The organism is [Clostridium] polysaccharolyticum (assembly GCF_900111595.1).
Classification (GTDB): Bacteria; Bacillota; Clostridia; order Lachnospirales; family Lachnospiraceae; genus Clostridium_AI; species Clostridium_AI polysaccharolyticum.
Genome location: NZ_FOHN01000003.1, coordinates 57,672 through 115,342, shown reverse-complemented (window position 1 = coordinate 115,342; position 57,671 = coordinate 57,672). Strand labels below are relative to the sequence as shown.

Sequence of the window (57,671 nt, the reverse complement as noted above, 5' to 3'; positions counted from 1 at the left end):
ACCAGACGCTTAATTCAATTCTATGATTCCATTCTACCCCTTTTCTTCCATTGATCTGGGCCCATCCTGTAAAACCTGGCCTGACATCAAACATGTGACGCTGTTCTTCCGTATATTCTTCTATTGGCCATGGATGATAAGTAAGAGGCGGCCTTGGTCCTATTAAGGACATATCTCCTTTTAGGACATTAAAAAACTGTGGCAGTTCGTCTAAACTAGTAGCACGAATAATCTTGCCTACCCTCGTTACCCGGCTGTCCCCTTTTCCAGAATAAACTCCCGAACCAATTTTTTCTGCTCCCACACACATGGAGCGGAATTTTAACATGCGAAAGACTTTTCCGTCTTTGCCAATTCTATCTTGTTTAAATAGGATTTCACCTGGAGAATCCAGTTTGATGGCTATCGCTATGATCACCATAGGTATTAATGCAATGATAAGTATAGGAATGGATATTATCAAGTCTATTCCCCGTTTGATATAGTCACGATAAAATACATCTGCAGGTCTTGCATTTGGCATATCATTTTTCATATAATTAACTCCTTTATATGTGTTTCTCGTACCATATATAGTATATTTGCCTGTATATCCATAAATTTGTATATCTTTTCAAGTCTCAGCAAATACTAAACTTTTACTTGTAACCCTAATTATGTATAATATACGCCCATTTTTCCCCTTAGTCAACAATTTGGGGTGTATTTTTTTTGTACAATGGGAATATCGAAATTACCTGCCTGACAGCAAAAGAGGAATGGCCTTTGCCATTCCTCTAACCATTTTTAGCTGTTTTCTCTATACTTAAACGTGTTTAAGGCCTTCTGTCTGACCTCTATCTTTCAAAACATTTTATTTATTATCTAAACTTTTCATCGTCGGGAACAGCAGCACGTCCCTAATTGCAGGAGAATTTGTCAATAACATAACCAGACGGTCAATGCCATAGCCGATACCACCTGTAGGAGGCATACCAATGGAAAGTGCATTTAAGAAATCTTCATCTGTGTGGTTCGCTTCTTCATCACCAGCGGCAAACGCTTCTTCCTGAGCAGCAAAACGTTCTCTCTGGTCAATTGGATCATTTAACTCGGAATATGCATTACACATTTCACGACCATAGATAAACAACTCAAAACGTTCTACATAATCTGGATTTTCTGGCTTCTTCTTAGTCAATGGAGAAATCTCAATTGGATGATCCATTACAAATGTAGGCTGAATTAGATGTTCTTCTACAAATTCTTCAAAAAACAGATTAAGGATATCGCCTTTTGTATGTCTTTCTTCAAATTCTACATGACGTTCTTTTGCTAGGGCTTTTGCTTCTTCTGCTGTTTTAATTTCATTAAAATCAACGCCAGCATACTTTTTAACCGCATCTACCATAGTAATTCTTTCGAAAGGCTTGCCAAGATCGATCATTTCTTCTGCATAAGGAATTAATGTTGTACCACATACTTCCTGTGCTACATGACGAAACATATTCTCTGTTAAATCCATCATGCCATAGTAATCTGTATATGCCTGATATAATTCCATAAGAGTAAACTCCGGATTATGCCTTGCATCTGTTCCTTCGTTACGGAATACACGTCCAATTTCATATACACGTTCCATTCCCCCAACGATTAATCTCTTAAGGTACAACTCAAGGGAAATACGAAGCTTTAAGTCTTCATCTAACGCATTGAAGTGAGTCTCAAATGGACGGGCTGCTGCACCACCAGCGTTAGAAACAATCATAGGGGTTTCTACTTCCATAAAGTTCTGGGAATCAAGGAAACGACGGATACTGCTGATAATCTGAGAACGTTTTACAAAAGTATCTTTTACTTCTTCGTTCATGATTAAGTCAACATATCTTTGACGGTATCTTGTATCCGTATCTGTTAAGCCATGATATTTCTCAGGCAGAACCTGTAAGCTCTTTGAAAGCAAAGTAACCTCTTCTGCATGGATAGAGATTTCTCCTGTCTTGGTCTTAAATACCTTACCTTTGATTCCAAGAATATCACCCACATCATATTTTTTGAAATCTTTGTAGGAATCTTCTCCAATTTCATCACGTGCTACATATGCCTGAATCCGGCCTTTAAAATCCTGAATATTACAGAAAGATGCCTTACCCATTACACGTTTGAACATCATACGTCCTGCTAAAGACACTTCCTGTCCTTCCATTTCTTCAAAGTTTTCTTTTACATCTGCTGAATGATGGGTAACATCATACTTAGTGATTACGAAAGGGTCTTTTCCAGCTTCCTGTAAATCGGCAAGCTTTTGTCTCTTAACCTTTAATAATTCACTGATATTTTGCTCTGGGGCTTGTTGATTATTCTGACCTGCCAAGATCTCTCTCTCCTTTTCTTACCGTAGACTAACTAGTTTGAACGTTGAATTTCCACGATTTTATATTTTAAAATACCCGCATGGGTTTCTACTTCCACTATATCACCCTGTCTTGCACCAATAAGTGCTTTACCAACAGGAGATTCATTTGAAATTTTTCCTTTTAAGCTGTTAGCTTCTGTTGAACCAACGATTTTATATTCTAACTCATCATCATATTCCATGTCGATGATTTTTACTTTACATCCAATGTTAATAACGTCAAGGTCAACATCTTCTTCTACAACAACTTCAGCATTCTTTAAAATCTTTTCGATCTCTTCAATACGTGCTTCGATGTCACGCTGCTCGTCTTTTGCTGCATCATATTCAGCATTTTCAGATAAGTCGCCTTGTTCACGTGCTTCCTTGATTTTCTGAGCTACTTCTTTACGTCTATTTACTTTTAAATCTTGAAGTTCGTCTTCCAAACTTCTTAATCCTTCATACGTTAAAATATTTTTCTTTTCTGCCATGTCGCCCCAACCTCCATAATAATATCATTGAAAATGGTCTTTCACATTCTTAGTATTATAACTTACCTATGCTAAGTTGTCAATCTTGTTACAGAGTTGACAAAGTATAATGGATTTATTTATCTGTCTGCAAATAATATTTCCATCTTTTCTTCTTTTAAGTCCAATTAAGATATCGTACATAGCTTATCTATCTCTAATTTATAATAATCAACAATCTTCTCAATTTCACTTCTTGCTAATGAACTTTCTTTACGCCCTGCGAACCTGCTTAACTTCCAATTGTCTCGAGTGATGATTTCAGCCACAAGTTCTTTTTCTATCTGCTGATGTTCCGCTGTAATATCGTAATCATATAATATTTTCAAGTCCTTCCTCCGGTTGGAAAGATACTCAAATTTCTTATCTGTAAATTCCAAATCCATTACATATGCATCTTGTTCAAAGTTGGAGTATAATCGATAACATTCGCGGTCTAGATTAATAATTACATTTCCTATGATATTTTTCTGAGTAAGAGAAGAAGCAACCTCAATCATAAGTCCTGTTTCTTCATAAACTACTTCTACTGCATTTTGAAAATATTTCTCCCTGTTCGTCACAATTGTAAGATAATTGGCATACTCTAAAAGAATCTGCAGAATAGTCTCTACCTTTTTATTGCCTGAATCTATAATTACAAATCTGGCATTTTTTATAGATACACTATACTTATCTAAAAACATATGAAGCCCTTTGTCAAATAACAGATATTGAAAAATCCATTTTTTATCCATCTGAAACCTGTCATTCAAGAAGTGTAATTCTCTTCTCAAATAACAGCTGGGAATATCATATACCTCCAGAATCCTTCTAATGTATTCTTCCAGATAATCTTTTGGCAGTTCTGCGGCTTCTTCTTCAACAAAAGGGAGTTCAATCAGCACTCCCCTTTTTCCAAGTACTTCTATTTCCTCTTTGCTGTAAACCAGTCTCATTTTATTTTGAATATCCGTTATATGGCGTTTTAATTTCATCCAGACTTTTTGCAGCCAGCTGCGTTCTGATTTACATTTCAATAATCCTATTACAATAAACTTAATATATAACTCATCCAAGAAATTTCTTCTCCTTTTCACATCATCATTATAGTTTATTGCATCATTCTGTTCTTTATGAACCTGTACTATGATTTATCCTTTTTTATTCTTGCCACAAAGACATTTTATAAATTCCAGCAATGCTTCGTTCTGTCATAGCGCGAATCATATCACACATCCCATTTTCTAGAGTAAGCATTTTCCCTGTATTAATATAACTAAAACCTAGACATGCATAACAGCTTTTTCTGGCAATACAGTTTTTGCATTCTTCATTGGTCTCTTTATTAAATTCGTCCAATTTAGCTCTCATCTTCTGGAAAGGCTCTGAACGGAACAAGTCTTCATCAAATACATTTCCCATGTACAGCTCTTTTTCATCTGTTACGATAAAACAAGGGTAAACATCTCCTTTAGTGGATACAGAAAAGTTTCTAATGCCTCCATCACAGATATACTTGGAATATGTTTTTTGTATAATTGCCCTGATTGTCCTTTCCTCTAAAGAATATAAATATTGCTGTAAACTTTCTGCATCCTTAGCATTATCAAACATTTGATCAACTGCCTCAATAAATGCATCATTATTATCCAATCTGTATCCACAATCTTTAGTTCCACCTGCTGGAACAATATGTAAGCCTATATCTCCTAAATTCTCGTGAATATAATCAAAAATATCTTTAATCTTAATTCCCGCTTCTTCATGATATTTGGTATAAGTAGCCTCTATGGTATTTGGCTGTCCTGTTGCTTCACGCATTTTTTTAATGTTCTCAATTATCTTCTTAGATGTTCCACTGCCATCTTTATAAACTCGTAATTTATCATTTACTTCTGGCATTCCGTCAAAGCTAACAGTAACCAGCAGATTATACTTCTTAATCAATTCAAGCAGTTCATCTGTAACGAGAGTACCATTGGTGACCATTCCCATTTCTGCTTTTACGTCTCTCTCCTCATTTTTCTTGGCAACATATTCACATACATATTTCATTACAGGCAAATTCATAGTTGGTTCCCCGCCAAACATCTGAATTAAGCTAATAGACTCCACTTCATTGTAAAAACAGTCTAACGCCCGTTTTGCCACTTCAATATCCATAATGCCTTCTTCCGATTTGTAGGTTCCTCCATTGGCATAGCAGTATTTACAGCGAAGATTACAGGTATTGGTTAAATGCAATGCTAATCTTCCTATTCTTTTAACAGAACTTACTGGATGTTCCAAAGGTATATTACATGTATCCACTGTATTTTTTATATTTTCATAAGTTGCTTCATCTAACCCCAATTCCTTCAGTTCTTCAAATGTTGCACCTTGATCAATTTTGCAAATCGCGTTTTTAGTATCTTCACTTACACTAAAAAAACGAGATGATTCTGGAAAAAATGCTATAATGGTATCTCCATCCTGAATAAAATTTACACTCATTTCGTACTCCTTTTACCTTTGTTTTCTAATATTAAGCAATAAAAATCACATACCGCAATTATGCAGTATGTGATTTTCGTTTTCTTTATTACCAAAGCCCCCCAATAGGTGGAAATGGCTCTGGGAATGGACCTGGGAATGGACTCATATCTCCTGTCCAAGGTTTATAAATTGCACTTTCAACTTCTCTCATTTCAAACTGTTTCATGTTCATTTCCCCTTTCTTATACTATATTGTAATTTTTTACCAAAGTCCTCTCAGAACCTCTCCTGGCTTTTTGAATTCTTTGTCTAAAATATCTGGAATTCTTGCCATTACGCCTCCTAAAACTGGCTTATCTGGTTTTTCAATTTTTTCCAATGTTACTTCTTTCATTTCAATTTTTTTCATAGTCATTCTCCTCTCTATTTTTGGGTATGTATAGTGACACATCGCATAAATTACAATAAGTAACCCTTCTTTAATTATACAATCTATGCTCATCATTTACAATTTAACAATACTCATATATCCTCTTTCTTTTATTTGTTTTACTTCTATTTTTCTTATAAATTATAACAAATAAAGTTTTAACATTAAAAAGAGACCACATCTGCCTTTCAACAGGATATGGTCTTTTTTTAACCCATCAAACTATTTTATAATAATATCATCAATTGGAAATTTTGGCGGTTTCATTATCATTCCAGCAGTTCTAATGATAGGTTTCTCAAAAACTGTTTGTACTTTAAGTGTAGAAACCTCTTTAATTTCAAACTTTTCAAGTTTCTCCATGTTCTTTCCTCCTCTCTTTTCTTAATAGGATATATGTATGTCCATCCGTTCAGTCATCCTACTATTATTATATTATAGATTTACCATGCAAACAATAACTTTATTATAAAATCACTTTATTTTTTACTCAATAAAAAAAGACCATCTACTGACTTTCAGCAGGATATGGTCTTTTTTTAACCCATCAAATTATCTTAAAACATTTTGATCAAATTTAAGATAATCTGGCACTTGTGCAACCAAACCAGAAGTTCTAATGATAGGTCTAGCAATTGCTTTTTGTAATTGAAGTGTAGAAACCTCTTTAATTTCAAACTTTTCAAGTTTCTCCATGTTCTCTCCTCCTCTCTTTTCTTAATAGGATGATATGTACGTTCCTCTGATTAGTAATCCTACTATTATTATATTATGAATTTGCTAAACAAACAATAAGTTTATTGTAAAATCATTTCATTTTTACTCTTTAAAAATTTTATCCTTTTCCTTAAAACCTGTATTTCATATAATACAAAAAAGCTGCAACCTCCATGAATTATCATAAAGATTACAGCTTTTGATTCTATATTAAATATACATTTCATTTAGCCAAAGCAAAAGAACAGCTAAAACTTTTTTACTGCTCTGCCTTTTTAACTAACGCATCATACTTAGCCGAGGCTAAGTGTACTAGAACACCTGCTTTTTACTGCTCTGCCTTTTTAACTAACGCATCATACTTAGCCTTAGCATCCTTCTCAGCTTTAGCAAATAGTTCTTTTGCTCTATCTGGATTAGAACGAGAAAGTCTGTTATAACGGACTTCACTCATAATAAATTCCTGATAATCAGCTGTTGGAGCCTTAGAATCTAATTGGAAAGGATTCTTTCCTAATTCCTCTAGACGAGGATCGAAACGGAATAAGTGCCAGTAACCTGCCTGAACTGCACGTTTCTCTTCTGTCTGGGCACCTTTCATACCACCTTTAATACCATGATTGATACATGGAGCATAAGCGATAATTAAAGATGGACCATTATAGCTTTCTGCTTCAACAAAAGCTTTGATACATTGATTGTAGTCAGCACCTTGAGCAATTTGTGCTACATATACATAACCATAACTCATTGCAATAGCTGCTAAGTCTTTCTTCTTCACTTCTTTACCAGCTGCTGCGAACTGAGCGATAGCACCTGTTGGAGTAGCCTTAGAAGACTGGCCACCTGTATTGGAATAAACCTCTGTATCGAATACAAGAATATTTACATTCTTATTGCTTGCTAATACGTGGTCAACACCACCAAATCCGATATCATAAGCCCATCCGTCTCCACCAAGAATCCATTGTGATTTCTTAGATGCAAAATCTTTATTATCAAGGATATATTTCTTTAATTCATTATCACAGCCACAGCCTTCCAATGCAGCAATCATCTCGTTTGTTGCAATTTGGCTTTCCCCACTTGTAGCATCTTTTGCTGCTAAATATTTTTCAAGAGCAGCTTTTACTGTGTTATCCGTTGCCTGTTCTGCTAACTTGCTTGCAGCATCTTCAACACGGTTTCTTAATGCTGTCTGTGCTAAGCTCATACCAAATCCATATTCAGCGTTATCTTCAAATAAGGAGTTTGCCCAAGCAGGACCCTGTCCCTTACTGTTTACGGTATATGGAGATGCTGGTGAAGAACCGCCCCAGATAGAAGAACATCCAGTTGCATTTGCAATGTACATTCTATCACCAAATAACTGAGTCATTAACTTAGCATATGGTGTCTCGCCACAGCCTGCACAAGCTCCTGAGAACTCAAGTAATGGCTGCTTGAACTGGCTGCCCTTAACAGATGTTTCTTTAAATTTCTCAGAAACAGCAGCTGGAGTATCTAATGTTACGCCATAATCAAACATCTTCTGAGCTGGCAGCTGTGATTCCATATTTGCCATAGCAAGAGCTTTCTCACCCTTCTTACCTGGACATACATTTACACAGGAGCCACATCCTGTACAGTCAAGTACGGATACGCTCATTGCAAATTTATAACCTGGGATTCCAGTTAAATCCATTGTTTTTCCTTCTGGAGCATTGGCAGCCTGTGCCTCATCCATAGCTACTGGACGGATACATGCATGAGGACACACATAAGAACAGAAGTTACACTGGATACAGTTTTCTGGATTCCATTCTGGAACATCAATTGCTACACCACGTTTTTCGTAAGCTGCTGAACCAGAAGGCAAAGTACCATCTGCATACTCAACAAATGCACTTACAGGAAGGTCATTACCTGTCTGTGAATTGATTGCTTTCTGAATTGTATTGGTGTATTTTACAACGTCTTCTCTATCACCAGTCACATCAGAACCAAGTACTTCATCTGCAGCATTCGCCCATGATGCAGGAATTTCAACTTTCACTACATTCTTAGCACCAGCTTCAATTGCTTCATGGTTCATACGAACGATGTCATCACCTTTTTTAGAATAGGTTGCAGTTGCAGCATCTTTCATATACTGAATTGCATCATCTGCTGGAATGATTTCTGCTAACTTAAAGAATGCAGACTGCAAAATAGTATTAATACGTCCACCAAGACCGATTTCTTTACCTAATTTGAAACCGTCAATTGTGTAGAAGTTAATTTTATGATCAAACATATATTTTTTCACTTGGCCTGGCAGATGCTTTTCGATTTCTTCCATATTCCAAGCACAGTTAAGAAGGAATGTTCCATTGTCCTTCAAGTCCTGAACCATGTTATATTTTCTAATATAAGCTGGCATGTGACAAGCAACAAAGTTTGCTTTATTGATTAAGTAAGTGGATTTAATTGGGTCTTTACCAAAACGCAAGTGGGAGATTGTAACACCACCAGATTTTTTGGAATCATAATCAAAATAAGCCTGGGCATACATGTCTGTATGGTCACCGATAATCTTAATAGAGTTTTTATTAGCACCTACTGTACCATCAGCTCCAAGACCCCAGAATTTACAACTGATTGTGCTTTCTGGTGTAGTATTTGGATTTTCTGTTCTTTCAAGAGAAAGATTTGTTACATCATCCACAATGCCAATTGTGAAATTCTTTTTATTTTCATTTCTATATACAGCGATTACATCAGCTGGTGTAGTATCTTTGGAACCCAATCCGTAACGGCCTGAAGTTACAGGAACATCATGGAATTTCGTATCTTTTAAAGCTGCTACAACATCTAAGTACAAAGGTTCGCCAAGAGCACCTGGTTCTTTTGTTCTATCTAATACTGCGATGCTCTTACATGTATCAGGAATGGCAGCAACTAGGTGTTTTGCACTGAAAGGTCTGTATAAACGGACTTTAACAACACCAACCTTTTCTCCTGCCTTTAATAAATAATCAATTGTTTCATCTATTGTCTCACATACAGAACCCATAGCAATAATAACTTTTTCTGCATCTGGAGCACCATAGTAATTAAATAATTTATAATCAGTACCGATTTTTTCATTTACTTTATTCATGTATTCTTCTACTACATCAGGAAGTGCATTGTAATACTGATTGCTTGCTTCTCTTGCCTGGAAGAATACGTCTGGATTCTGAGCGGTACCACGCTGAACCGGATGATTTGGATTTAATGCTCTCTTACGGAATGCATCCACTGCATCCATGTCGCACATATCTTTCAAATCTTCATAATCCCAAATCTCAATTTTCTGAATTTCGTGGGATGTCCTGAATCCGTCAAAGAAATGCAAGAAAGGTACACGTCCTTTAATTGCTGCTAAATGAGCAACTGCTCCTAAGTCCATAACCTCCTGCACACTGCTTGTACATAACATGGCAAAACCAGTCTGGCGACATGCATAAATATCTGAATGATCTCCGAAAATGGATAATGCATGTGAAGCTAATGCACGTGCTGTTACATTAATAACACCTGGCAATAATTCACCTGCAATTTTGTACATATTTGGAATCATTAATAATAAACCTTGAGATGCTGTGTAAGTTGTTGTTAAGGCACCTGCCTGTAAGGAACCATGTACAGCACCTGCTGCACCCCCTTCAGATTGCATCTCTGACATAATTACTTCATGTCCAAAAATGTTCTTTCTTCCTTGAGTCGCCCACATATCTGTGTAATCAGCCATTGGTGATGATGGTGTAATTGGATAAATTGCTGCAACATCTGTAAATGCATATGATACATGAGCAGCTGCTGTATTTCCATCCATCGTTTTCATCTTTCTTGCCATTGTAATTATCCTCCTTTAATTTATAACAGTAACAATAACATAAGCATGACCTTTGGAAAACCTGCGCGCTACATTTCTCCAATTAGCCCTTACGTTAAGGCCTATTCTATCACTTTATATTTGAAATGTAAAGATTTCCACAGGGTTACCATAAATAATGCCACATTAACTAAAACCCAGAATTTATAATGCTTTCAAGCATTTTTTCTACTTTATATATATATACGAAACAATTGTACTTTTTTTGGTACATTTTTATTATTTTTTCAATGGTATTTTTATGAAATATCTTTCTTATGGAGGAGGATTTTGTAATTTTGGCTTTGCACTTTTTTCTATTTTGCAAAATTGCAAATATCTTGTATTGACAAATGGATTGTATTATTGTAACATTGTATTAATCACTTAATACAATAATACTATAACACAACAGATTAGAAAGGAGGATTTTACATGGCATGGACGCTTACTACTGATAGGCCAATCTATCTGCAGATTATTGATGTAATAAAATACAGAATCATTTCAGGAGTATACAAACCTGGTGACAGGCTGCCCTCTGTCAGAGAACTTGCAACAGAAGCTTCTGTCAATCCCAATACAATGCAAAAAGCACTTACTGAACTTGAGCGTGATAACCTGATAGCAACCAACCGGACAAATGGAAAATTTATATCGGAGGATGAGGCAATGATTCAGAAATTAAAACAGGATATTGCAAAGGATGAGATTCAAAAATTTCTGACAAACATGCAGAAATTAGGTTTTTCTCAAAAAGAGACCATCGAAATTCTAGAAGAAATATCCAATAACGAATAAAACATTAATTGAAGGAGATGATCAAAATGGAACCAATTCTTGAATGTAAAAATTTAAAAAAGCTGTATACAGCCTGCACTGGACTTCAAGATGTTAATTTAACACTGGAACGTGGAAAAATTATTGGTCTGCTTGGGCCTAATGGCAGTGGCAAAACTACTTTAATCAAACTAATCAATAACCTTCTTGTTCCAACTTCAGGTACAATCAAAATAGGCGGATACAAACCTGGATTAGAAACCAAAAGCATGATATCCTATTTACCCGACCGTACTTATTTAAACAATTGGATGCGAATCAGCGACTGTTTAAATTATTTTTCTGACTTCTATTCCGATTTCGATTTAAATAAAGCTCATGACATGTTGAAACGATTAAACTTAGATCCCTCCTCCAGACTTAAAACATTATCGAAGGGAAACAAAGAAAAAGTACAGCTTATTCTTGTTATGAGCCGCCAAGCTGATCTTTACTGTTTAGATGAACCTATCGGAGGCGTTGATCCCGCTTCCCGTGATTATATATTAGAAACGATTCTCTCCAATTATAACGAGAATGGTACTGTACTTATTTCAACACATTTAATAGCTGACATAGAAAATGTATTGGACGAAGTTATTTTTTTAAAAAACGGCTGTGTCATGGTTCATTCATCTGTTGATGATATTCGAATGAAAGAAGGAAAATCTGTTGATTCATTATTCAGGGAGGTGTTCAGATGTTAGGAAAATTAATGAAATACGATTTTAAGGCAATTTTTAAATACTTTATTCCTTTAAGCATTTTTATCTTTGTATATTCCTGTTTTGGAACGCTTCTTTTCAATGTCAAAACTGGATTTGTTGCAAAAGGCACTCTAATCAACACACTAATTGTGCTTTTACTTATAACTTATGTAATCTCAATTATCGGTTATAACCTTATGATTCAAGGTATCATAGTTGTGAACTTTTATAAAAGCATGGTAACAGATACTGGTTATCTGACACACACATTACCTGTCAAGAAATCAGATCTGCTCTTATCAAAACTTTTGACAGGAGTCATTACTTTAATATGTTCCTATGTAGTATTGATTGTTTGTGCTACTATAATGCTGGATATTCCAACGAATCTAATTGAATACCGTCATGATATTGCAGCTGCACTTCATCTGAGCAGCAAGTTAATAAACCTATCAGCGATTATAAAGCTTATTGTAAACTTAATATTTACTGCCATAGTGGGTTCTATATTTTCGCTTTGTTTATACTTTGTATCCATTGCACTAGGCCAGCTAATAAATCGTCACAAAATAGTTGGCTCACTGCTCTCCTTTTTTGGGCTTAGCATACTATTGCAGATTTTCAGTTCCATAGCAAGTGTATTTTTTAACGAGTTTGCATATATGTCCGACTCTACCGTAATCAAGTTTATCACACCTATTAACACTGTATTCTGCCTCATTTTGCTTTTATTGTCCGCTCTATTCATGTTTATAACCCACTTCATCTTTACAAGGAAATTAAACTTAGACTAAATCAGTACCACCCGTAAATCAAAACCACTGGCTAAGCCGGTGGTTTATTCGTTTCTCAAAGTTCCATTTTTCCGTTGGGAAAAACTCCACAATGAGAAACAGGGCCATGCCCTAACAATCAAAAAAGAAGCTGCATTCTCAGCTTCTTCCTTTTTACTCTTTCCTTTATTAAAAATCAATTTTTCCGGAATCCGGTATTCCATTTACAACATAGTAAACAGCTCCTTCTTCTGGCTTTACATATAGCTCTAAATTTTTAATTGATTTTGCTTCGTTACCCTGTTCAACCCAGTTTTCTTTTATTTTCTCAATTAACTGGCTCTCTTCAACTTCTTTTCCAAGGTATTGTATGTATGTAGAAACTTTAATTTTACTTGCTGCTTCTTTTTTTACAGTTTCTTTCTTTGCTGTCTCTTTTTTAACTGCCGGTTTTTTCACGGTCTCTTTCTTCTTAGCAGCTGTCTTTGCTGTCTTTTCTGCTTTCTTTTTTGGAGTCGTCTTTTTAAGATCTTCTTTGGTTTCCTCAACTGCTTTTTTATCGATAACTGCATCCTCTTTTTTAACTTCTTGCTTTTCTTCTGGCTTTGATGCAGCAGGTTTGTCTTCCTCTTTCACACTTGTTTCTGCTTCTGCCTTAACTGTCTCAACCTTTTGGACTGATACTTTCTCTTCTTCAGCCTTTTTCAAAGCTTCTGGTGCCTTACCTTTAGTAATAGCTGTTAATTTTGAATCCTTATCCATATTATCATCTCCTCCTTATAAAGCGATACACATTGTACCTAAATAGATAATATACCTAAAAACCATGTTTTTCAAGCATTATGTGAACAAACTTTAAATTAATACTTTTCTTTCCATTTTTAAATGTATGAAAAGATTAAGACAAATTATGCATAGTATAACCACCTGTTGAAAAAAACGGTCAACTACTGCTGATACTCCTACTTGTCATTGGCCGTATCCTTCTCTCTGCTAGAGCAGGTTAGGAACTTTCACCTATTAGAAATGTGCACTGCAAGGCGTACACATAAAAAAACCATCACAAATACCTGTGATGGTTAAGAGCTGGGCTAGAAGGATTCGAACCTTCACATGCTGGAATCAGAATCCAGTGCCTTACCGTTTGGCGATAGCCCATTATTATGTTTTCCTTATTTGCTGTTGCCTCGCAACTGACGAATGTTATTATAGCCCATCCTAAAACAAATTGCAAGTGCTTTTTTAAACTTTTTTTATTTTTTTCTTTACAACCTTATAAAACTCTTTAAAATCACGGCTTTACAGAAAAATTGATGTCTAAGAAAATCAAAAAATATTTGCCTAAGACACCAATTTGTATCTTTCTGGACGTTTTTTAAGATAAATCTAACAGTGTTTTTGCATTTTCACCTAAAATGCATTTCTTCTCTTCTTCGGTAATACCTAATGACCTGACATATTCAAGTGTTTCCTTCTGACCATCCCATGGAGAATCTGAACCAAATAAAATACGGTCAGCACCATGATTTTGAATAATACGCACCATTTGTTCCTTAGAAATCTCTTTTCTGGAAAAGCTTATATCCATATACAGGTTTTGCCCAGCAAGATATTTTTCTACTGCATCCCACATGGCAAATCCGCCTGTATGAGCCAAAATAAGCTTATCTGTTGAGGCCCTCTTCTGAACTTCTTGTATCATAATCAAAGCTCTTTTTGGAGGACAATGGACCACTTCTGGAAGCCCCTCATCTTTTCCAGCATGAATGGAAACAATCAATTTCTTTTCTAATGCATACGTAATTAAATCAATATAACAGCATTCATCAATAAAGGTATCTTGAAAATCCGGATGCAGTTTGATACCTTTTAGTCCAAGTTCTGCAATATAGTCAAGTTCTGCTTTGTAATCCGCTGTCTTAGGATGCAGCCCGCCAAATGAAATAATTCCTTTTCTCTTGGTCACTTCTGCTGCAAAAGCATTTACCGTCTGAAACTGTGCTGGTCTCGTTACTACTGGAAGTACTACAGAATAATCAACTCCTGCCTCCTTCATAGAACGCAACAAGCCATCTGCAGTTGCATCGGTATAGGGATGCTGAGCAATCATGGAACCTAGTTTTGATATAGTTTTCTTCGCAATGGTGTCTGGGAAAATGTGTGTATGAAAATCTATAATCATAATCTGCTCCTTTTCTTCTACTTCTTTTTCTTATCGCCTCGCTTTGCCCCCTCCACATAGCTGTGTTCTAAAGTAATCAGACAAGTAAAATGTTGATTTGCTTCCTTAACCTTCTCCTTAAGCAGTCTAACAAACTCCTCCTCTTGTGCTCCCTTATAATAGTGGGATACCACCAGATCAAAAATTAACTTAGACTCTTCTTCTCCTTTTACCATGCGAAAATCATGAATGGTTGCATCTTCATCTAGCTTACCCAATTCTTCCAATACCATTTGTTTTGCTTCTTTTGCTTCCTCATCATTTATTGCAACTGGATCCATATGAATGACAAGCAGAATCCCTAATTTTTCTTTTGCATCTCTTTCAATTTTATCAATTACATCATGAACCTGCTCCATAGGAAGCGTATGAGGAACTTCCGCATGAATGGTAGCCATTAAATTAGATGGACCATAATTATGCAGAATCAGATCATGAGTTCCAGCAATCAGATCATATTCTTCAACAAATTGGGTAATACGTTCATAGTCCTCTCTAGAAATCGCAACTCCTAATAAAGGCTGTATGGTGTCTTTTAGAATATTAACTCCTGATAATAATACAAATATAGATACCACGAATCCAATATATCCATCTATATTTATTCCAGTCAATTTCACTACAATAACGGAAACAATGGTAGCACTAGTGATCCCCACATCTCCAAATGCATCCGCTGAAGTTGCTTTCATAATAGAAGAATTAATCCGATTGCCAAGCTTCCGGTTAAATAATCCTAACCAGACCTTTATCCATATGGAAATTCCTAAAATAATCACAAGAACCACTTGGAATTCCACAGTTTCTGGATGTATTATTTTTGAGAAAGAGCTTTTCATGCAAGTCAGTCCCACTTCCAGCACTAAAAATGCTACTACCAAAGCAGCAACATATTCATAACGTCCATGACCAAAAGGATGTTCCTGATCTGCTGGCCTGTTAGCAAGTTTCGTACCAGCAAATCCGATAATGCTAGATGTAGCATCTGATAAGTTGTTAAACGCATCCGCTGTTACTGCAATACTGTTTAAAACCATACCAATTACAATTTTTGCCAAAAAAAGAATCAGATTACAAATGATTCCTGCCACACTGGCAAGCAATCCGTAAGAAGTTCTCACTTTAGAACTTTTTATGTTTTCATAATCCTTTATAAAATGACGAACAAGAAATTCAGCCATTGAACCCCTCCAATCCTTCAAACTTGCTAGTTCATTATCAATTTAATTTACGCTTAAAATAGAATTTAATAGTTTCTTCGTATATTCAGTTTTAGGTGTTTCAAATATTTCTTGCCTGGTACCATTTTCAATTAATTTTCCTTCGTTCATAATGTAAATCCGATCACAGAACTGGTAAACCACGTTCAAATCATGAGAGATAAATAAGTAGGATAACTCATATTTTTCCCGTAACGCTAACAGCAGTTTGATAATCTGTGCCTGAATGGTCACATCTAAAGCGGAAACTGGTTCATCTAATACGATAAATTTTACATTGGTTATCAATGCACAGGCAATACTTACCCGCTGTCTCTGACCTCCACTTAACTGCCAGATATACCTTTCTTTATATGATACAGGAAGCCCTACCTGCACAAGCATGTCCTCAACCATTTTTTCTCTTTCTGCTTTCTTTCTGCCACCTTTTATCCTTAAAGGCTCCTCTAAAATCCACCCAACCTTTCTAGATGGATTTAAAGATGAATAGGGATCTTGAAATACCATACTAGGCCTTTCTTCTTTCATTTCAATTGTTCCACTAGTCTTTTCGGCTAAACCAGTAACCGCTTTTGCCAATGTTGTTTTTCCAGAACCACTTTCGCCTACAATTCCTACAATTTCACCTTGCAATATATGAAAGGAAGCATTTTTTACAATTTCCTTAGTTTGTTTTTTCCCGAACAAGCCCTTTTTATTCACATAACTCACAAACAGATTTTTAACCTGTAAAATCTTTGGAGATATGGATTGGATTTCTACTTTATCAAAACTTTGCAAAAACTGGTTTTTAATTTTTATATCAGGAACTGCCTCCAGCAGTTTTTTGGTATAGTCCTCCTGTGGATGATAAAACAGGTTATGGACTGTATTTTCCTCTACTATTTTTCCCTCACACATTACAATTGCTCTGGAACAGTATTTTTTTATAATTCCCAAATCATGTGAAATAAGTAAAATAGCTGTTCCATATTCCTGATTCAGCATCTTCAGCAAATCTAAAATCTGCATCTGAATGGTTACATCTAGTGCTGTTGTTGGTTCATCTGCAATTAAAAGCTTAGGCTTTAAAAGCATTGCCATAGCAATCATAACTCGCTGGCGCATGCCTCCCGAAAGCTGGTGAGGATAGCATTTTAATATATCTTCTCTATTTTTCAGCCCCACCTGTTCAAGCATTGTTACAATCTGTTCTTTCTGCTGCTTTGTCGGCTTACCTTTTTCTTCTTTGTGAAGCAGAAATACTTCTTCCAGCTGTGTTCCGATGGTAAGTACAGGATTTAACGAGGTCATAGGCTCTTGAAATACCATCGCCATATCTTTTCCACGTATTTGTTCTAACTCACTTTGTGGCAGGGAAAGCATGTCATTTCCATTAAACCAGATGCTCCCTCCTATAACTTTTGCATCTTTTGCCAGCAGTCTCATTATGGCAAGTGAGGTCATGGATTTTCCAGAACCACTTTCACCTACGATTCCAACTGCCTCCCCTTGATTCACAGAAAATGAAACATCTTCTACTACATTCTTCAAGCCATCTTGCTGTTCAAATGCAATCTGCAAATGTTCTGCCTTCAGTAATTCCTTCATCTGTCTCACTCCCTTTCATTTATCAGACTAAAGGCTAATACCGTCAGAATAATCATGCCACCTGGAGCTAAAGCATACCAAGGTGCATTCATTAAATATGCCTGTGCCTCTGCCAGCATTCGCCCTAAACTGGCATCAGGAGGCTGTACACCTAATCCTAAGAAACTAAGTGCAGCTTCTGTTAAAACGGCATTGTTAAACCCAATCGTTACAGAGGATAATAAAATTGGCAATGTATTGGGTAAAATATGCACAAAAATAATACGTATATGGCTAGCGCCCATTAACCTTGCATTTTTCACATAATCCTGTTCCTTCTGGGTTACATATTCACTACGTATTACACGTGCAAAGCTTGGAATAAATAAAATTCCCATTGCAATGACAATGTTGTATTTTCCAATTCCGAGAAAACTAATTACCACAAGTCCTAATAAAATATACGGAAAAGACAGCAAAACATCATTTAACCGCATCACAATAGTATCAAATATCCCACCAAAGTAACCTGTTAATGCGCCTATTATACTACCTATTGCACCACCTGATACTACTGTAAAAACAGCAATTAAAAAAGTAGTTTTACTTCCATCCATAACCCGGCTTAAAATATCACGTCCAAAATTATCCGTTCCAAACCAGTGTTTTAAACTTGGAGGCATATTTTTCATACTCCCATTCATTTTGTTCGGATCATATGGCGTATAAAAGATTCCGACAAGAACAATTCCAAAAACAACGGCCATCATAACGATTCCAATTATAAACTTTTTACTCTTTTTCATTTGCCTACCATCCTTTATACTGTTTCCTTCACTCTCGGATCGAACACCTGATATAAAATATCGACTATACCATTTAGCACTACTACTAGGGTAGCAATGTATAGCACAATTACCTGCACAACAGGATAATCACGAGTGGAAATAGAAGCAACCAGAAGCCTTCCTAGCCCTGGAAGACCAAAAACCGGCTCAATTACAAAACTTCCTGCCAATACTTCTGCTATTATCATAGCAAGAAAAGTAATAACTGGGATCAGTGCATTTTTTAAAACATGATGGTATAAAATTCTTCTTTCACTGCTGCCCTTTCCTCTTGCAGTACGGACATAATCCATTTTCATCTGACGTACTACTGATGTTCTTAAGAATTTTACCACCATTGAAATTTTCGGGATGGCAATCGCTGCCGCTGGAAAAATCATATACCCCAAATACCCTGTTACACTTTCACTTATAGGTACATAAGCTCCTGGAATAAACCAGTGCAGTATCATGCCAAATATAAGGCATATAAGCATTCCCAGAAAGAAATGCGGTACTGACATAAAAACCTGATTCACAGTTATTATGACGTTATCCCAGAATCTTCCTTCATGTCTAGCTGCAAATAACCCTAAAGGTATGGAAATCACTAAAATCAGAACAATTGCCATAAGTCCTAATCCAACGGTAACCTGCATACGCTCAGAAACCAGTTCCGTAACTGGTAAATTATATTGATAAGAGATTCCAAAGTCCCCTTGTACTGCATGAGCAATCCAGTCTCCATAACGTTCTGGCATACTCTTATTTAGCCCATACTCTTCTTCTAATGCAGCTATCTGTTCTTTGGACGCATCCATTCCCATCTTAGACACCATACTGTTGCCTGCTATTACCTCAAATGCAAAAAAAGTAAAAATCGATACCAGCAATAATGTCACAGCCATAGCTGCTAGTTTTTTTCCGATCCATTTCATCTTTTTCCCTTTCTTCCCACTTATGCTACAAAACCACAAGAAATGCTAAGCATCTCTCGTGGTTTGTAGTATTTTCTATTTCGCTGCAAATTGAATGCTTGACATATCCTGTACATATACTGGATAGAACTGATAGCCTTCAATATTTTTATTCACTGCTACAAGCAATGCTGGATCCTGTAAGTATACAGAAGCAGAATCCTCTGCTAAAATAGACTGAAGTTTCTTGTAACTTATTTCTTTTTCTTTCTGTTCCGTTACTGAAACAGCTTTTGCCAACAGCTTGTCATAAGCTTCACTGCTATAATTTACAAAGTTGTTATCTGCTGTGGATACATAACGTTCCATCAGATCCTTTGGAGATAAGTTTCCATCTAAGCCAATAACTGTTGCCTGATAATCACGATTGGTATATACATCACTTAACCAGGTTGACCAGTCTACCAAATTTATCTCTGCGTTAATGCCAAATTCTTTTAACTGTTCTACGATAACCTGTGCGGTATCCACATGGTACTGGTAATTAGATGGAACCGTAATGGTAAAACTTAACCCATCTTCGTAACCAGCAAGCTTTAACTGCTCTTTTACTTTATCTGGCTGTCTGGTGTAACGGCTTGCTTCCTCTTGGTTATAATACTTTGATAATCCAGGGAACATGTTGCTTCCGATTACAGTACCATTTCCACCAGCAACCATATCAATCACTGCCTGTCTGTCAATTGCGTAATTTAATGCCTCACGTACATGCGGATTATCAAATGGTGCTTTTTTGTTATTTAAAAATAATCCTTGCACTAAGTTCATATTACCGATTTCTACTTTAAATTTATCTTTTGACAGCTGATTGGACTGTTCTTCTGTTAAATAAGGGAAAATATCAATTCCACCAGACTGTAATTCTAAGAATGCCGTATCTGTATTGGAACAGATTTTAAAAACAGTCTCTTTTATATGTGGCATTTTCTCTTTATTCCAGTATTCTTCGTACTTCTCCATAACAAAACTCTTAAGTGGAGCATAGGATACAAATTTAAATGGCCCTGTTCCTATTGGAGCTTTATTCTGCTCTTTATAATCTGCTGGAATAATTGCACAGTCTGATTCTGTCAGATATGCTAAAAACTCTGTATCTGGTTCTTTTAATGTAACAGCCACAGTGCCATCATCCACAGCTTCTATTGTTTTTACATTCTTCTGGATTGCCGAATTAATATTTATGTCCGAAGATTCCTCTTCTAATAACCCGCCTGCCCGCTTCATGGAGTACACAACGTCATTTACCGTCACTTCTTTGCCATTGTGGAAAAATACTCCGTCTCTTAAAGTAAATGTGTATTCTGTACCCTTCTCATTTACTTTATACTCACTTGCTACTGCTGGATTTAAATTTCCTTTTTCATCCGGTTTTACTAACCCTTCAAACACGTTAAATAATACTTCATGAGTTCCTGCCGCAACTGCTTTGTGTGGGTCAAGACTATCAAGATCCTGCGTGATACCTACTACAACTGAACTGCTATCGGCATTTTCCGTCTTTTTCTTATCGCCTCCGCATGCGCAAAGTGCAATAGACATTACAAGAGCTAATGTCAAAAATATGAATTTCTGTTTTTTCATCTCTTATATCCTCGTTTCTGCTTTCGTGTTCAATTACATATTTAAGATAATATAGCATATGCACCATATTTGCAATGCTTTTCATCCATAAATCTTTAAATTTCCCAAATTATTGTGCCATTGCAAACGCTGCATATAACTTTGTTGCAATTACAACTGCTTTTTCATCCATATTAAATTTATCATGATGATTTGGATATGCCCTTCCAAGAGATTCATTTCCTGCGCCCACAAAGGCAAAACATCCCGAAATTCTCTGCTGATATACCGAAAAATCTTCCCCTAGGAATATCTTTTCCATTTCTACAAACATTTTCTCTGGAAATACCTGTTTTGCACTTTCTAATGCAAATTCTGTTACTGCTTTATCATTCATAACCTCTGGATGGAGGGAATGCCGATAATCTACCTGTACCTTAGCACGATATGCCTGTGCAGTACTATCGGCAATTCTATGTATTGCATTTTCAATCAGCCTTCCATCCTCATGGGTAAATGTTCTTACGGTTCCACGAATCGTTGCTTCTCCTGAAATAATATTGTGGGCGGTTCCTGATACAAATTTGCCTACGGTTAAGACTGCGGAAGCATTGGGATCTAATTCTCTGCTGACAACAGTCTGTAAATTCATTACTATGGCTGCTCCTGCTACCGTAGCATCCACGCACTGCTGTGGTTTTCCTGCATGTCCCCCACGGCCTTTTACTTTGATTTCAAAAATGTCAGTTGCCGCCATTCTTGGTCCTTCTTGAATATTAATTGTTCCACAAGGCATATCTCCAAATACATGTAACCCAAAAATTTCTTCTACATCATCTATATGCCCTTGGTCACAGATTAACTTAGCACCTTTACAATTTTCCTCAGACGGCTGGAAAATCAATTTAACTGTACAATTTAACTGATCTTCGTATTTTTTTAATATCTGGGCTGCACCTAATAAGGAAGCCATATGGGCATCATGCCCACATGCATGCATGACTCCTTCATTTTTTGATTTATATCCTACTTCTGTATTTTCTGTTATAGGCAATGCGTCCATATCTGCCCGAAGGGCAATCACTTTTTTTCCCTTTCCTACCAATCCGATAACGCCAGTTTCACCAACTTGGATAAATGGAATTTCCATGTCCGTTAATTCCTGTTTGATGCGCTTAGATGTCTCAAATTCCTCCATACCTAATTCAGGATACATATGGAAGTGTTTTCTGAGACGGACAACGTAGCTGGAAAGTTGTTCCGCTTCTTTGTTGATGTTTACATTTATGGTCATGACTAGGCTCCTTTGCTTTTTTGTTATTTTATTTATCTTTATTTTAATAACCATTCTAAAACATTCACTTGTTTTATTCCATATATAAAATATAACTATCTGTTAATGCACTAAATAGCTCTCCACTGTTGGCACACTAGATTTTCTTCCTGCCGATTTTAAAGCATTCGCTATCTTCTAAATTCACTATACCCACTACACAACTTTCAAAATAGCTTCTGCAGCTGCCTTTGCACCTCCACACTTTTTAAACCCATCTGAAATTTTTTTTGCTGCCTCCTTATAACAAGCCTGATCAAGAACTCTTTCCAATGCAGAACGAATTGCATCGTTTCGATTCTCTTTCAAAAATACTCCTGCCCCGACCTGTTCTACTCTCCTTGCAACACCTGTCTGTTCATTGGTTTGTGGAAACATAACTAGCGGTACTTCAAAGTACAAGCTTTCATTGACCGAATTCATGCCACAGTGAGATAGAAATACATCTGCTTTCTTTAGAACTGCCATCTGATCTACAGATGCCGCAACAACAATATTTTCTGGAATGTCTCCTAATCCTTCAATGTGGCGCAAGAAGTTTCTTTGTCTTTGGCATGTCCCATAGCATTTTCACCAGTTCCCGAAAAGAAGTTTTCATAATGGCAGAAGAATACCGGTTAAATGCAAATGTTGTGGTGGACGATACAATAGGAAGCTTCCTGTGAATAGAGGAAAAATCATGCGTTTACCGTGATAATTTTCCTTATAAATATTGACATATTAAAATTAATTGAAGTATAATGAGAAATAGTGGTAAAAAGTTAAATATCAAATTGTGCCAAGAAAGGAAAAATACATAAAAATGATTAAAAAATTTCTGTTCTATGCATTAGGTTTACTGATAATGGCATTAGGAACTGTTTTATTACTCCAAGCTGGAATTGGACTGTCAGCGTTTGATGGACTTTGTGCTGGCATGGGGAATATTACTCCTATATCAACTGGAAGATGGTGCATGATTTTGGGAATAATAATAATTCTATTAAATGCACTTATTCAGAAATGTATTCCAAGTATGTTTTCTTTTTTAACTAGTATCATAGTAGGAACATGTATTGATTTCTGGTTATTAATTTTAAATATTCATACATCTAATATTGGAGTTAAAGTGATAGTTTTTTTTATTGGAATGATTATTAATGCTTTTGGAGTTTCATTGTACATATCTGCAGACTTAGTTAAAGGTCCAATTGATCAATTGATGATTAATATAAGCAATATTTTGAAATCCAATTTATGGATCGGAAAAACAATTATGGAAGTAATATTTCTAATAATGGTATTATTGATTGGAGGACCAATAGGAATTGGAACAGTAATTGTTACTTTTTTCTCTGGTTTTTTTGTTAACTTTTTTTATATTTTTCTACAGAAAGGAATTAAAACGTATGATTAATAATGCACAAGCGGAAAAGAAAGTTGTAATACTATTTTCAGGTGGAATTGACTGTAGTTTATCAGTGCTTCAGCTTAGAAAGGAAGGATATCATTTAGATTTGCTACATTTTGAACATGGTGCCAGCATTTCAAATGGTCTACATAAAATTAGATATAAGGAAATTGAACAAGTTGTCGGTGAAAAAAATATACAATTGATTGAAATGTCTCACAGAGGACTTTTTCGTAAATTATCCTTAGCAAATATTGAACAAGATTTTCAAAGATACCATACAAATTTGATTTGTTTAGGTTGTAGAATGGCTATGCATACAGAAACAATAATTTACTGTTTGTGTAATGATATAAAAACAGCCGCTGACGGAAGCACAGGATATCAAAATGATTTTCCAGAGCAAAATAAGGTATCACTTGAATTTTTTAAAAAATTATATGGTCGATATGGAATTACATATAAGACAGTATTATCTGATATTCAGGATAAGAAAGAGATTAAATATAAACTTTTAGATAATGGTATCTCAATTCAATCCATGGAAGATACTTGTTTATTTAGCAATACTTTTAGTAAAACAGAAGATGAAAAAATTAGCGACTTCTTAGAAAGAAGGCTAAACATATGTTGTGATTATATTGATGAAAGAATCAAATTAGTCAGATAGGAGATTGTGATGATAGATAAAATTGGTGGAGTTATCCTAAAAGATAAAAAAATATTAGTTGTTAGAAAACGTACAAAAGCAAATTTTAAAGAATTTATTATACCTGGAGGCAAAAGAGAGGGACAAGAAACAGACTTAGAAACACTAAGCCGTGAGCTAAAAGAAGAATTAAACATTGATTTGATTTCAGCTAATTTTATGGGGGAATATACAGATATTGCAGTGTTTGAAAATGTACCTATAAAAGTAAGAACTTACTTAACTAAAGTATCAGGAGATATGAAAGTTGAAAATGAAATTAAAGAATATATATGGATAGATAGAAATTATAAAGAAAAACAAGTAAAATTAGGGAGTATTCTCGAGAAATTTGTTATCCCCCAACTTATTGCTCAAGATTTAATGTGATGAAAGATAATTTAATAGAAAAAATATTCGTTTTTGACTTAGATGGAACAATTGCAATTAATAGTAAAATAGAAAATAGTATTATAGTAAAGCTAAACCAGCTTATGAAGAATGGACATATGGTTTTATTTGCAACATCAAGATCTATTCGTGGAGCGAAGGCTGTCTTACCTAAAGAATTTATAAATAATATATTATTGCTATGCAACGGAGCATTTGTGTTAGAAAAAAATCAAATTGTGCTATCAAATTATATTGAACAAAAAACATGCATAAATTTATGTTCTTTTCTTGAAAAATATCAGATTCAATATTATTTAGAATTAGGTAATGCAGTTTATGTTCCAAGCTATGTAGAACATCCATTTATAAGTGTATTAAAGGATGAAGGAAAAGATGAGAATATTTATACTGAACTATTTAATATTAGCAACAAAGCATATAAGATATCATTATTGGAACCAATAAGTGATGTTGTACAAGACAAATTAGACAAGTTATGTAGCAGAATTCAATATTTTGTTCATTCAGATAATACTGTTGATATAGTTGCAAATAACTGTTCAAAATGGAAGATGTTAAAGCGTTTTTTAAAGAGTAAAAATATTACAGATTACAAGATAATTGCATTTGGAAATGATAGTAATGACATAGAATTAATAAAAAATGCCAACATCGGCATATCAGTAAAATCAAACAATGATACATTAGTAAAGTTAGCTGATATTAATATTGTAGATTATAAATCTGAAAGTATTATTAATGCTATTAATGAAGCTATGAAAATATAAATAATGGAAACTATGTTGTGGTAACTTAAAGTTGTTGTGATCAAGCGGGACTGTCCCAAAGTTTGTGTAAACCTTCAAACTGGTGTAAGATATCATTACTCAGTTTGGAGGTTTTATTTTATGGCAAGAAAAAACGACAGCCCACAAAAAGCTGCTATGAGAGAAATGATGCGTGACTATCTGAAGAACAATGATGTCCAGTATTCTGGAAGGTGTACTCGATGAGGAGTTAGACAAGGAATTGGGGTATTCCAAGTATGATTACAGGAATAAGAAAACGGACAACAGCAGAAACGGGCATTCAAAGAAAACCATGCACACAAGCTATGGTGATATGGACGTTTCCATTCCACGTGACCGCAATGGAGAATACGAGCCGCAGCTCATTAAGAAATACCAAAACACAGTTACCCAAGACATGGAAGAAAAATCCTTTCTATGTATGCAAAAGGAATGACTACCGGAGATATTGAGTCTCACATGAAAGAAATGTATGACATTGATGTCTCAGACAGCACCATAAGCCGTATAACAGACAAAATCATGCCTATTGTTAAGGAATGGCAGGAACGTCCTTTGGAAGAGGTTTATACGGTAGTATTTATGGATGCCATTCCCTATCATGTACGAAGTGAAGGACGAATTGTAAAACGTGCAGTTTACATAGCATTGGGGATAGATATGGAAGGGCATAAGGATGTGCTGAAAATGTATGTAGGAGAATAAGTAGGATTCCAAATATCCTAAAATATATAAATCATGGAATGACAACTGGGCTACGCTTTCTACTTATTTTAAATATCCAGAAGCGGTACGGAGACTGATTTACACGACAAATGCAATAGAAGGGTTTAACAGACAGCTCCGCAAGGTAACCAAAAGCAAGACGGTATTTCCATCCGATGACAGCCTTATAAAGATGCTGTATCTGGCCACAATGGATATCACAAAAAATGGATGAAACACCGCCATGACTTGGGCCAGAGCCATTCCCAGCTGGAAATCTATTTTGAAGAAAAGTTAGACAAATATAGCATTTAAAACTCACCTGTTTTCACAGGTTATATTGACATACAAAAAAATAGTTGTATCATGCAGTTAAGAGTAGGACTGAATAAAGCGCTCCTGCTCCTATAAATCTTACATCAGTTTTATTTATTTACACAAAACTTGAAACAGTCTCTGGTGTTGCATAAAAATCAGCCGCACGAAATCGTACGACTGATTTAGAGCATCTTATTTTAAATATTTTAGACCTGTCTACTTGACAGGGGGCATATCACAACACGTTACATTACACCAAAAATCTTGTCTTTCATTCTGTCTTGTCCTCCATGTAAAATATTTGGAATAACCGTTGAACCAAAATATTTTTCCCCAACTATTTTCTAACCTATTATAGGAAATCGGTAATCCAAAACAACTATATAGGAAATATCATTTTATACCATTACAATTTTCCCAATTACCATTATCGCTAATTTTTTTAAGCAATAAACTCTTTTTATAATTGCATAGCAAAGTTATGTCAAAATTTTTTCATATTTAAATCCTAAGCACGTTAAAAGAGGTCCCGCTTTCGCAGTGACCTCTTTCTTATCATTCATACTATATTATATCATTATTTTATTAACTGGCCATCGTAGTATACTTCTACTGCACCTTCTTCAAAGTTTTCGTAGCTTGCCCAGTTTTCCTGGTTTAATCTAATCTGTAATGTCAATTCTCCAGATTTCATTACGTATGCATCCGCAAATGAAATCTCTAAATAACCGTCTTTAAATTCTCCTTTTACACTGGAACCCAGGCTTACATAATATGGTGCTTCATTTAATGCCAAAGCTGCATTATCACACCAGAACTGCTGTCCTAAATTACCTGACTTCTTATAGTTATAACGAACTGTAAGCTTCGATAAATCAAATGCTTTTGTTCCACCATTTGTAATTGTGTATTTCTGAGAAATTCCTCCAAAGTTACTGGTTTCTACTTTAACTTTTGGACAAATGCCTTCTGGTTTTACGCTTGGCGTTGGCTCAACTGATGGTGCTACACTTGGCTTTACGCTTGGTTTCACACTTGGTGCTACAGATGGCTCTATGCTTGGTTTCACACTTGGTGCTACAGATGGCTCTATGCTTGGCTCCACGCTTGGTGCTACACTTGGCTGTGGAGCATCTGTTTTTTCAAATGTAATTGCAGTCTTATCTGTTTTTACTGCCTTTACTGCATCATAGTAGATCGTTCCTGTTACTCTGCCATCTATGACAGCAGGAGTTCCATCAATTGCATTTACCCAAAGACCGACAGAAGAAATCTTGAAGGAATCACTTGGAAGGTTTCCTTTTGGATTGCCTGCTGTATCTCTTTCACAGAATTCACTAAATGGAATTGTGATTAACATAGGTTCTGTAGAATTTGCGTATTCTGCATATTTATTTAAGTATACTTCGTATACCTTATCATTGGCTGTAATCTGGACTACTGTCTTCTGATTGTTTCCATCTGGAATTGTCCATAACTGCAATGCATTGCATCCAGACCAGTTTGCATCTTTTGCAATTGTTGCACCAGCCCATCCGTCTGCACTTTCATCATATGTGAATTTTAAACCATAGTTTCCTTCATAGAATTTGCCAGGTTCTTTTGTAAGTCCCAAGTTAAGTGAGCAGCCTGAATATTTCATCATTGGCCAAGCCTTATTTAATAAGGACTCTACACCATAGTAATCTTCAAAGTTATCTGCTACCAATGGATCAATCACTGGTTCTGGAATATTGTAAGTTGCATTAATTGTCTGAATTGTTTCTCCATTTACCAAAAGAGCCATTGTTCCAACTGTAGAACCTAATGCTTTTAAAGTATCGGCATCTAATCTTGCTTTGTAATTTACTCCATCCGCTGTAGCAGCAGTTACTTTTTCCACTACATTATCTGCACCGTAAAATACAATCTCTACTTTATCCGCAGCTTCTACATTTACAAGTTTTGCAGTTATATCCGTAGCTTCTAAGATTCTAGAACCGGAAGCTGGGGATGTAATGTATCCATTTGCTGCATCAGAGATAGCGATAGCATCAATCTTAACATCCTTTAACTGTTCCATTGCATTCTGCATGTTAGAAGTAAATGCACTTCTTGGATCATTGTAGAAGTTAATGAAATTATCTAATAATTCATGTCCATATAAAGAACCATCTTCATTTACAGATTTTACATATGGAGAATAGAAACCATCATTTTCAGCAAAGTTAGCCCATAATAAGAAATAACTTGCATCAGATTTTGCAACAGTCTCCATAACCTTTAAGTACCAGTCTTTGTCTTTGTTGCCTACTTTATGTACTGCTGTCTGGTGATCTCCCTTATCTACAGAAGTAGAAGCCATACCAGTTTCTGTTACAGCTAATAATTTGTTATGCTGGCTTGCAAATTCTCCCGTAACATCTAACTGTGCTTTTAATATATTTACGAAAGTATCATCATCCTTAGGATTGTTGTTGTAGCAGTCAAAACCAACGATATCTACGTATTCATCCCCTGGGAAACGTTCTTCATAATCCGCAACAGTTACTGCATCCGCACTTGGACCATATTCATATAACATGTTGTGAACCCCTTTGGTATCACGTAAATATTCTACTGTGTAACGATATACATTCTTGTAAGTTTCTGCATCACAGGTTGCAGTTCCCCACCAGAACCATCCACCTGTATTTTCATGGAATGGCCGGAATATAATTGCTCCATCTACCTGATTTGCATATTCCGCAATCATATCCAGATAAGCATTAAACTTATCATTGTATTTTCCGCCTGGAAGAATCTGATTCATAGTATCTCCAGTTAAATCATTTACCGTATAACCACTGAAGTTGTATTTTGTATAAGAATGAACACCGTCGTAATTTCCTGCCTTTGTTAAGGAGAAGTTTGGCATATGAGCAGAAAGTGTTACTAATGCACCGCTTTCAATTGCCATGTTTGTCAGTGCTGCAGATGCCTGAACGTTTCCTACTAATGTTTCTGGTACTCTTTGTGCTCCCGTCTTCGGTACGATTTCATTGTTGAATCGATATGCACTATATTCCTGTCCTGCTAATGCTAAGGCATCAATACCGAATACACCTGCATAAGCTCCCGTTACATCATAAGTATCGGATGTAGATAAGTCTTTGGAACCTGCTTTGGCAAAGGTATCATCCTGATGTCCGTAAATAACAGTATCCGTAGAGCCAATTGCTTTTAAATATGCATATGCCTGTTTTACAGCATCGGTAGCTTTTCTATCTACAACTGGCACCTGTGTTGCAAGTTTTGTTTTTACTTCACTTCCATCTTTGTCAAATGTAGTAAGAACGCCATCTTTTACACTTTGTTTGTATTTAGCACCTGTTGCCTTTACAGTAGAGTTTACATAAGAGCTTGTTGCTTCTCCTGCTTTCATTACCGTAACATTATCTAAATAAACTGGTCCTGCATAATCCGTTGAACTTCCAATAATACATACGGCTAAGTCATTAACCTTATCTGCATCTGTTAGTGGCTCAAAGTAGAAATGAACTGGAACCTTAATTAAGTTTGTTCCTTCCACTTCTTCAGCATCAGCAAGATCGACATCTGCTGTTGTATCAATATGATCATTGGAGTACAGTTTTAATTTGAAAGAGCCTTTCTTTAACAGAGTTCTATCAAAGATAAAGTCAAGAGATGTCTGATTCGCACCTGTTAAGTTTAATCCGTTGTTATCCCATACACAAGCGGCTAACTGACTCCATGTTTCAGCCGCATCTTTGCTGAAATCACAGTTTACTCTTAACATTCCGTTCTCCTGTTTTACAGAAGATTTGTCTGCACTATGATAATTGAATTCCCAGCCTTGTCCATAATACCAGCCTTGTGCGGAGTTATCAAATGTATAACGTGCTAATGCATTCACTGGTTTTTCCTGAGCAGTTGTAGAAATTAATTTGATATTATCAAACCATACATCTCCAACATAATCTGTATTCACACCTACTAAGCAGATTGCAAAATCATTTACTGCTGCAATATCTTCCGAAGTCAGTTCGCCTAAGTCTACGCTTAGTGAAATTTTCTTAATGGTTCCTTCTACTGTTTCTGCATTTTCTGGCTCAAAGGTAACATTCTGCTCAATTCCTGCACCGTTTGAGAACAGTTTGAACATAAAGTTTCCTTGTGTCATTTTGCTTTCATCATAGAAGAAATCAAAAGTACAAAGGTTTAATCCTGTTAAGTCCATAGTATTATTTACCCAAGTCTTAACTGCCATCTGGCTCCAGCCTTCATCGGCATTTTTACTGTAATCTACCGTTGCTTTTAATTTTCCTTCATCCCAGGATACCGATGAATTTTTAATTCCATCATATTTGTATTCCCAGTTTGTTCCGTATTCCCAGCCGTCTGTCCCTGTTGTGTAACTCCAGGATTTTAATACTTTGCCTTCTTTTGCTGGCTCTTCCTGTTTGCCTGCTGAAAGAAGTTTAATATTGTCAAACCATACGTCTCCAACGTAGTCTGTTTCACTGCCTACTAAGCAGATAGCAAAATCATATGTACTAGCGATATCTTCACCTGTTAAATCTATATCTGTAACAACGGTTACTTTTTTAATGGTTCCTTCTACTGTTTCTGCATCTTTTTCATCGAAAGATACAACCTGTTCAATTCCTGCACCACTTGAGAAAAGCTTAAACTGGAATTTTCCTTGTGTCTTGCAGCTTGAATCATAATAAAAATCAAAAGAACACAAATTAGCACCTGTTAAGTCAAATGTTTTACTGCCCCAAGTCTTAACTGCCATCTGACTCCAGCCCTGATCTGCATCTTTACTATAATCAACCGTTGCTTTTAATTTCCCTTCATCCCAGGATACGGATGAATTCTCAATACCATGGTATTCATATTCCCAGTCAGTACCATATTCCCAGCCGTCTGCTCCTGTTGTAAAATTCCATGCTTTTAATACTTTTGCTTCTTGCTTCTGTTCAGAAGCTGCTTTTGCAACGAATCCTGAAAATGCGTTTTGTGTAACAGTAGTTCCCATAACGGTAGCTGCTAACATAAGTGCACCGATTCGTTTATACAAGTAATTCTTTCTCACTTCTTATTGCTCCCTTCTCTTAATTTTGGAAAGTAGAATTTCCTTAAAATTTTAATTAATTTTAAGTTGCCCTTTTAAGTATTATAAAGTAACTAAATGTAGTTCCTCACGCAATTTTATTTTATCATAATTTTGAATTGTTTTACATTGTCGAAATGAACAAAACAAAGCCTTTATTTTCTCCCATTATATATAACTTATTATAAACAACCTTAAAAATAGTTATATTTTACCCATACTATTTTACTATTGTTCTTTTTAGCTTTTATTTTAAGTTTCTTTTAAGTTAAAATAATTAAAAATGGTTTTCTATGAGAATTTGTAACCGATATCTTCTAACTGTTTAAATAACATCTGGAAAGCAAAAATAAAAAGACCTTAGTGCAAAATTAACACTAAGATCTCAAATCGTCATTTTAACATTTCCCATAGAAATCTTTTGTTAGAATCTTCTATGAGATTTTTTCTTATTAAACCACTACTATCTAAGCTTCCTTCCAGCGTTTCAGATGAGGAAACTGCTGTTTCATCATGTCTCTAGCCTGATCTGCTGTCATGTCTTTGCAGGATTCTAACATATAAGGAATGCAGTTTTCAATGAACTCATCCATAGTTCCCTGAAAGAGAAACTCTCCTTTATCATAACAGTACTTACAGTAGTCTTTACTTATGGAACCATCCTTCTCGGTCCCATACATTTCATTTGTCTCACCCATTGGCATTCCACATGCCTGACAATATTTTTCTTCCATACTTTTACTCCTTTTGTTCTACCTGCCTCTGCACTTCCCCTTTGAGGTCTTTCATATATGTTTTCTGCATCTTTTTAATCGGAAAAAAGATATAAGAAACCAGTTCTACTAACGGATTCTTGATTTTAATTTCCTCAACGAACTCCAATCTGGTTACATTTTCGTTTACTGCAAAAAAGCTGCCGTGCCATACACCTTGCATGTTATTGTTTCCAAAAGAAAATTCATAGTATTTGCATGGTTCTTTCGCTTCAATTGTAAACTTCGTTGGTATTCCGTTCTTTGTATACTCTACAAATTCTTTTTCATTTAGCACTTCTACTTTCGATAAATCACTTCTCCATTGGGTATGGTAATTATCGGTCACGATATCCCATACCTTTTTCTCATTTGCTGGAATCTCTACTACAATAACTGATCGTCGCATCTTCTTCTCCTTTATGTTCAGCTAAGTCCTTGTTCTTTTGCCATCTGGGATTTTGATGTGATTAGCCTTGTCCGTCCTTCAACCTTAACTAAAGTTTCTAATTCCTTCAAGGCATCTTTAGCAATCCACTGACACGCCTTTGATGAACGCTCTTTTAATTCCTGTGCAGTTTCAATAGCACGTTCCAGATAGTTATAATCTATCTTTCCAATCTCTCTAAGTGCCCAGGATACTGCCTTTTTCACATGTTCTCGATTATCCTCCGAACATTCCTTTATCAAGTTCAGATAACTTGTAATCTCTTCCTCTGTTACATTTTTTTCATGTACAGACACACTGGCAATCAGCGTAAATACAGCTCTACGGTAATAGGTATTTGAATTATCACACCATTCCAGAATCAAATTCTGGTATCCTGGTATCTTAATAATCAAATTCTTACAAATATGATCACATAAATCCCAGGAATATACCTGTGTCATCATTTTTCGAACATCGTCAAGAGTTACCTTCTTTTTTTCCATCAATAGAACTGCCAAAAGCTTCGCCTCATGATAACCAGTATTCCATAAATCCCATGCCAGTTCATTTGATCTTCCTATCTTCGGAACCATTTTTCTTAACATAACCGTCGATACACCGATACTATTTTCTTCTGGAATACCCATTCGAACAACATTTTGTTTAAATTTATCAGAAGACATTTCTTTTAATTGTTGTATAATCTCTTTCGCTTCCATAATGTTCCTCCCTGTTCATTATAACAAATTTCTTTCTAAAACAAAACATTTTTTTAAATATTGCCAACTTGTCATTTCTTATACAAATTCAGGGGCAAAGTGCACAAAACACACCTTGCCCCTTATAGTACAATATCAAGACTATTTACAATATTTTTTTAGTTTGTCCACTTTATCAGTGCGCTCCCAATGAAATCCTTCCACTTCGTCTCTACCAAAGTGTCCATAAGATGCTGCCTTTTGATAGACTGGTTTTCTTAAATCAAGTTCTTCGATCATACCAGCAGGAGTTAATGGAAATTCCTTTCTCACGATCTTTACCAAATCCTCTTCTTCTAGCTTAGAAGTTCCGAAACTGTCAATGTGAATTGATACAGGCTCCTCTTTGCCTATTGAGTAGGCCAACTCAATCTGACATTTATCTGCCAGACCTGCCGCCACAAGGTTTTTCGCAATATAACGTGCCATATAGGCTCCTGTTCGATCAACCTTAGTTGGATCTTTTCCTGAGAAAGCTCCTCCACCGTGTGAGGCATATCCTCCATAAGTGTCTACAACTATTTTTCTTCCTGTTAAGCCAGCATCCGCTGTAGGTCCACCTTCCACGAATCGTCCCGTTGGATTAATATAGATTTTAGTGTCCGATTTAAGCATTTCTTTTGGAATTACCTGCTTAATCACATATTCTGTTACCATCGTTTTACATTCCTCTAAAGTAAGTTTTGCTACATGCTGAACGGAAACAACAATGGTATCTACTTTCTTAACTTTGCCATCTTCGTATTCTACCGTCACTTGTGCTTTTCCATCAGGACCTAACTGTTCAGGAACAGTTCTTCTATACTCATCTAGCTTCTTAACCAATTTATGTGCCAGTGTGATGCTAAGAGGCATTAGCTGTTCCGTTTCATTGCAAGCATAACCAAACATCATTCCCTGGTCTCCCGCCCCCGTTACCTTGTCCGTTTCTACCCCTCTGGCAATATCAGGTGACTGTTTCTTTAACGCTAATAATACCTTACATGTATTTCCATTGAATCCATATAAATCATTACAATATCCAATATCATTTACTGTCTTTCTGATTATTTTCTCATAATCCACAGTGGTATTTGCTGTTATCTCTCCGGTTACCATAATAAGACCTTCTGTGGCTACGGTTTCACATGCTACATGGGCTTTGCTGTCCTTAGCAATAATTGCGTCTAGAATAGCATCTGATATCTGATCACACATTTTATCTGGATGTCCAGCCATAACCGACTCTGATGTAAAATAACTTATTTTTTTCATACCTTTTCCTCCGATTTATCGATAATTGCTGATGTCTTTGCTAATAACAGATAGAAGAGTAATAATACAGAAAAGCATATTATTGTAAATGCTAACCTCTGGTCATCAAAATGTACACTTCTAAATGTTGAAGCCACATCTACTACAATGAAAAACAACAAAAATTTGACTACTGCAAGACGTTTAATCTTACTTGCTACGACAGCACCAAATGGTGCCATAATGATTACAATAGGAATTGCAAGCGGAAAACTTCTAGCAGCATCTGAATTCACACCATCAAATAAGAACATTCTCATGAGCAAGCCCATAATGGACGACAATGCCATAATAATATCCGAAGTAGGATTCAAAACCTTTTCATTTAACCGGAATAGAATCGTTGCCATGGAAAATGCCAGAATATCTGCTCCGGTACCTAAAACAGAAGTAAAGATACCACCAAAGATTCCTATGACTATCAAAAGCAGTTTTGCTCTCGTATCTGGAATTTTAAGATTATCATACATGGGTTTTTGATTTTTGCGGAATAAATAGGTTTTTGCAAATAACGATGTGCCAAAGGCAGCTGTCATAATGGAAAACAGGATTTTCATACTACCGGAAGAAATATAAGGAACCACGAATATATTTCCTAATACCAAGCCAAAGAAACTGCCAATTGTACAAAAAATTGCTACTGTTTTTTCAATTGGTATCTTTTTCACAATAATCGTTATTGTAGCACAGGTCATACCAAATGATTGAATTCCCAGTGCAAAATCCCTGGCCATCATAGGATCGAGCTTTAATGCCTTACAGAAGATAGGGAAAGACACAGCTCCTCCACCACAGATAGTGAATCCAGAAACAAATCCGCCAAATACCATAGTAAGGGGAATTGGGTAATTTTTTATGTAGCTTCCAAATCCAATACTTCTCATGTAACCAAAGAACCATATTAGAAATACAATGATATACATTACACACTGTATTCTAATATCTTTCCTTTTCCAGAAACTTGTTTTGTTGCTTTGTTCCATTACTTTAGCAGTCTCCTTCCTACTAAATATTCATAAAGGCACGGTGGCGTCATGCTGTCATTACACTCGGTTATTTTATAATTTGGAAGAATTTCAAATTCTTCTTTACTCACCTCAATAGGATCTTCTACTTCATCTTCTGGGCTCACAGTCAGGATATCATGATCCTTTTTCATTCTTACAACACCATCTTCATCAGGAACAAGATAAATCGCATCCCAGTTTACGATATCCTTCTCAAATTCATAGTAATTCAGACGCACAATCATTTTATCAAGCTGCGCCTTATTGATTACCTCGATATCGGATCGAAGCACCTTTTTATCCCTATCAATTTCTTCTCTGTAGCCAAAGCAATTGGTAATGAACACTCCACCTGGCTTTAGGTATTTCTTAAGATTCTCAAGAGCTCGATGATAATCATACATACTAATTGGAATGAACAGCAGAATGATTGCATCAAACTTTGGAATCTGGCTGCATACCTTGTCAATCTCCTCTGGTTTCAAGAAATCACACACTCGCATATCAACCTTTACATCGTTAATCTCAAAAAGTTCATTTGCAATCTCAACCGATCTCTTATCACGTTCAAGTCCAACAACATCGTAACCAAATTTGGCCATGTCTATTTCATGACGTCCTGTTCCTGCACCAAGAGAACAGATACGATTACCATCTGATCGTTTATGTTCCTGGATGTATTTATGTAAAATCGGATCAAACACATCATACTGCAGGTACTTATCACGGAACAGATCCAGATATTCAACCACACCTTCGGGATACGTTACTTGCCAACTTTTTTCTTCATTCATAATCCTTTCCTCCTTGTCGATACTCTAATTTATCATTTTCAAAATACAACTCAACATTCTTGCTCTTACTAGAATTATCTGCCATTAACTCAGCAATTGTTTCAATAATGTTTCTTGATATGTCTCGTTTCACTACTTCTTCTTTACGCTCTTTTAGAATCGATCTGCGAACCCAATCCATAACTGAAGAATCATAATGCATCACTATATTCTGCTTCTTTAGGTTACAGGCTAACCTCTTCATATAAACTTTTGTCGCCTGCTCTAGTTCATCCAGTGTTAAAGGTTTAAATGTTACATTACCAAACGCAATCTCTCCGAATTCACTCTGGCCTGTCTTCGTGCCATGTTCCGTACACTCGTCTGCGATAATAACCGCATTTCTCATGCGATATCCATTACCCCATATATCCGTTACCATGCTTCCTTGTATTACCTTTTTCAAAAATGCAATGATATCCGGATGGGCTGCTTTGGCATTGCGAATCACCACAAACAGCCTTGGGAAATTTTTAAGCTTCTCCACCAGTATTCCACTTTCCTGACTACCTACATACCCGGGAGGTGCTCCGATTAGCTTGGATATTGTGTGCTTTTCCTGATAGGTACTAAGATCTAACTCCAGATAAACTTCTTTCATCGGAAAATACGAATAGCGAATTGCCTTAATAAACTCTTCCTTTTCACAGTCACTAATTCCTGAGAACTCTAACAGACAGTTTGTAATATTTTCTTCCTGCATCATAAACTGCGACACTAAAAGATACTTTCTTAGTTTTAATTTTTCTTGTTCATTACCAAACAGCGAGGCTAACAATACCTGAAGTTTACCTGCTTCATTACCTGCCTCACCATTGCTTCCCGGAATGGAAATCTTATATTTCTTTGCGATAAAGCTTCTTACCATCTCAGGGGTAACTTCCTTTTTCATCATTCTGTTGGCAATAACCCCGATATCATCCAAGATATCCAGTGCCTTATCTGGGAACTGACGATTCATAATATACTGGTCCGCCAGATCCACACATGTGCTAAGAGCCTCGTCTTGATAGTACACTTTATGGTATTGTTCATAAGTTTCTTTTACATTACGCAGTAGCTGATATGTCTCTTCTTTATCCAGTTCCAGAACAGGAACACTCTGAAAACGTCTTACTAAGGCTCCATCTTTCTCCACATAGATTTGGTACTCTCGAAACGTTGTCGCCCCAATAACCTTTATCTCTTTTCTAGCAAGAACTGGCTTAAGAAGATTCGCAAGGTCAAAGCTGCCGTCATTTCCCAGACCAACTATTGAATGAAACTCATCAATAAACAGAATCACTTTTCCCTTTACTTTCTTAATCTGCCCAAACAGATTTTCCACACGCTCCTCAAACTCACCTCGTCCTGAAGCTCCTCCAATTAATGACGCAAGGTTTAATGCTGCCACATGAGAGTCCCATAATTCCTCAGGAACCTCTCTCTTGGAAATTTTCTTTGCTAACGCTTCGACCAATGCAGTCTTTCCTACTCCAGCCTCTCCCAGAAGCAATACATTATTTTTCTTACGTCGCATCAGCACCAGAATCATTTGCTCAAGTTCTTCCTCTCTTCCGAAAAATGGCTCGTCACTAGCTAAAGCACCAAATGTCATATCTACACAATGATCAATCTTGATTTCCTTTGGATTCTTGTTCCCAACGGGATTCACTACCTCAGTCAGGTACTTATCTTTAATTTTTTCTCGAAAATGAAACTCTGGATAGGTTAGGCCAAAATAATAATAAGGAATCTCGCCTTCTACTAGCAAAAGACTTGTCAGCATCGTATAAGTACCACTCTTGCTGCATTTCTTTAAAATGCTTACTAATGTAGTGTGCGTAACTAATCTGCTGTCTCTTTGCTTATTTAACTTGTTATTCTTCCAAAGAGTTTTCTTTAAGTTTTCTGAATCACATCCCAATTTTTTGAACACATGGTCTATTTCTTCCCCATGAAGATTAAGTAATGTGTACAGTGCAATTTCACAGCTAATTATCCATTGGCCAAATTCCTTTGTCTGCCGTTCTAGTTCCGTCTGAAACTGCTTCAGATCTAATCTATCTTCCATTCTACGTCCTCCTCATTTTCTTCATATAGGTACTAAAGATACCCACACAGGTAAGTATAAATCCTAAGCACATACCTAAAAGGACTCCATACACTCCTGTAAAATGTGTAAACAGAATAGTTCCTCCAATTCCAACTCCCCAGTACATAACAAACATCATTACTAATGGAGTTTTCACATCCCCAAATCCTCTTAGTATTCCACTAAATACCACAATAAAGTTGTACAGGAAAATGACTATTGCAATAAGATACATATAGTTTTCTGATATCTTGTAGAGCAGCGGTGTCATGTTATCCGCCACGATAAAATGTATCATCCATTTCTTACATAATAATATCACCCCAATGCAAGCAGCATTGTACAAGAACAGAGTAGCTAATGCGGTTTTTGATAATTCTCTAACCTTATCCATATCTCCCATTGCAAAATATCTGGATATGGGTTCTGTAATAACCTGAGACAACGCAACTGGGAACATATACATAAGATTGAGCCATGATACTGCAATGCCAAATGCAACAACTGCTGTCGTGCTCATACTAGATAAAAGACTATTGCCGAACGAGAAAATCAAATATTCCGAGAAAAATACCAGTCCTGTAGGAATTCCCAACTTAACAGTGGGTCCAATGTATTGCCTATCGGCCTTAACGAGCTGTCTCCATTCTGGAATAATACTACTGTCGCTACGAAGTACACAGAATGCGGTTAAAAAGATAATCCAGTTCGTTAAACTGGTTGCTAGGGCACATCCTTCAATACCAAAGCCGCGAAATGCACCAAATCCATAGATAAAGATACGATTGAAGAAAATATTTAATGCTACTGAGACAAAAGCCAGGATGGTAGTTAGTTTTACCCTCTGGTAGCAAAGAAGGATATTACGAATCAGGTAAAACATTACCCAGGGTACAATACCTGGCATGATTCCTATTGCATAGCGTTCTGCTATCCTAAGCATCTCAGGATCTTTACCCACACACAGATTAATCTTTACTGCAATGAATAGAAAAAGAATTGTTAACAGTGATGTAACTAAGGAAATTCTGTAATAAGCAACCGTAATTGCCTTTCTCTTGTCTTCTGAATCCCTGAATCTGCTGTTTCCGATCTGTACAGCAATTGGTATAATCATCCCCATACAGAATAGAAGTCCCAGGTTATAGAAGGATGATACTAACGTTCCAGCAGCCAGCCCTCTGCTGCTCACTCTTCCCATCATTACAGAATCCGACATACCGATTAGGATTAATGCCAGCTGAGATGCTGTAACACCTAGACTTAACCCAACAAGTTTTAGTACTCCTTTTCTACTTTTTTCACTCATACTACTGGTCCTTCTCTGCGGTTTTGACACTCATTTTCTGAGCAGATACCGTTTCCACCGCTTTCACCTTCAGATTATCATCAAATTTGTTTTCTACTGGTGTATAGCTATGTACTACAAATTCAGTGAATCTTCTGTCTTTAATCTTTGCTGTCATATGAAGCACACCCATGTGTTTTGGAAGATATCCAAGTTGTACTCCTGTTTCATCAAAATACATGTCAATAATATCTTCTTCCCCACTTCCATCACCCGAGATAATATTCACATTGGAAAGTCTGCTAACACCTTCCATTGGAGAGTTCAACACATCGGATACAATATCAGGCGTAACTGGCTTTTTAAATAGTGGATGAAAAATCTTTGCATCTTCCGTAAATAAGGAAGTAAACATATCCATGTCATTTTCCTCCCATGCTTTACCAGCTAATTTTGCTAGATCATAAGCATTTTCTACCTGAATATCCTCAATTTTCTTAAATTTCTTACCTTGATTCTCAGTCTCCACAATTTTATAACCGAATACATCAAATCTAACAAATTCATGATTCTTTATGTATGCTGTAATAACCATATCTCCCTGATACTTTGGCGTGTAACCACAATTGTTTCCCGTGTCGTAAAAGCTCATTTCGATCACATCATTTTCTCCAGTACCATCGCCATCAATCAGTTTATATCCTTTATACTCAGAAGTTCCTTTTACATTGCAATTAAGAACTTCAACGATTGTTCTAGGATCTTCATCATTTACAAAAAAAGGATGATTAATTACTGCATTCTCTGAAAATAAGGCAATAAAATCATCTCCTCTGTTTTGAGCCCATGCATCCCCCAGAATTTTTGCCATTTCTTCTACACTCAAATTACTCATGCTAATTCCTCCTTCTGAATCCGCACAATTTCATATCCCTGCACATCTAGATAGGTTATTTTGTGGTTTTTCACTTTCATAAAAATCTTCATAACACCCTGCTGCTCTGGAACATATCCAATCTGATCACCCGTTTCAATAAACCTGAGCACTGCAGTGTCCTTAATTCCTTTACCACTCCCGCTTTGCAAAGCAAAACTATAAAGTTCCGTAGTTCCTAACACATTGCTGTTCATTACATCAACAACAACCTCAGGTGTTGTTTCCTCAGAATACATAATGTGACGTATCGCTGCATCTTCATTGAACAAGTCAAGAAATTCAGCACCATAGTTGCTTCCCCAGTATTTTGCCAGTTTAATCGCAATAGCTAGTGTTGAATCAAGAGCCAAACACTCCGCAAATGGTAAGTCCGATGCCGTTCTCTCTTTTACTTTTTCCCAATTTCTGATTTTCTTAAAGTAGCCTTTTTCCAAGGTAATCTCAGTTATCTTTTCATTCTTGATGGTGAAGAGCATCGGCATAATCCCAACATAACAGATATCTGGTACACGACTTCCTGAATCACAGATAAACAATTTGATCTGGTCATTGATCCCATCTCCTTCTCCCTTCACTAATTCGTATCTTTCCAGTTCTGATGTACCGCTGACTGCGGTATTAAGAACTTCCATTGCTGCTTCCACATTAATTGGTTTTTGAAAGTAAGGATGGTAAATTAATGCATTTTTCTCAACTAAATCATAGAATGCATCTGGTTGATTTTTCTCCCAAGCTTTCATAAGCCCACAAACGATTTCAAATGCTTTCATTATTTCCTCCTTATACCCTGCTATTCAATATTGTCCGCAGTTTATCCTGATCACTTAACTCCAGATAGAACAGCCGATTATCACCGATGCTGCCTAGTCCCTTAATTAATGGGGACACCTGCATTCCCTTCTGGCAAAGAATTGTAACGGGGATATCTAATGCCGTTGCCCATCCAATCTCCACACAGGTACCTTCTGAAAAGCATCTAGTCAGATATACAATGAGCTTGTCTGAATTCTTAAGTTCTCTAAAATCCCGAACCGCACAATCCTCTGGTTTTGCAATTTTCTTTCCCCATTTTTCCTTTTCAATTGCAAGGAATGTCTCACAGTTTCGTTCTTTAAGCATTTCCGCAATGCTGCTAATCTGGGATGCCATAACACTATCAAAACAGCCAGTTTCAGAATTTATTGCGTTTGTAATTGGTGTAGAGATAAACACTTTCTGTTTTCTATTCTGATAAAGCGATTTTTCTACAAATCGAAAGTGAACTTGATACTTGTTTTGAAAATACTGTAGAACTTGAGAAGGTCTTTCTCTCTTCTCTTTAATATAGAATTGTGACTTGTCTGGCGAATTATTTATCTCTCCACGCTCTGTATAACCAAGTACCTCAGAAGTTCCTGGACTTAAAACGTCAAAGTAATCCAGCATCTCTCCAAGGAACTCTTTACTCTCTCTAGTAGTTAAAATAACTTCCGCATCTGGCAAATACTCTCTCACTTTGCATATCACTTTCTTGTATAACTGATCATCGCAGCAGTCACGTTCTCCTACAATTCTAGGAAGAGAGACCTGTATCTTACAGTCGTGGTACTTCTCTTTCAGGCATGTACAATGTGCAAGTAATGCATCTGTATCAGAATACGGATTACCAGCACCAAGAAGGATTCCTGGATTAACCATTACAAATCCGTGCTCCAGCCATTTCTCTAGTGTCTGAAAACGCCTGTCATAATCCGTCTTTGGCACCTCAGGATTGTACTTACCAAACTTTTCTTCATATACCACTCTGTCATAAGTCTCTTGGAATACAGCAAGACCAACTTGTTTCGGATAGAGAAAATGTCCATAAAAATAGGTAATTTCATTATCATCAAGTGCTCCAATATTAATGGTGACTCTTTCATACCCCATCTTGAATGCTTCATTTACCACTTTTACAATTCGTCGAAGATGATTCGTCCGATACTCACCTTTTTTATATTCTCCTGAAAGAATCATTACCCATCGAATCCCTTCTATGCGATAGAGAATATCTAACTGCTTCCGAATCTCTTCTTCCGTACCATCTATTCGCTCCAATCTACTGTTCTGGTGACTCATACTACACATACGACATTCCGAATCGCACAGATTGGAAATGTAGATTGGAACTGCCACATCCAGCGTTCTATTCTTCATCGCACTCACCTATTACATCTTTCCATTGATAAAGATTACGTGGCATATACTCTTTTAGCTTACATCCCCAGTACTGCGCTCTTCCTCGGTTGGAGAAATTAAAGAACGTCTTAGAAATATTGTCTATGTAATATTTTCCCTTCTCCGTAATAACAAGAAAATCAGACTCCAGTTCTACATAACCAAGTTCCTGCAGCTTAAGGATTTCGTATTTATAGATATCTGCTAATGCAATACCAAACTGCTCTTTAAAGTTCTTTAATGGAACTTTAAGCATTCTGACCCCAAGTGCTACGTATCTAGCCATTGCATCATCCAAAGACCATCGTTTTCCCATAAGAATCGGCATCTGTCCAGCTTCCATGCATTTCATATACTCTTGAGGGTCATGGATATTTGCCCAAGAGCATCCATTGAAATTCTCACTAAATGCTCCAGCGCCAAATCCAAGATTTATTCTCTGTGGTGCTCCCCAAAGATCCATAATCTGTCTGTTTTCATGACCTGGAAGCGAGTAGTCTGGCTGGGCAACCTGAACATACCCCTGTCTTTTCAGATAATCAAATATGTAGTAAAACATATCCTGTTCCATCTGCATTTTCTCTTGTCTTTCCTTTACGGAATTCAGCTTTCTTACCTCTGGATCTAATGCGTATACACTAAGTCCTTGAACCCCAGCATCTACAGCAAATCTTATATCCTCTGTAAGCTCTTCAATGGTCTGATCTGGAAAGTTATACATGATATCCATAGCCACAGTGTCAAACCCAATTCCCATTGCCATTTTGATTACTTCCTTGTTTCGTTCCGCATTCTGCCATAATTTCAATGCTGTAAGATTTTTCTGCTGAAAGGACTGAATGCCAAAGGAAACTCTGGTTACTCCAGCTTCTTTAATTCCTTCTAAGTACTCTTTCGTAACTGTATTTGGATGGCATTCCAAACAAATCTCACATTCTTCAAGCAGCTGGTATTTCTCCTTTAAAATGTTTATAATTTCCTTTACCTGCGCAAGACTTAAAATACTTGCGGTACCGCCCCCAAAATAAATTGTACTAACCTTTGATTCTTTCGATAACTTATGTTCTGCATATAACCCAATTTCCTTCTCTAAGCATTTTACGTATCTGCTAAACTCTTCTTCCTTAACTGGCTCATGTGTGAATGGACACATGGAACAGATAAACTTGCAATAAGGAATGTGAATATACAGTGTCATCAATTTTGTATTCTTATCCAGATAGTTGTCATTTCTGCTAATATCACGAGCATTGAAATCCTCAAAATTAATTGGAAAGCACCATGTATAGCAATCTCCTCTTTTCTCATAATCGAGAATCTCATCTGGGCAAATGTTACTTTCTAAATATTTCACTTTTACACCTCATTTCTCAAATCAATAATTTTCCTTGTCTTGCCCCTTTGGGTTACAATAATATCCGACTGGTCAATACTTAACTTGAACTTAACATGTCCCGTTTCTCTTAACCCTGTCAAATCCTCACTACAATTCCAAAGTGCATTGATGATCTCCTCTTCATGAAAGGAGTCTTCTTTGGATTTTCTCTCAATACGGATCAATACCTCATCCAATCCTGGAACCAAGGTGGAAAGTACAATCTGGTAATTCATAATATCTTTAAAATACTGATCGAGTACCGTTTTTATCTGGAATGCTCTCATTGTAATACCATCAAACAGGGAAAATGCATCATCTGCACGCCCATAGACGTGAATAAGAGGTCTTTTGCTGCCACACTGACACTTCTCTTTCTCCACTTCGATAATATCTCCAAGTCGATAACGAATTAATGGAACACCTTTCTGGTATAGCGAAGTTAAAACAGCTTCTCCTATAGAATTTCCTTCTTTCTTCGGCCTAACTCCTTTCAGTTCCAGTAGTTCTAGATAAAATAAATCGTCAAAGAAATGAATACCTGCATGATATTTGCAATCACCTGCTAATCCATCTGTTTCCTCACTTCCATAAAAATTAAATGGTGTCGTATGAAAATACTCTTTGATCTTCTCAATTCCTGATTCTGTCACTGGCTCTCCTGCCAGGATAATAGTGCGAACCCACGGAACACTTGCAATGTTCTCTTCTTTTAGTAACTTGATTACATTAAGGATTCTTGATAAGGATGTGCAGATAACACTTGGTTTATATAGTTTTATTAAAGAAACATATTTGTCATTATTCATCGCAATTCCTGCTGGTATTGCAAGTGCCCCAATCTTTGCAAGGCCACCCGACACAAGATATCCAAAATGCGCCATATCAAAAGGCTGTCCTATAAATACGGTATCCTCTTTTGTTACTCCCGCCATTTTTAGCAGTTCTTCCAGTACATCAACACTCTTTGCGGTATCCTCCTTCGTTCGGTAGATTACTTTAGGATTGCCAAGTGTACCGCTGCTACTGGTAACGCGATACAGATTCCCTGCTGTTGATTTTAATTCCTCAAAATGTGTAACCAAATCATTTGCGGATATAATTGGCAGCTTTTTGAAATCCTTAATGTTCTTCCATTCATCAGGATTAACCCCCTCATAGAGTTTCGTATAGAATGGAATGTATGTTTGAGCGTACTTCACCATATCTATAAGCTGCTTAAACGTTTCCATGATTATCCTTCCTTTCCAACTCTAGAAATGTCTTTGTTAATTTTCTAATCTCTTCTACGATTTTGATAAATAGCTGTTCCCCCATCTCTTCTGTTGCTCCAATGTTTGAACTTAATGCCCCCGTTTTGCTATTCACACAGTCTATATGAGAACTATAGATTCCTTTATAGACACCGTCTTCTTCTATGCACATTTTTCCTTTGACTGACGAAGGATTAAGATACATTTCCAGTGCAGTTTCAACAATTCCAGCATGTTCTTCTTCCCAATTGCAAAACCGTCCTTTCGTCTGTTTAATCATGTAGTCATCTGTAAGAATATCCCACCAATTGATTACGACGATATTACAGTTTTTCAAGTAATCCGCCTTTTGTGCTGCCTCACACAAAAACGCATAATTCTCATAGTGACCATTCAGAAGCAATATCCGTTTTGCTCCATTTTCAATAAACCGAGTAAGAATATTCTGCACAACCTTTATGTAGATCCCACCATCCAGATAAACATTTCCTTTGAATCGGTCTCCTCCACCACTATTAGAAAGCGATCGTGCTCCGTAAGTCAGACCTGGGGCTAATACATACCCCGCTTCCTCACATAGCCACTCTGCTACTGCGTGTGCGATATCATAATCGACAGAAAGTGGCAGATTTATTCCATGCTGTTCCACACTTCCAACTGGTATAACAAGCCAATTGTGATGCAAGCACGCTTCTACCTCTGTGTGAATCCTGTCGCTATACTTTTGTGTATTTATGTACGTCATCCCCCTTTTAAAGCAGTGTTTGAATATGAGTAATCCCGAATAGATACATAGCACTACATATCCCGACCGCATCTGCTCCTGCTTTTAGATACTCATTCACATGCTCTTTAGTAAACACTCCACCTGTACCAACGATTTCACAGTCTATATCCGCCAAACGCAATGTCCGAATCTGTTGCAAAACCTGAGGACGAATAGACTCGCCTGATTGTCCTGCCGAAATCACGTTTCCCCCATCTGGAATATTTACTGGAAATGAATCACTTAATACAATCCCTTTTATCCCTGTGCCAACTGCCCGTCTCACTATCGGTAAAATGCTATACTTTCCACAAAGCTTTAGATAAATTGGAACCTTTACTTTTGAAGCAAGCTTTTCTACTCCGTTAAGTATTGTCTGCCATGGGATATTTGTGGTATTTGGGCATGAGATACCTAGTTCAATAGCAGGAACTCCTATTTGCTCCAGATGTTTGATTATATAATCCAATTCTACGTTGTCATTAGGGCATATGCTTGGAATCATAATTCTTCCTTCTTTGGCTGCCTGTGACAGAATCGGTAGCCACTCATGGAAACTTCGTTTTGAAAATCTGGTAGTGTTATATAAGTCGTTCCCATTCGACCAGATTCTCTCTTTTCTTTTATCCATATGGTGCAGGCTAATAGATTTTGTAATAATTCCTGCCACTCCATATGAATATAGACGTTCCATGCAGACATTGTTATCTGTAATATTGCTGGATGCTATAAATATCTTTTCTTTACTCTCTCTATAGGAAAACATGCTATGCCTCTGGAAGCGACCAGTTATCTACTAGTTCCTGAGGCATTTTAATTCCACTCTGATACATAAACATGGTCATCATACCTTGGTGGAAAATCTCATGAGAAATGATGTTAACAAAATGCTGGGTAACTGGAAGATCCATATCAAACCAGAAAACACTTTCCCTGTATGTTTTATCTTTCACAATTTTCTCCAGTTTCTTATCGGAGTCTTTTAACATCTTTTCCAGTTCCTTTTTACTTACCGAATCCGAGAATCCGAATACATCAGGTACACCAGAAAAATCCATGTTGCCTGTAACCATGGCATCAGCATATGCATTCGTTACTACCGCCATCTCTTGAAAATGTTTTGAAAAGGTATCTAATCCAGGACGATTCCATTTTTTATTCAATTCCTCCTCGGATAATTTGTTTAGAATCTGATAGGTTACTGCACGGTTTGCAGCAAATGTAAGCAAAAAATCATTTAACATAATTACTTCTTCCTTTCGTTTTTAATATTATTGATATGATGAATGAAATTCTTGCAGCGATACTCTCTTCCTTCTTGTATATTGGTTCCTCTAACAGAACAATGCTCGCAAAAACTCTGATTGCAGATCTCTGATCCTTCACACATCAGACATCCCTGTTCCTGTCTTTCTTCTTTCTTTATTTCGTTCACTAGCTTTTCTAGATGCTCAAAGCTTGTTACCTGATCCACATGACCGATACTCTCCGTACTCTTCCATGCAACAGGACATGGCATTAAGCTTCCATCTACTGTTACTTTTATGGTTGCATTTGATAAACAATCTTGTTCCTTTCCTCCCATTGCCCAGCCAGCAATTCGATTGAGCGTATTCACTGAAATATGTAAATTCTCACTATCTACGGCCATCTGGAGTAATTGGTCTTCCACCTTATTTAACTCCTCAACATCTGGAAGAATGGTAGAGTCGTCTGCACATCTGCCTTCAATAATCAGTGTTGGAAAATGGATAGAATGCATACGGCATGCTTCTGCGTATTTCACTACATCTATGACTTCATGGATATTGCATGCAAGAATGCTCATGGAAAGTCCCATCTGCGCTCCAAATCCTTTTTCACTAAGATAATCAATTACTTTTCTTACTTTTTCATATGTATTCTGACCTCGTACTTCTTCGTAAACTTCTTTACTATATCCGTCAAAGCTGATTTGTAAAAATACATTTGGATTTTCTTTCAGTATCTGTTCATAGTAAGAACCATCGAACTGAGTTCCATTAGTAGTAATAACAACTCTTTCTTCTCTAAATATTTTTATCACTTCTAAAATGTGAGGATGCAGAAATGGTTCTCCTCCTGTAAGTACAATTCCGCTAGTTTTCTTCTTCACCTTCGTATAAAAATCTCTGATTTTTTCTTTCGCAAGGTATTGCACTTTAAAATTATCATTAAAATTAAAGCAATGTTTACATCTTAAGTTACACAATGTTGTTAACTCAAAATATATTCTATCAATTCTTCTTTCCATCATTACTCCTTAATTTAGAATGCCGAAATACAAGGTGGCCAATATACTACTAGCCTTGTTGATATCTTTGTAAACCGTTCTTTTATTGATATTGTACTTATCAGCAATCATGCTGATCTTATCTTCTCCTCTTAAGTAATTGTCTCTTTGACCATCACATTCCAGATAGAGTTCAGATATAATCTGATAGCATCGTTCCTCCTCCAGCTTACCTGATGTAATACAGGCATATTTTAAGATTCGCAACGCTATATCAAATCTTTCTTTTACAAAGATAATATACTCAACAGTGTCTACCCCCATATTATGTTCTACTATCCTACTAATGTTAGCTTTTTCATCTGGATGCTCTTTTTCATATTGCATCATAATTTTATATTCTTTTAAAATCCACTTTATTTTTTGAATCCCCGCATCTCTTTGTTCCTTAAGCCACTCATTCTTCTTTTGCTCACATATTCTGATAGCAATTTGACTTGCTAGTATCGTTACCTCCCTTAGTGTCTCCTCATTCATAAATACTCCTCCAATCCCAACATATGGCGGGCTCAAAAGAGCCCGCTATATAGATGTTTATCCAGTTGTATACTAGCATATTGCTGACTGCCATGCTGCATTACATTTGCTTTTTTTAAAAAACTTCATCCACATATTTCCTTTCCTCCTTTTCTTTACTCAAAACCGGTTTCTGTACATTTACTATAACCAATCTAACATATAATTTATATGCCCTTAATTTGCCCTCTCAATTAATTAGTGTAAAATTTAGGTAAATATTTCCATATCAAAAAGATAATCTTCATAAACCTTATACAAAACTTTTCATATTTATTATGAACTTTTGATATCTAAACATTTTTTCCTTAAAGAATTGAATACTTGGAATTTTTTACAAAAAAGTCATTCATTGCTTAGTGCGATCCCCCCCTTTTATTGTAATTGGATACAAAAAAAGAGGCATAGTCAATTTTAAATGAACCATGCCCCTTTCAAGTCTTTACGCTTTCTTATTCTCTTGTTTCTCTTCCTCCTTTGGCATCCATTTTTTCCTCTCCACAAAACGCCCCATAATAAAAGCAACCGTTCCAACACCTATCGCTGTCTGAAGGCAGAAAAACAAACTTTCAATTTCACCAGGAAGTTCTCCTCCAATAGCAGTTTCCAGTACTGGAGTAAACCAAGGTTCATAACCTCCTGTAATTTCATCTACCATAACACTTCCCGCATCATCAGAACCACCAAACTCTGCTCCTCTTAAAGCTAGAAATGGCACAATTGCAAGCATGACAGCTACCAGAATCAAACTAATCACAACGCCCTTGCCGACACTTTTTTTCTCTTTTTTCTCTTTTTTCTCCATACGTTCCTCCTTATCTGTACTTTAATGTACACCATAAATTATCTGCCTGCTCCAATAAAACCGATCTTTTTTAATTCCATAGAAGCATATTTCTCCAGACCAATCATAATCAAAACAGTAATAATCCCTTCTAGCAGACACAAAGGCAACTGAGTTGGTGCAAATACTCCAAGGAATTTTACAACAGAAGTTCCTGCACCTGATGCAGATGGATATGCCAAAGCTAACTGTACACTTGTTACACAATACGTAAATAAATCGCCTAATGCTGCTGCTAAAAATATAGCCACATAATTGCTGATTTTCGTTTTCTTTAACAGCTTATAAATTGCAATGCTTAAAAGTGGTCCTGCAATTGCCATGGAAAATGTATTTGCTCCCAATGTTGTCAATCCACCATGAGCCAACAGAATCGCCTGAAATAACAGAACAATCAGGCCAAGTACACTAACCGAAGATGCCCCTAATAAAATTGCTCCCAGACCTGTTCCTGTCATATGAGAACAACTTCCTGTTACAGATGGTATTTTTAAAGAAGATATCACAAAAATAAATGCTCCCGACATAGCAATCAGTGTAATATTTTTTCTATCATTCGCAATTTTTTTCTTTAACGAAAAAAAACCTGCCACAAGAAATGGCACACTCACAATTCCCCATCCAATACAATATACTGGTGGAAGATATCCCTCCATAATATGCATTGCCTCAGTATTTATTCCAATACTAAGCATCCATACACACGCCGTAACTAAAGCCACAATAAATCTTTCTCTTTTTGTCATGCTCTCTTTCCTTTCTTATTTCGTTTTACTCTATTGCAAAAGCCTCTCTAACTCTTCCAGATTTTTTGGCAAGCCACTTTTCTTCAAAAGCTTTTTTTTCTTTAAAAGCTCATAAACTTCCATAATTACTGGTTTCTTTAAGTTGGTTGCTTTCAATAGGTCTTCCTCCATAAAAATAGCCTCTGGAGAATCATCTGCAATCATTTTCCCATTACAGAACACCAGCACCCGTTCTGCAAAACGATATGCAAAATCTACATCATGGGTAGAAAGCAGTATGGTTTTTCCTTCCCTTTCTAACTGCTCTAAAGTTTCCTCTAGCATTTGAGCACTGACAGGATCTAAAGAAGCCGTCGGTTCATCAAATACAACTATTTTAGGCTTCATGGCTAAAATATCTGCAATTCCTACCCTTTTTTTCTCTCCACCGCTTAAATAATGTGGCGGCCGGTCTACATAATCCTCTAATTCCATCTGTCTTATAGCATCCATGGTATACGTTTCTACCTGTTCTCTTGTAAGGTTCATATTCATAGGGCCAAATGCAATCTCTGACTTTACCGTAGAAGCAATGATCTGGCTATCTGTATCCTGAAATACAATTCCCACATTCTCCTGTAATTTCTTTCTCTGCTTTTTATTGCATATCTTTTCTCCAGCTAAATAGATTTCCCCTGAATCTCCAGTGCGTACACCATTTAAATGAAGAAAAAAAGTAGACTTTCCTGCTCCATTCGCACCAAGAACTGCTATTTTTTCTCCCGCATAAATAGATACCGAAACTCCATCCAGTGCCTTTTTCCCATCTTCGTAGGAAAAACTCACATTTTTAAGTTCTAAAATGTTCTTCTTCATGTATTACCTCCAGACAAAACTGCTTATTATAATAACCAGAACATATCCTGCCATCCATAAAACCTGCTTACATGTAATCTTATGCTGTTCTTCCATAATTCTTAATGTGCCATCATATCCTCTTGCTTCCATTGCATCATAGCAGGACTGTGCCCGCTTTAAAGATATCACCAGCAAATTCGCAAGTCCTTTGGAAAAACTTCTAATAGAAGTCTGGTAATTCCGATAACCAAGTCTGGATACCGCAGCATCACGTTGCAAACGGTTACTATCAGACAGAATAAATATATACCGGTAAATCAAATGCATAAGTTCAATTATCAGATCTGGCACATGCATTTTCCGGAATATATTCAAAATCTCTGCTAATGGTGTAGATAAGGTCAGCATATACATGGCACTGATACTTCCTAATGCCTTACACCCAACATTCACTGCTAACCAAAAGCTTTCCTTTGTAATATAGAACTTTGTCCCAAATATTGAAATACATATAGGAATACTTCCAAAAAGGCAAAAATAATCCCCAGATGATTTTCCTATCTGAATCATTATAGCAAGTCCACTTATAAAAATAAATACAAATGGAATAAAAAGCAGTCTTATATAATCTCGAAAGTGTACTTTTCCTGCTAAAACAGATAATACACACATATACAAAAGAGTAAGCAGTGAGACTTTTAAGGAATTCCTGCAAATAACGGCAAGCAATGCAGCAATGGAAAAGACGGCTTTTAAAGTCCCGTTCCATTGACGCATGCCAGAAATATAAGAATACTCGTCTAATGCATGATGATGTCTGTTTTTCATAAAATGCCTCTCCTTCTAAATATGTATAGTGAAGTATGCTTCTTTTCGTGTTTCTAGGGTTTAGGATAACATAAATTTTAGTAAATGTATAGATATTAGGACAAAGTCTGAGTTCCTCAGACTCTCGCGTGCCCTTCTTTTTCAAGGCACTTTTTCTTTGATAGGGAAGGACTCGCAAAGGACCTTCCTATCAAAGAAAAAATGCTGTCACATGTTCCACATAACCAGCACTTTTGTCCCTTTTTCCTTCTCCGAATCTATCCAAATCCCGCTTTCTTCTCCATAAACCATTTTAATCCGCCTATCAATGTTCATAAGTGCAATATGCTTCATTTCGCCACTGCCACCTATCTCCTGATTCCAGATACGCTCTTGAATTGCAGATATTTCTTCTTTAGACATTCCTCGTCCATTATCAATCACCTGAATTACCATTTTTTCATTTTTTTCTGCTCGAATACAGATTTCACCTGTTCTATCACACAAACCATGTACAATTGCATTTTCTACTAAAGGCTGGAGAATCATTCTAGGAATCATGGTATCTAACAGTTCCTCATCCATTTCCACTTTAAACTGAAATTTTCCAGGATATCTGGTCTGCATAATACCCACATATTGCTCTAAAACATGGATTTCCTCTAATAAGGTAATATCTCCATCTCCACCATTTGCATATCTAAGGAGGCAAGAAAGTTCATTGCAAAGCCTTACTGCTTCTTCACGATCCCCTCGATAAATAAAGGCTCTGACTACGTTTAAGGTGTTTACAGTAAAATGTGCGTTAATCTGTTTTTTCAGCAATGCAAAAATCGTTCTTTCCTTTTCAAGCTCTATATCCTTTACCCGCATTTTGGATTCATATAATTCCTTTTCCTTTTCTTCTATTTGAAAAATCATTGCATTCACCTGTTTTACCAGCCCATCAAAATATTCCTCTCCTGTAAGCGGAAGGGGCATATCCATATTACAAGCAAAGTGAGCAAGTACACTATTGAGTGGATGGATAAAATGTTTCTTCCAATAAGATACAAAGCCCGCCATAACTAAAAACAGCAGAACAATTGTAACTGGCACAGCAATTCCAAAGTATTGTCTGACCTGTTTCGTTACAATACTTCTACATAACACAAGAAGCCTGAACCCTGTAAACCCTATGGTTTTTTCCTGATAAAAAATACTGGCATCTTTTTGTTTTGCAAGCATATTCTCATCTATCTCCTGATTGGCACAAAGTATCGTATTCCCAGACAATAGAACAAGTCCCAGATGCTTAAGATTATGGAAGTCTCCCAAAATGCTCTCAAGATTTGTTTTTTCCATTAAAAAAACTACATATCCCAACTGCACATCTTCTTTATTGCAAACCTCATGACTGCAGACAATATACGTCATTCCATTCGTACTTACCGTAAAATTCTGCACTCCATCCTGTATTAATGTTCTGTGCATTTTTTTTATTACCGTATTAGAAATTCTTCCCCGAAACCGATAATATCCTCCATCCCTCCGAAGAATCAATATATTCCCCGCCAAAATATTCTGTCCAATAACCGTATCTATGTCGTTCTCTGTATTGCCAGCTAAATCATAGAAATCCAGCTTGTCTTCTGCTTCCAGCATGGCACAAACCTTTTCTGCATGTGATAAGCGGTATGCAGCATCTCCAATTTCTAATAATTCATTTTCCACTCTGGAAATAATTGCATCAGAACTTGCCTGTACTTGTGCAATCATGTTTTTTTTCATAATCTGCATCGTAAGACAGTAAAATGCAGTCCAAAGAACTACCACACAACTTCCAAGAGCCATAAATTCAAGGAGGAAACTTTCCAAAATTCCACGTTTTTTCATATTTACCCTCTATTTTTCTGCAAGAAGTCCCAACCAGAACTTCTCTATGGATTTCCTGTTTTGTATCAAATACTGCACATCTGTCTGAATCAGATCAATTTCTTCCATTGGAACAGGATTGCCATCCGCAACATCCTTTCTTGCAGACCATGTACCAAGAGTACAAAATGGCTGATATCCTTCTCCCCTTCCATCACTTCCACCTAAAAGATAACGAATAAAAAGTTTTGCAGTATTTACATTTCTAGAACCTGTGGCCAGCATCAGTGCATATGTTGTGACACAGCCCGAAAAAGGGATTAGATGATATACTGGCTCAATCTTATACCCTATGTCTTTATAACGGTATTTGCTAGAAACCATAATTCCAAAATCAGCCTCTCCATCTGCATTTCCAAGTTTCTCACAAACTTCATCACTGCTGTTAGTAAAAACTGTATTTTTTACAATGCATTTCCAAAAATAGTCCCACACACACTCCGACTTTCTATTATACTGTTTTCCAGTATAATCCTGATAAGCTTTTTCCAGTTCTTCTGTATAAGCCGTTGTCATTCCACAAAACGCAAAAGTAGAAAAGGAACGTAGTGGACTTGGCATGTAAATCCTCCCCTTATATTGCTCTTTCGTCAATTCCCAGATATTTTGAATGGGACATTCCATATACTTCCCTGCATTATAAAAAAGCATTTCTGCTTCATCTAAAAAGGACACGGTCTTTCCAAAATGACCTTTCTTCATCTTATCCGCAATATCCTCAGGCATGTATGGTACAACATATCCTGCATCTACTAACTCCTGTCTAAAATCCCCGCTGTTATCATTGCATACAACGACATCGCACTCTGGCCTGCCACTTGCCTCATGCTCTTTAACTGCTTTGATTAACTCAGGGCTTCTTACATCTCTGATTTCCACACAAAGTCCTGGATATGTCTTCTCAAAAGCTTCCTTCACTTTTGTAATTCTGGTAGAAACCGTATATACCACAAGAATATCTTCTTCTAATGCCATTTGATAGAGTTCTTTCTCTGTCTCATCCCCTTTTAAATGTGCACTTTCCTTCCAGACACTTAAGCAGTCTTCTTGCTTCCCACATCCTGCCATAAACATGGCTGCCACCAGAATGAAGCAGCAAATCCTGTTCCTTCTTTTTTTATGTATCATTTTTTTCTCCTAACCAATGCCTTGCTCTCTTCAAAAACGTATTCCATTTTCCATTATCCCATACATCATATCTTCCCTTTACCAGATCATAAGTAAAATCATCCACAAAATTGCATAACGCCTCGTTGTACTCCTTCTTGGAAACTGTCTTTGATAAAAATGCTTCGTAACCCATCTCGGCTCTTGCGTCAATATATTCCGTATCTGAATTTACTCCATTCCAGGTAACTCCTCTTAAATACTTAATCGGCACATCCATAGGTCCAATTCCGTTTAAATGCTTATTCTGTGGAATATTAGAAAGATAATTTTTTGTAACAATGGCAGAAGGTTCTCCAAACAGACTTACCTCATGTCCATCTGAATATTCCCAGTCAACCCCCTCTTCTCCAAATCTCGCTATGAGTGAGCCTTCCGTAGATATCATTTTTTCCAAGAATTTTATAGCTCCCTTTTTGTTTTTTGCATGTTTTGGAACAATAGCCCCTACCATATCATTAACCTTTCTGGTGATTGCATGCTGCTCTCCTTCTGGTCCTTTCAGTGGCAATACGTGAATATACCTGGCCATAATCTCTGGGTTTCCCTGATACAAGATGTCTGCAACAGAACCTGCAGTAAAAATACCAACCAGATCTTCTTGCGAATTTACAATCTCCTGAAGCTGTCTCCTAGAGTAAGTAAAACATCTTTTATCTAGTAATTTTTCAGAATATAACTGATTCAGATATGCAATTCCTTCTCGGTATTCTTTCTTAAATGGCGCATATTCTTCCCTTTTTCCTTTTACATAAAATCTAGATCGGAACGGATCATTTACTATATAGGAATTTAGTATAAATTCCACTGGATTATATTCATATCCATCAAGGCTCCCAATTAACGGTATCTCATCCTTTCTCCCATTTCCATTTGGATCTTTATCCCGAAAGGCTTTTAATACCGCTTTAAACTCTTTTGTAGTCCTTGGAACCGACAATGATAACGCATGGAGCCACCCCGTATTTATCCACATGGTCTGGCCACAGTGCAGCTCTCTATAATTTCCACAATCTGGATAATAATACATGCCATTACTAAGCTTCTCTAACACATTCCGTTCTATATAGGTCTGCAGATCTTTCTTTTCAAGTGTAAAATTCTCTCCTAATAGAACAGCATCAGCTTCCACCTCAGAAGCAAATAGTGCGTCTAAATATTCTCTGCACCTTTTCTGATGAATGATAACAGGCTTAATAGTAAGTCCTGTCTCTTTAGAAAGCCACTTAATATAATAATTTTTATCTGGATTTTGTATCGTCTCTGAATAAGGAAGAGCAACCCGAACTACATTATCAGATTTTCTGTTCTGACATCCTGCCAGTACAAAAAATACTAATAAAAATAACATATATTTTTTCTTTTTCATTCTTCTCCATTCCGCATATCCTTAGGAGATATTCCATAATAATCTTTGAAAACCTTGAAGAAATGATAATACTCCGAATAACCACAAGATAAGGCAACTTCTTTTAAAAGCATGGTTTTCTCCTCAAGCATCTCCTTTGCACGCTTCATACGAATTTCCGTTATGTAACAGGTAAGCGATGTTTTATAATATTTTGCAAAAAGACTGCAGATATAACTCTTACTGAAATTGAATTCCTTAACAAGCATGTCTAGCGTTATTTTCTCGTAGGCGTGTTCCTTGACATAGCTTATAAGGCTGTTAAAAACAGGATTATCTGTTTCATAATCTCTTTTATTTACAGGATATTGTTTTCTAAGTTTTTCATTTAACCGGCGAAGTGTCATTTCCATATCATCATTGT

52 protein-coding genes, 1 tRNA gene and 1 pseudogene (2 of these 54 cut by a window edge) are annotated in these 57,671 nt (G+C 36.5%); 8 read left to right on the top strand and 46 right to left on the bottom strand.

Annotated elements, in window-relative coordinates; all coding sequences use genetic code 11:
* The 9 genes from BMY85_RS02905 to nifJ form a co-directional block, all read right to left on the bottom strand.
* Positions 1 to 535, bottom strand: partial view of a sugar transferase gene (locus tag BMY85_RS02905; RefSeq protein WP_242939659.1) — the 5' portion only. The gene continues 113 nt to the left of window position 1, outside the view; 535 of the gene's 648 nt are visible here — the first part of the coding sequence; it begins with the start codon at positions 533 to 535; its stop codon lies off the left edge, out of view.
* A gap of 318 nt (positions 536 to 853) precedes the next feature.
* The gene (lysS, locus tag BMY85_RS02900; RefSeq protein WP_092476252.1) at positions 854 to 2,353 is read right to left on the bottom strand and encodes a lysine--tRNA ligase; all 1,500 of its coding nucleotides are present in this window, start codon (positions 2,351 to 2,353) and stop codon (positions 854 to 856) included.
* Between the two features lie 32 nt (positions 2,354 to 2,385).
* Positions 2,386 to 2,868 (bottom strand): transcription elongation factor GreA, encoded by a 483-nt coding sequence (greA, locus tag BMY85_RS02895; protein ID WP_092476249.1) that lies wholly within the window; start codon positions 2,866 to 2,868, stop codon positions 2,386 to 2,388.
* Between the two features lie 167 nt (positions 2,869 to 3,035).
* Positions 3,036 to 3,965, bottom strand: coding sequence for a hypothetical protein (locus BMY85_RS02890; protein ID WP_092476246.1), 930 nt, complete (start codon positions 3,963 to 3,965; stop codon positions 3,036 to 3,038).
* 85 nt (positions 3,966 to 4,050) lie between these two features.
* Entirely contained in the window at positions 4,051 to 5,382 is a 1,332-nt protein-coding gene (locus BMY85_RS02885) for a radical SAM/SPASM domain-containing protein (RefSeq protein WP_092476243.1), read from the bottom strand.
* A gap of 244 nt (positions 5,383 to 5,626) precedes the next feature.
* Positions 5,627 to 5,773: a hypothetical protein gene (locus BMY85_RS15480; RefSeq protein WP_177180594.1), complete on the bottom strand. Its 147-nt coding sequence runs from the start codon at positions 5,771 to 5,773 to the stop codon at positions 5,627 to 5,629.
* A gap of 243 nt (positions 5,774 to 6,016) precedes the next feature.
* Positions 6,017 to 6,157, bottom strand: a complete 141-nt coding sequence (locus BMY85_RS15475; RefSeq protein WP_177180593.1) for a hypothetical protein — start codon at positions 6,155 to 6,157, stop codon at positions 6,017 to 6,019.
* Between the two features lie 189 nt (positions 6,158 to 6,346).
* Positions 6,347 to 6,490 (bottom strand): hypothetical protein, encoded by a 144-nt coding sequence (locus tag BMY85_RS15470; RefSeq protein ID WP_177180592.1) that lies wholly within the window; start codon positions 6,488 to 6,490, stop codon positions 6,347 to 6,349.
* A 349-nt stretch (positions 6,491 to 6,839) separates the two neighbouring features.
* Positions 6,840 to 10,370 carry a pyruvate:ferredoxin (flavodoxin) oxidoreductase gene (gene nifJ / locus BMY85_RS02880; RefSeq protein ID WP_092476240.1) on the bottom strand — a complete coding sequence of 1,177 codons (3,531 nt, stop codon included), beginning with the start codon at positions 10,368 to 10,370 and terminating at the stop codon, positions 6,840 to 6,842.
* A gap of 453 nt (positions 10,371 to 10,823) precedes the next feature.
* Between nifJ and BMY85_RS02875 the strand changes: the two genes are divergently transcribed.
* From BMY85_RS02875 to BMY85_RS02865, 3 genes are read left to right on the top strand one after another with little or no spacing between them, the layout of a single operon-like run.
* Positions 10,824 to 11,189 (top strand): GntR family transcriptional regulator, encoded by a 366-nt coding sequence (locus BMY85_RS02875; RefSeq protein ID WP_092476236.1) that lies wholly within the window; start codon positions 10,824 to 10,826, stop codon positions 11,187 to 11,189.
* A gap of 26 nt (positions 11,190 to 11,215) precedes the next feature.
* Positions 11,216 to 11,914: an ABC transporter ATP-binding protein gene (locus tag BMY85_RS02870; RefSeq protein ID WP_092476232.1), complete on the top strand. Its 699-nt coding sequence runs from the start codon at positions 11,216 to 11,218 to the stop codon at positions 11,912 to 11,914.
* On the top strand, positions 11,908 to 12,708 hold the full coding sequence (locus tag BMY85_RS02865) for a hypothetical protein (protein ID WP_092476227.1): 801 nt from the start codon (positions 11,908 to 11,910) through the stop codon (positions 12,706 to 12,708). The genes BMY85_RS02870 and BMY85_RS02865 overlap by 7 nt, the downstream gene beginning before the upstream one ends.
* A 168-nt stretch (positions 12,709 to 12,876) precedes the next feature.
* Here the strand turns inward: BMY85_RS02865 and BMY85_RS02860 are convergent, their stop codons facing one another.
* The 10 genes from BMY85_RS02860 to BMY85_RS02815 form a co-directional block, all read right to left on the bottom strand.
* Positions 12,877 to 13,449 (bottom strand): DUF6465 family protein, encoded by a 573-nt coding sequence (locus tag BMY85_RS02860; RefSeq protein WP_092476224.1) that lies wholly within the window; start codon positions 13,447 to 13,449, stop codon positions 12,877 to 12,879.
* Between the two features lie 324 nt (positions 13,450 to 13,773).
* Positions 13,774 to 13,845 (bottom strand) — tRNA-Gln (locus BMY85_RS02855).
* Between the two features lie 217 nt (positions 13,846 to 14,062).
* Positions 14,063 to 14,869: an amidohydrolase family protein gene (locus BMY85_RS02850; RefSeq protein WP_092476220.1), complete on the bottom strand. Its 807-nt coding sequence runs from the start codon at positions 14,867 to 14,869 to the stop codon at positions 14,063 to 14,065.
* A gap of 17 nt (positions 14,870 to 14,886) precedes the next feature.
* Positions 14,887 to 16,089 carry a cation diffusion facilitator family transporter gene (locus tag BMY85_RS02845; RefSeq protein WP_092476216.1) on the bottom strand — a complete coding sequence of 401 codons (1,203 nt, stop codon included), beginning with the start codon at positions 16,087 to 16,089 and terminating at the stop codon, positions 14,887 to 14,889.
* 42 nt (positions 16,090 to 16,131) lie between these two features.
* Positions 16,132 to 17,718, bottom strand: coding sequence for a dipeptide ABC transporter ATP-binding protein (locus tag BMY85_RS02840; RefSeq protein ID WP_092476213.1), 1,587 nt, complete (start codon positions 17,716 to 17,718; stop codon positions 16,132 to 16,134).
* 5 nt (positions 17,719 to 17,723) lie between these two features.
* Positions 17,724 to 18,503, bottom strand: a complete 780-nt coding sequence (locus tag BMY85_RS02835) for an ABC transporter permease (protein WP_092476210.1) — start codon at positions 18,501 to 18,503, stop codon at positions 17,724 to 17,726.
* Positions 18,504 to 18,517: 14 nt separating this feature from the next.
* A complete protein-coding gene (locus BMY85_RS02830; RefSeq protein ID WP_092476208.1) occupies positions 18,518 to 19,462 on the bottom strand; it encodes an ABC transporter permease in 945 nt (314 codons plus the stop codon).
* A 75-nt stretch (positions 19,463 to 19,537) separates the two neighbouring features.
* A complete protein-coding gene (locus tag BMY85_RS02825) occupies positions 19,538 to 21,082 on the bottom strand; it encodes an ABC transporter substrate-binding protein (RefSeq protein WP_092476205.1) in 1,545 nt (514 codons plus the stop codon).
* Between the two features lie 109 nt (positions 21,083 to 21,191).
* Positions 21,192 to 22,355 (bottom strand): M20 metallopeptidase family protein, encoded by a 1,164-nt coding sequence (locus BMY85_RS02820; protein ID WP_092476200.1) that lies wholly within the window; start codon positions 22,353 to 22,355, stop codon positions 21,192 to 21,194.
* Between the two features lie 195 nt (positions 22,356 to 22,550).
* A complete protein-coding gene (locus tag BMY85_RS02815) occupies positions 22,551 to 22,928 on the bottom strand; it encodes a glycosyltransferase (protein WP_242939658.1) in 378 nt (125 codons plus the stop codon).
* 268 nt (positions 22,929 to 23,196) lie between these two features.
* Here BMY85_RS02815 and BMY85_RS02810 point away from each other — a divergent pair, with 268 nt between their 5' ends.
* The 5 genes and pseudogenes from BMY85_RS02810 to BMY85_RS16240 all read left to right on the top strand — a co-directional run bounded on the left by BMY85_RS02810 (position 23,197) and on the right by BMY85_RS16240 (position 26,694).
* Positions 23,197 to 23,790 carry a YczE/YyaS/YitT family protein gene (locus BMY85_RS02810; RefSeq protein WP_092476197.1) on the top strand — a complete coding sequence of 198 codons (594 nt, stop codon included), beginning with the start codon at positions 23,197 to 23,199 and terminating at the stop codon, positions 23,788 to 23,790.
* Positions 23,783 to 24,454, top strand: a complete 672-nt coding sequence (locus BMY85_RS02805) for an adenine nucleotide alpha hydrolase family protein (RefSeq protein WP_092476194.1) — start codon at positions 23,783 to 23,785, stop codon at positions 24,452 to 24,454. The genes BMY85_RS02810 and BMY85_RS02805 overlap by 8 nt, the downstream gene beginning before the upstream one ends.
* Positions 24,455 to 24,463: 9 nt before the next feature.
* Positions 24,464 to 24,862 (top strand): NUDIX hydrolase, encoded by a 399-nt coding sequence (locus tag BMY85_RS02800; RefSeq protein WP_092476190.1) that lies wholly within the window; start codon positions 24,464 to 24,466, stop codon positions 24,860 to 24,862.
* On the top strand, positions 24,862 to 25,653 hold the full coding sequence (locus BMY85_RS02795) for an HAD-IIB family hydrolase (protein WP_092476187.1): 792 nt from the start codon (positions 24,862 to 24,864) through the stop codon (positions 25,651 to 25,653). The genes BMY85_RS02800 and BMY85_RS02795 overlap by 1 nt, the downstream gene beginning before the upstream one ends.
* 120 nt (positions 25,654 to 25,773) lie before the next feature.
* A pseudogene (locus BMY85_RS16240) lies at positions 25,774 to 26,694 on the top strand (IS256 family transposase).
* 580 nt (positions 26,695 to 27,274) lie between these two features.
* Here the strand turns inward: BMY85_RS16240 and BMY85_RS02785 are convergent.
* The 27 genes from BMY85_RS02785 to BMY85_RS02655 all read right to left on the bottom strand — a co-directional run.
* Complete coding sequence (locus tag BMY85_RS02785; RefSeq protein WP_092476184.1) at positions 27,275 to 31,777, bottom strand: glycosyl hydrolase; 4,503 nt, start codon at positions 31,775 to 31,777, stop codon at positions 27,275 to 27,277.
* Positions 31,778 to 32,262: 485 nt separating this feature from the next.
* A complete protein-coding gene (locus BMY85_RS02780; protein ID WP_092476181.1) occupies positions 32,263 to 32,529 on the bottom strand; it encodes a zinc ribbon domain-containing protein in 267 nt (88 codons plus the stop codon).
* Between the two features lie 4 nt (positions 32,530 to 32,533).
* Positions 32,534 to 32,956, bottom strand: coding sequence for an SRPBCC family protein (locus BMY85_RS02775; protein WP_092476178.1), 423 nt, complete (start codon positions 32,954 to 32,956; stop codon positions 32,534 to 32,536).
* Between the two features lie 17 nt (positions 32,957 to 32,973).
* Complete coding sequence (locus tag BMY85_RS02770) at positions 32,974 to 33,696, bottom strand: DNA alkylation repair protein (RefSeq protein WP_092476175.1); 723 nt, start codon at positions 33,694 to 33,696, stop codon at positions 32,974 to 32,976.
* Between the two features lie 141 nt (positions 33,697 to 33,837).
* Positions 33,838 to 34,989 carry a methionine adenosyltransferase gene (gene metK, locus BMY85_RS02765; RefSeq protein ID WP_092476170.1) on the bottom strand — a complete coding sequence of 384 codons (1,152 nt, stop codon included), beginning with the start codon at positions 34,987 to 34,989 and terminating at the stop codon, positions 33,838 to 33,840.
* Positions 34,986 to 36,011, bottom strand: a complete 1,026-nt coding sequence (locus BMY85_RS02760) for a sulfite exporter TauE/SafE family protein (protein ID WP_092476167.1) — start codon at positions 36,009 to 36,011, stop codon at positions 34,986 to 34,988. Before BMY85_RS02760 ends, metK begins: the two co-directional genes overlap by 4 nt.
* The gene (locus BMY85_RS02755; protein ID WP_092476163.1) at positions 36,011 to 36,829 is read right to left on the bottom strand and encodes a class I SAM-dependent methyltransferase; all 819 of its coding nucleotides are present in this window, start codon (positions 36,827 to 36,829) and stop codon (positions 36,011 to 36,013) included. The genes BMY85_RS02760 and BMY85_RS02755 overlap by 1 nt, the downstream gene beginning before the upstream one ends.
* The gene (locus BMY85_RS02750) at positions 36,822 to 38,921 is read right to left on the bottom strand and encodes an AAA family ATPase (protein WP_092476160.1); all 2,100 of its coding nucleotides are present in this window, start codon (positions 38,919 to 38,921) and stop codon (positions 36,822 to 36,824) included. The genes BMY85_RS02755 and BMY85_RS02750 overlap by 8 nt, the downstream gene beginning before the upstream one ends.
* A gap of 1 nt (position 38,922) precedes the next feature.
* Positions 38,923 to 40,251 (bottom strand): MATE family efflux transporter, encoded by a 1,329-nt coding sequence (locus BMY85_RS02745; protein WP_092476157.1) that lies wholly within the window; start codon positions 40,249 to 40,251, stop codon positions 38,923 to 38,925.
* Position 40,252: 1 nt separating this feature from the next.
* Positions 40,253 to 41,125: a hypothetical protein gene (locus BMY85_RS02740; protein WP_092476154.1), complete on the bottom strand. Its 873-nt coding sequence runs from the start codon at positions 41,123 to 41,125 to the stop codon at positions 40,253 to 40,255.
* Complete coding sequence (locus tag BMY85_RS02735; protein WP_092476151.1) at positions 41,122 to 41,937, bottom strand: hypothetical protein; 816 nt, start codon at positions 41,935 to 41,937, stop codon at positions 41,122 to 41,124. Before BMY85_RS02735 ends, BMY85_RS02740 begins: the two co-directional genes overlap by 4 nt.
* Before the next feature lie 10 nt (positions 41,938 to 41,947).
* The gene (locus BMY85_RS02730) at positions 41,948 to 43,342 is read right to left on the bottom strand and encodes a nucleoside 2-deoxyribosyltransferase (protein WP_092476148.1); all 1,395 of its coding nucleotides are present in this window, start codon (positions 43,340 to 43,342) and stop codon (positions 41,948 to 41,950) included.
* Positions 43,332 to 44,717, bottom strand: coding sequence for a coproporphyrinogen-III oxidase family protein (locus BMY85_RS02725; RefSeq protein WP_092476145.1), 1,386 nt, complete (start codon positions 44,715 to 44,717; stop codon positions 43,332 to 43,334). The genes BMY85_RS02730 and BMY85_RS02725 overlap by 11 nt, the downstream gene beginning before the upstream one ends.
* Positions 44,718 to 44,719: 2 nt before the next feature.
* Positions 44,720 to 45,970, bottom strand: coding sequence for a phenylacetate--CoA ligase family protein (locus tag BMY85_RS02720; protein WP_092476141.1), 1,251 nt, complete (start codon positions 45,968 to 45,970; stop codon positions 44,720 to 44,722).
* Positions 45,957 to 46,736 carry a creatininase family protein gene (locus BMY85_RS02715; RefSeq protein ID WP_177180591.1) on the bottom strand — a complete coding sequence of 260 codons (780 nt, stop codon included), beginning with the start codon at positions 46,734 to 46,736 and terminating at the stop codon, positions 45,957 to 45,959. The genes BMY85_RS02720 and BMY85_RS02715 overlap by 14 nt, the downstream gene beginning before the upstream one ends.
* 7 nt (positions 46,737 to 46,743) lie before the next feature.
* The gene (locus BMY85_RS02710; RefSeq protein ID WP_092476132.1) at positions 46,744 to 47,523 is read right to left on the bottom strand and encodes a beta/alpha barrel domain-containing protein; all 780 of its coding nucleotides are present in this window, start codon (positions 47,521 to 47,523) and stop codon (positions 46,744 to 46,746) included.
* Position 47,524: 1 nt separating this feature from the next.
* Positions 47,525 to 48,001 (bottom strand): DinB family protein, encoded by a 477-nt coding sequence (locus BMY85_RS02705; RefSeq protein ID WP_092476128.1) that lies wholly within the window; start codon positions 47,999 to 48,001, stop codon positions 47,525 to 47,527.
* A gap of 2 nt (positions 48,002 to 48,003) precedes the next feature.
* A complete protein-coding gene (locus BMY85_RS02700) occupies positions 48,004 to 49,029 on the bottom strand; it encodes a radical SAM protein (RefSeq protein WP_177180590.1) in 1,026 nt (341 codons plus the stop codon).
* A gap of 9 nt (positions 49,030 to 49,038) precedes the next feature.
* Complete coding sequence (locus BMY85_RS02695; protein ID WP_092476123.1) at positions 49,039 to 49,545, bottom strand: hypothetical protein; 507 nt, start codon at positions 49,543 to 49,545, stop codon at positions 49,039 to 49,041.
* A 481-nt stretch (positions 49,546 to 50,026) separates the two neighbouring features.
* Complete coding sequence (locus BMY85_RS02690; RefSeq protein ID WP_092476120.1) at positions 50,027 to 50,389, bottom strand: energy-coupling factor ABC transporter substrate-binding protein; 363 nt, start codon at positions 50,387 to 50,389, stop codon at positions 50,027 to 50,029.
* 38 nt (positions 50,390 to 50,427) lie between these two features.
* The gene (locus BMY85_RS02685; protein ID WP_092476117.1) at positions 50,428 to 51,174 is read right to left on the bottom strand and encodes an energy-coupling factor ABC transporter permease; all 747 of its coding nucleotides are present in this window, start codon (positions 51,172 to 51,174) and stop codon (positions 50,428 to 50,430) included.
* 30 nt (positions 51,175 to 51,204) lie between these two features.
* On the bottom strand, positions 51,205 to 52,029 hold the full coding sequence (locus BMY85_RS02680; protein WP_092476114.1) for an energy-coupling factor ABC transporter ATP-binding protein: 825 nt from the start codon (positions 52,027 to 52,029) through the stop codon (positions 51,205 to 51,207).
* 3 nt (positions 52,030 to 52,032) lie between these two features.
* Entirely contained in the window at positions 52,033 to 52,839 is an 807-nt protein-coding gene (cbiQ, locus tag BMY85_RS02675) for a cobalt ECF transporter T component CbiQ (protein ID WP_092476111.1), read from the bottom strand.
* A gap of 207 nt (positions 52,840 to 53,046) precedes the next feature.
* Positions 53,047 to 54,693, bottom strand: coding sequence for a sensor histidine kinase (locus BMY85_RS02670; RefSeq protein ID WP_092476108.1), 1,647 nt, complete (start codon positions 54,691 to 54,693; stop codon positions 53,047 to 53,049).
* Positions 54,694 to 54,702: 9 nt separating this feature from the next.
* Entirely contained in the window at positions 54,703 to 55,860 is a 1,158-nt protein-coding gene (locus BMY85_RS02665) for an ABC transporter substrate-binding protein (RefSeq protein WP_092476105.1), read from the bottom strand.
* Entirely contained in the window at positions 55,850 to 57,268 is a 1,419-nt protein-coding gene (locus BMY85_RS02660; protein ID WP_092476102.1) for an extracellular solute-binding protein, read from the bottom strand. Before BMY85_RS02660 ends, BMY85_RS02665 begins: the two co-directional genes overlap by 11 nt.
* On the bottom strand, positions 57,265 to 57,671 hold the 3' portion of the coding sequence (locus BMY85_RS02655) for a response regulator transcription factor (RefSeq protein WP_092476099.1). It continues 322 nt past the right edge of the window; 407 of the gene's 729 nt are visible here — the last part of the coding sequence; its start codon lies beyond the right edge, outside the window — the gene reads right to left on this strand; its stop codon occupies positions 57,265 to 57,267. Before BMY85_RS02655 ends, BMY85_RS02660 begins: the two co-directional genes overlap by 4 nt.

What these genes read in the sequence shown, in the direction of transcription:
- greA (WP_092476249.1), bottom strand. Translation starts at nt 2,868, where the DNA reads ATGGCAGAAAAGAAAAATATTTTAACGTATGAAGGATTAAGAAGTTTG.
- BMY85_RS02885 (WP_092476243.1), bottom strand. Translation starts at nt 5,382, where the DNA reads ATGAGTGTAAATTTTATTCAGGATGGAGATACCATTATAGCATTTTTT.
- BMY85_RS15480 (WP_177180594.1), bottom strand. Translation starts at nt 5,773, where the DNA reads ATGAAAAAAATTGAAATGAAAGAAGTAACATTGGAAAAAATTGAAAAA.
- BMY85_RS15475 (WP_177180593.1), bottom strand. Translation starts at nt 6,157, where the DNA reads ATGGAGAAACTTGAAAAGTTTGAAATTAAAGAGGTTTCTACACTTAAA.
- BMY85_RS15470 (WP_177180592.1), bottom strand. Translation starts at nt 6,490, where the DNA reads ATGGAGAAACTTGAAAAGTTTGAAATTAAAGAGGTTTCTACACTTCAA.
- nifJ (WP_092476240.1), bottom strand. Translation starts at nt 10,370, where the DNA reads ATGGCAAGAAAGATGAAAACGATGGATGGAAATACAGCAGCTGCTCAT.
- BMY85_RS02875 (WP_092476236.1), top strand. Translation starts at nt 10,824, where the DNA reads ATGGCATGGACGCTTACTACTGATAGGCCAATCTATCTGCAGATTATT.
- BMY85_RS02870 (WP_092476232.1), top strand. Translation starts at nt 11,216, where the DNA reads ATGGAACCAATTCTTGAATGTAAAAATTTAAAAAAGCTGTATACAGCC.
- BMY85_RS02865 (WP_092476227.1), top strand. Translation starts at nt 11,908, where the DNA reads ATGTTAGGAAAATTAATGAAATACGATTTTAAGGCAATTTTTAAATAC.
- BMY85_RS02860 (WP_092476224.1), bottom strand. Translation starts at nt 13,449, where the DNA reads ATGGATAAGGATTCAAAATTAACAGCTATTACTAAAGGTAAGGCACCA.
- BMY85_RS02850 (WP_092476220.1), bottom strand. Translation starts at nt 14,869, where the DNA reads ATGATTATAGATTTTCATACACACATTTTCCCAGACACCATTGCGAAG.
- BMY85_RS02845 (WP_092476216.1), bottom strand. Translation starts at nt 16,089, where the DNA reads ATGGCTGAATTTCTTGTTCGTCATTTTATAAAGGATTATGAAAACATA.
- BMY85_RS02840 (WP_092476213.1), bottom strand. Translation starts at nt 17,718, where the DNA reads ATGAAGGAATTACTGAAGGCAGAACATTTGCAGATTGCATTTGAACAG.
- BMY85_RS02835 (WP_092476210.1), bottom strand. Translation starts at nt 18,503, where the DNA reads ATGAAAAAGAGTAAAAAGTTTATAATTGGAATCGTTATGATGGCCGTT.
- BMY85_RS02830 (WP_092476208.1), bottom strand. Translation starts at nt 19,462, where the DNA reads ATGAAATGGATCGGAAAAAAACTAGCAGCTATGGCTGTGACATTATTG.
- BMY85_RS02825 (WP_092476205.1), bottom strand. Translation starts at nt 21,082, where the DNA reads ATGAAAAAACAGAAATTCATATTTTTGACATTAGCTCTTGTAATGTCT.
- BMY85_RS02820 (WP_092476200.1), bottom strand. Translation starts at nt 22,355, where the DNA reads ATGACCATAAATGTAAACATCAACAAAGAAGCGGAACAACTTTCCAGC.
- BMY85_RS02810 (WP_092476197.1), top strand. Translation starts at nt 23,197, where the DNA reads ATGATTAAAAAATTTCTGTTCTATGCATTAGGTTTACTGATAATGGCA.
- BMY85_RS02805 (WP_092476194.1), top strand. Translation starts at nt 23,783, where the DNA reads ATGATTAATAATGCACAAGCGGAAAAGAAAGTTGTAATACTATTTTCA.
- BMY85_RS02800 (WP_092476190.1), top strand. Translation starts at nt 24,464, where the DNA reads ATGATAGATAAAATTGGTGGAGTTATCCTAAAAGATAAAAAAATATTA.
- BMY85_RS02795 (WP_092476187.1), top strand. Translation starts at nt 24,862, where the DNA reads ATGAAAGATAATTTAATAGAAAAAATATTCGTTTTTGACTTAGATGGA.
- BMY85_RS02780 (WP_092476181.1), bottom strand. Translation starts at nt 32,529, where the DNA reads ATGGAAGAAAAATATTGTCAGGCATGTGGAATGCCAATGGGTGAGACA.
- BMY85_RS02775 (WP_092476178.1), bottom strand. Translation starts at nt 32,956, where the DNA reads ATGCGACGATCAGTTATTGTAGTAGAGATTCCAGCAAATGAGAAAAAG.
- BMY85_RS02770 (WP_092476175.1), bottom strand. Translation starts at nt 33,696, where the DNA reads ATGGAAGCGAAAGAGATTATACAACAATTAAAAGAAATGTCTTCTGAT.
- metK (WP_092476170.1), bottom strand. Translation starts at nt 34,989, where the DNA reads ATGAAAAAAATAAGTTATTTTACATCAGAGTCGGTTATGGCTGGACAT.
- BMY85_RS02760 (WP_092476167.1), bottom strand. Translation starts at nt 36,011, where the DNA reads ATGGAACAAAGCAACAAAACAAGTTTCTGGAAAAGGAAAGATATTAGA.
- BMY85_RS02755 (WP_092476163.1), bottom strand. Translation starts at nt 36,829, where the DNA reads ATGAATGAAGAAAAAAGTTGGCAAGTAACGTATCCCGAAGGTGTGGTT.
- BMY85_RS02750 (WP_092476160.1), bottom strand. Translation starts at nt 38,921, where the DNA reads ATGGAAGATAGATTAGATCTGAAGCAGTTTCAGACGGAACTAGAACGG.
- BMY85_RS02745 (WP_092476157.1), bottom strand. Translation starts at nt 40,251, where the DNA reads ATGAGTGAAAAAAGTAGAAAAGGAGTACTAAAACTTGTTGGGTTAAGT.
- BMY85_RS02740 (WP_092476154.1), bottom strand. Translation starts at nt 41,125, where the DNA reads ATGAGTAATTTGAGTGTAGAAGAAATGGCAAAAATTCTGGGGGATGCA.
- BMY85_RS02735 (WP_092476151.1), bottom strand. Translation starts at nt 41,937, where the DNA reads ATGAAAGCATTTGAAATCGTTTGTGGGCTTATGAAAGCTTGGGAGAAA.
- BMY85_RS02730 (WP_092476148.1), bottom strand. Translation starts at nt 43,342, where the DNA reads ATGAAGAATAGAACGCTGGATGTGGCAGTTCCAATCTACATTTCCAAT.
- BMY85_RS02720 (WP_092476141.1), bottom strand. Translation starts at nt 45,970, where the DNA reads ATGGAAACGTTTAAGCAGCTTATAGATATGGTGAAGTACGCTCAAACA.
- BMY85_RS02715 (WP_177180591.1), bottom strand. Translation starts at nt 46,736, where the DNA reads ATGACGTACATAAATACACAAAAGTATAGCGACAGGATTCACACAGAG.
- BMY85_RS02710 (WP_092476132.1), bottom strand. Translation starts at nt 47,523, where the DNA reads ATGTTTTCCTATAGAGAGAGTAAAGAAAAGATATTTATAGCATCCAGC.
- BMY85_RS02705 (WP_092476128.1), bottom strand. Translation starts at nt 48,001, where the DNA reads ATGTTAAATGATTTTTTGCTTACATTTGCTGCAAACCGTGCAGTAACC.
- BMY85_RS02700 (WP_177180590.1), bottom strand. Translation starts at nt 49,029, where the DNA reads ATGGAAAGAAGAATTGATAGAATATATTTTGAGTTAACAACATTGTGT.
- BMY85_RS02695 (WP_092476123.1), bottom strand. Translation starts at nt 49,545, where the DNA reads ATGAATGAGGAGACACTAAGGGAGGTAACGATACTAGCAAGTCAAATT.
- BMY85_RS02690 (WP_092476120.1), bottom strand. Translation starts at nt 50,389, where the DNA reads ATGGAGAAAAAAGAGAAAAAAGAGAAAAAAAGTGTCGGCAAGGGCGTT.
- BMY85_RS02685 (WP_092476117.1), bottom strand. Translation starts at nt 51,174, where the DNA reads ATGACAAAAAGAGAAAGATTTATTGTGGCTTTAGTTACGGCGTGTGTA.
- BMY85_RS02680 (WP_092476114.1), bottom strand. Translation starts at nt 52,029, where the DNA reads ATGAAGAAGAACATTTTAGAACTTAAAAATGTGAGTTTTTCCTACGAA.
- cbiQ (WP_092476111.1), bottom strand. Translation starts at nt 52,839, where the DNA reads ATGAAAAACAGACATCATCATGCATTAGACGAGTATTCTTATATTTCT.
- BMY85_RS02670 (WP_092476108.1), bottom strand. Translation starts at nt 54,693, where the DNA reads ATGAAAAAACGTGGAATTTTGGAAAGTTTCCTCCTTGAATTTATGGCT.
- BMY85_RS02665 (WP_092476105.1), bottom strand. Translation starts at nt 55,860, where the DNA reads ATGATACATAAAAAAAGAAGGAACAGGATTTGCTGCTTCATTCTGGTG.
- BMY85_RS02660 (WP_092476102.1), bottom strand. Translation starts at nt 57,268, where the DNA reads ATGAAAAAGAAAAAATATATGTTATTTTTATTAGTATTTTTTGTACTG.